This is a genomic window from Pseudomonas sp. FG35 (assembly GCF_057809295.1).
In genome coordinates this window covers 1-57671 of record NZ_JBMDJR010000004.1, presented here as the reverse complement: position 1 = coordinate 57671, position 57671 = coordinate 1, and the positions used below count along the sequence as shown (strand labels likewise).

The following is a 57671-nucleotide window of genomic DNA, read 5'->3' as shown; positions in this document are numbered from 1 at the left end:
CGTTCAGTGCCGAATTGTCGCGCACCGCGCCGCCGCCGAAGTCGGTTTCGATGGCCCCCGGTGCCAGGATATTCACGGCGATCTGCCGCGCGCCCAGCTCCTTGGCCTGATAACGGGTCAGCACTTCCATCGCGCCTTTCATCGCAGCGTAAGCGGCATAACCCGGCAGGGTGAAACGGGCCAGACCGCTGGAGATGTTGATGATCCGCCCGCCATCGTTGATCAGCGGCAGCAATTGCTGAGTCAGGAAGAACGGCCCTTTCAACTGCACGTTCATCAGCAGGTCGAACTGTTCCGGCGTGGTGTCGGCGAAGGAGGCATGCACGCCAATCCCGGCGTTGTTGATCAGGAAATCGAAGCGCGGACGTTCAAGTTGTTGCAGCGCCTGCTCGACCCGCACGGCGAACTCGGCAAAACCTTCGCTGCGCCCGACATCCAGTTGCAGCATCACGGCGTTGGCGCCGAGTGCTTCCAGTTCCTGCACCAGCGCCTGGGCTTCATCGGCGCGGCTGTTGTAGGTGCCGATGATGTCCACGCCTTGCGCGGCGAGGTGCAGGGCGGCGTTCTTGCCCAGGCCACGGCTGGCACCTGTGATCAATGCGATTTTGCGGTTCATGGGTTTTCCTCAATGGCGATGACGGTTGATGGGGCAAAGTTTATTTATCCGCCATGAGGTGATAAACAGACTGAAACCGGAATCACTGGTCGGATTGTCCGAACAATCAATGGGTGGCACATGAACAAACTGGAACTGCTGCGCACCTTCGTCCGGGTCAGCGAATTGTCGAGTTTCACGATGGCGGGAGAGAGTCTCGGGCTGCCGCGTTCGACGGTCTCCGAGCAGGTGCAGGCGCTGGAAAATCTGCTCGGCACGCGCCTGCTGCAACGCACCACGCGCAAGGTCCAGCCCACTCAGGACGGCCTCGCGCTGTATGAGCGGAGCAAGGATCTGCTGTCGCACATGGACGAAATCGAAAACCTGTTCCGTCAGGACGAAGCGTCGCTGACCGGGCGGATCCGGATTGACATGCCGAACATTCTGGCGCGGCGGCTGATCATGCCCAAGCTGCCGGAATTCATGGCGCGCCATCCGAACCTGGAGCTGGAAATCAGCAGCACCGATCGCCGGGTCGACCTGCTCGCCGAAGGCTTCGATTGCGTGGTGCGCATCGGCGCGCAGCCGGATCAGTCGGTGGTGGCGCGGCACCTGGGGGACTTCAGCATGATCAACTGCGCCAGCCCCGCGTACCTGGAGCGCTACGGCGTGCCGCAGACCTTGGAAGATCTGGCGCAGCATCGGTTGGTGCACTACGTCGGTGTGCTGGGTTCGCGTTCGGAAGGGTTTGTCTACGAGCAGGACGGACAGGTGCACCGGGTGCCGATGCCCGGCAGTGTGACGGTCAACAGTACCGATGCCTACGAGTCGGCGTGCCTTGGCGGGTTTGGTCTGATCCAGGTGCCGCGAACCGGCATGAACACCTATCTGGACAGCGGCGAGATCGTCACCGTGCTGCCGCAGTACACCGCGCCGGCGATGGGCATTTCACTGTTGTACGCGAGGCAGCGGCATCTGCCGTTGCGGGTGCGGGTGTTCATGGACTGGCTGGGGGAGTTGATTCGTTCGACGCTCTGATTCTTGCCGCAAATCCCTGTGGGAGCAACGGCTCTCACAGGGATTGGGATGGATCAGAAGATCTGGGTAAACAGCCAATACAGGCTGCCCGACAGCACAATCGCCGCCGGCAAGGTCAGCACCCACGCCATCAGCAGATTGCGGATGGTCTTCATCTGCAAGCCGCCACCGTTGGCGACCATGGTCCCGGCCACGCCCGAGGACAACACATGGGTGGTCGAGACCGGCAAGCCGAACATGTCGGCGGCGCCGATGGTCAGCATCGCCACGGTTTCCGCCGAGGCGCCCTGGGCGTAGGTCAGGTGGGTCTTGCCGATCTTCTCGCCGACCGTGACCACGATCCGCTTCCAGCCGACCATGGTGCCCAGACCCAAGGCAATCGCCACGGCGATCTTCACCCACAGCGGAATGAACCGCGTGGCGTTGTCGATCTGCTGTTTGAACAGTTGCAGCTTGCCGCTGGTGTCGGCGTCGAAGCTGCCGACCTTGTTCTTGTCCATCAGGCGAATGGTTTCGCTGGCCAGGTACATGTCGTTACGCACGTTACCCATGGCCTCGGCCGGGACTTTCGCCAGCGAGCCGTAGCCTTTGACTTCTTCACCGATGTGTCCGGTCAGGGAGGCGAGGGCAGGAATCAGTTGCGGCGTGGCTTCCTTGCTGCGCATGTAATCCGAGAGCACGGCGCGTGGATCGGCCGGTGCTGGCAGTGGCGCACTTTTCACCAGCGCTTGCTGGGTCACTTGAGCGACAGCGGCGAATTGCAGCGATTGTTCTTCCGGCATGGTGCGATTCAGTGCATAAGCCATCGGCAGGGTGCCGACCAGAATCAGCATGATCAGGCCCATGCCTTTCTGGCCGTCGTTGGAACCGTGAGCGAAGGACACGCCGGTGCAGGTCAGGATCAGCAAACCACGAATCCACCACGGCGGCGGGGTGTTGCCTTCCGGTGCCTTGTACAGCGAACGGTTCTTCACGAATGCGCGCAACGCCAGCAGCAACAGCGCCGCACAACCGAAACCCACCAGCGGCGACAGCAGCAGTGCGTAACCGATCTTGGTCGCCTGGGCCCAGTCCACACCGCTGGTGCCGTCGCGACCATGCATCAACGCGTTGGCCACGCCGACGCCGATGATCGAACCGATCAGGGTGTGCGACGACGAGGCCGGCAGGCCCAGCCACCAGGTGCCGAGGTTCCACAGGATCGCCGCGATCAGCAGGGCGAAGATCATCGCGAAACCGGCGGACGAACCCACTTGCAGAATCAGTTCCACCGGCAGCAGGGCGATGATGCCGAACGCTACCGCACCGCTCGAAAGCAGTACCCCGAGGAAGTTGAAGAATCCCGACCACACCACGGCCACATTCGGTGGTAGCGAGTGGGTGTAGATCACCGTGGCCACGGCGTTGGCGGTGTCGTGGAAGCCGTTGACGAACTCGAAGCCCAGCGCAATCAACAGCGCTACGCCGAGCAGCAGGAACGGGGTCCAGGTGGTGACCACCGTGCCGAGTTCGTGCATGTCATGCATCAGACTGTAGGCGGTGAACAGCATCCCCATCGCCAGCACGGCGAAGAACACCACGTAAGTAAAGGGGCCGGTTTTTTTGTCGAGCGCCGGCCTGCCACTGGCAGTGGGGGCCAGGCTGGCGGTCAGGGAGGGAGTAGCCATGGGCGGACAATCCTGAGCGGGGGAAGGAGTGTCGCCCATGATCGTTGCTAAATATTACAGAGACGCTGCGACAGATCAGTGTTTGGCGGATTAGCCGCGCCGTTGGTCTTAATAATCCCGCCGCTTGCGAAACGCCCAGCGCCCGGCGATCACGGTAAACGTCGCCACCAGCGCTACCAGAATCCAGAACCCCTCCGGATCAGTGGCCAGCGGCACACCGCCGACGTTCATGCCGAAGAAACCGGCAATGATGTTGATCGGCAGCGCCAGCACCGTGACCACGGTCAGGGTGAACAGCGTGCGGTTGCTCTGTTCGTTGAGGTTGGCGGCGATCTCTTCCTGCAACAGCTTGATCCGCTCGCCGAGGGCGGTCAGGTCGTTGATGATCAGCGCGAACTCCTCGGTGGACTTGCGCAGCTCCTTAACGTCCTCCTTCTGCAACCACGGTGGCGGCCGGTTGAGCAGGCGCAACAGCGAACCCGGTTCCAGCGCCAGCAGCCGTTGCAGGCGCACCAGCACCCGCCGGTTGGCGCCGAGTTCGGCGCGGTTGGTCGACAGTCGCGAGGACAGCAATTCGTCCTCGACCTGATCGACGCTCATGCTGGTCTTGCGCACGATCTGGGTCAGCACTTCGCCCTGATCGCGCAGTAGGTGCACCAGCAGTTCCGACGGCGAGCGAAAGCACTCACCGGCCTTCACCGAAGAACGCAGCTTGTCCACCGAATGCAGCGGTTGCAGACGCGCACTGACGATCAGTTTGCTGCGCACGCAAACCCACAGCGTCGACACGTCCGACGACACCATGCTGCTGAGGTTGAACACCACGTCGTTGACCACCGCCAGCAACGCCGAATCGACATGCTCGATGCGGGTCGAGCGCGAACCTTCGTGCAGCGCTTCGAAAAATTCTTCGGGCAATTGCAGATGGCTTTTCATCCAGCGCTCGCACGCGGCGTGGGCCAGGTTCAGGTGCAGCCAGAGAAATTCATCGCCCTCGCTGTCATCTTGCAGGCAGCGCAGGGCAGTCGCCGAATCCACCTCGCGCCCGCGTTCGCCGGGGCGAAAGCGAAAGCCGTAAAGCAGGCCGAACAGGTCAGGATCACGATGGCTGATATCGAGGCTGTGGTTCATGAAGGCTCGCTGCGAGAAGGCGTCTGTCGCGGGATTTGCAGATTCACCTGAGCCGCATCATCGCAATGTCACATGACGCTTGTGTGACAGCAAAATGATGTCAAATCAACGCGTTACCGGCGGTCGGATTTTTCTCAAGAAGGGCGCTGGAACGCCGATCACGCATGAGTTAGGTTGCGCGCCTTCGGCCATGAGCCAAGGTCCGCCGACACGGATGTCCGGCAACAATTCACGTCTTACCGGGCGTGCCTCATCCCTGTCCTGAGTACCTGTGATGCTGCAAAAATCCCTGAGAGCGCAAATTCTCGCCCTGCTGAGCGGCAGCCTGCTGGCGATGCTGTTGATCGCGCTGGCCTGCTTTCATTTCCTGTCCAACGGCGTGCAGAACTACAGCCAATTGATTGCAGGTCCGTTGCACACCTCACAACTGATCGATGAAGCCAACCTGCAATTCAAGGTGCAGGTTCAGGAGTGGAAAAACGTTCTGCTGCGCGGCAAGGAACCGGCGGATCTGGCCAAGTACTGGGGCCAGTTCGAAGACCGTCAGCGCGATGTGCAGGGCATCCTCGGTGAGCTGGCCAACCAGAAAGGCCTCGATCCTGCGCTGAAAACCCGTATCGAACGCCTGCGCGAAGAACATCGTTTGCTCGGCGCTGCGTATCAGAAGGGCCGTGATGCCTACGTCGCCGCCGGTGCCGATCCGACTGCGGGCGACGCTGCTGTCAAAGGCGTCGACCGTGCCGCCAGCGATCAGATGAGCGAGCTGGTCGCCGAGTTGCGCAAGCAGGGCACCGAGCAATCGGCGCAGATCAGCGCCAGTGCCGATCGCACCGTGTGGCTGGGTCTGCTGGTGATGCTCGCGTCCGGTCTGCTGATTGGTTTGCTCAGCCTGTGGCTGGTCAACCGCAACCTGGTCGAACCGATCCGCAAACTCATCGACTACGTCACCCAGTTGAGCAAGGGGCGTCTGGTCGAGCGTGTGTCCAGCGACCGTCAGGACGAGCTGGGTAACCTGGCCGCAGCGGCCAACACCTTGCGCGATTTCCTCGCCGAAACCTTCAACCATCTGCAGCGCAGCGCCAAGGATCTGGACAGTGCCAGCGGCGAATTGAACGCCATCGCCACCGTGATGGCCGGCGGCACCAACGAGCAGTTCAGCCGCACCGATCAGGTGGCCACGGCGATGAACGAAATGTCCGCCACCGCCCAGGAAGTCGCCCGTCATGCGGCTGACGCTGCACGTGCGGCCGACGATGCCGACCAGTCCGCGCAGCAGGGCGAGAAGGTCATGCAGAGCACCATCCACAGCATCACCCAGATGCGCGGCGAAATTGCCAACACCGCCACGGTCATCCGTCGTCTGGAAGCCGACAGCGGTCGCATCGGCAAAGTGCTGGAAGTGATTCGCGGGATCGCCGAGCAGACCAACCTGCTGGCGCTCAACGCCGCCATCGAAGCAGCCCGCGCGGGTGAGGCCGGGCGTGGTTTTGCGGTGGTCGCCGATGAGGTGCGCAACCTCGCGCAGCGTACGGCGGAGTCGATCATCGAGATCAACCAGATCATCCACAGCGTGCAGACCGGTGCGGTGGACGCGGCCCAGGCCATCGACAGCGGTCAGACCCGCAGCGATGAAAGCGTCGAGCAAGTGACCCAGGCCGGCGCCATGCTCGAGCGCATCACCCACGCGGTGGAAGCGATCCGTGACATGAACCGTCAGATCGCCACGGCGGCCGAAGAGCAGACGTCGGTGGCCGAAGACATCTCGCGCAACCTGACCGAGATCACCTCGATCGCCAGCACCAACCTCGACAACGTGCAGCGCACCGAAAGCGCCAGCCAGAACCTGCACGGCCTGTCCGGCCAACTGAACGACGTCACCGCTCGCCTGAGCGTCTGACCGGCCAGTGACTGTGTACCGGTTCGGTTACCGAGTCGTTACACAGTCGATCTCAATTGGTGCAGACCGCCGCCGATGCCCGGTTATCCATAACCGGCATTGGAGATTTCCCATGGTCAGCATCACGTCTGTTTCGATCAATCAGACCGTCACTACGCCCACCAGCAAAACCTCGATTGCCGACACCGGTGACGACACCTCGACCACCGCGGCGGCCAGCACCGGCGTGAAAGCCGACACCAGCAAAGTCGCGGCGGGCGGTGGTGCGGCGCCGGCGGGCGACAGCAGTTCCAGCAGCGATGAATCGGATACGGTGAAGGAACTGCGCAAGCAGATCGCCGAGTTGCAGAAGCAATTGCAGGAAGAGCAGCAGGCGTTGCAAGCGGCTCAGGCCAAGCAGGAAAGTCAGGACGCCAAGGCTGCGGATGTCACGGCTGCGCAATCGCAGATCGCGACGACGTCGGCTTCGTTGCAGACGGCGACGGCGGCGTTGTTGGCGGCGTTGCAGGATTCGGACAGCGGTACGTCCGGTTCGTTGGTCAGTACGACCGCGTGAAGCCTTTTCCCCTCACCCTAGCCCTCTCCCAAAGGGAGAGGGGACTGACGGAGTTGAATGTTCGAGTTACGCCGACCTGAAAATCTTGTGTCGAACTCAGGTTTAGAAACCCATGGAGATCGGCTCCCCTTCCCCCTCGCCCCCTTGGGGGCGGTCCGACGTTTCGGGAGGGCTGGGGTGAGGGGGTAGGGGCTGACTGACGAAACATGGTTTCAGCCAGACACCAGACACAAAAAAGCCGCACAACCCAAAAGTCATGCGGCTTTGTTTTATCAACCAATCAAGTGTCTTGCTTGTCGCTCAGCACCTTGCCGGTGGTCGCATCGAAGTCCACATCGAACTCCTTGCCATCAGCAGTACGCAACTCAACTTCGTACTCATAACCATTGAAGTGGTTATCCAGATCCGTGTCAGTGATGGTCGCGCCCGGATGTAGTTTCAGCGCTTGTTCGTTCATCGACTCCAACGACTTGATCTTGCCCTCCTTGACCAGTTGCGGGATCTGGTCAACGCGAACGTCAGCCTGGGCCAGGCCAGCGGTGAGGGTCAGGGCGGCAGCGGTAAACAGGGCAGTCAAAGTTTTCATCGGTTATTCCTTTGGGTGATTCGTTTAAGTGAGTTCAGGTTAATGGCCGCAACTTAACTCACCCTTAAAACGCAGCGAGCAGGCTGGACTCCCGAGGGAGCGAGCCTGCTCGCGACACTGACTGACGCGCAGATTTACAGATCAGAAACCGTTGTTCTTCAACACCTGATCCACACTGGCAGCGGCCGGGCGTTTGTAGAATGTCAGCAGTTCGCTGGCGCGGTTGGTGAAGATGCCGTCGACACCAGCGGCCATGACTTTTTCGAAGTCCACCGGCTCATCCACGGTGTAGACGTGCACCAGCAGACCCTTGTCGTGGGTGTACTTGTTCATCCATGGCTGCACCAGATCCGAATAGCTCTGATCGCCGCCGTGGGTCAGCTTCGCCGAAGGGCCGGTGCCGATCGCACCCTGTGCCTTGGCGTAGTCGATCCACTGCTTGAACTCGGCTTCGGATTTCGGCTCTTGCTTGCCGTAGAACGCGTTCTTGTCCTTCTCGCCGGAGTCGGCAAAGGTCACTTTGGATTTCGGCTCGATGCTGCCTTCGCCGACCCACAGCAACAGGATCTTCGGCACCTGCGGCATTTCCTTTTGCAGCATTTCCAGGCTGCTCTTCTCGAAGGTTTGCAGGATCACCTTGCCGTTGCTCTCGCCGACGCTGGCGACGTTTTTCGCCGGTTTGGCGTCCGCCGGAATCAACCAGCCACGAGCCTGGAGTTTTTCCTTCAGGTCATGCTCGATCCCCGGGAACAGCTTCGGCTCCTTGGTTTCGATGTACAGGCCCGGCTTGTGCTTCGGATTGGCCTGGGCGATGTCGATGATTTCGTCGAGTGTCAGAATCTTCAGACCGACATAGGACGGACGCGCGCGATCGGGGTACTTGGCGTTGTACCAGCTGCCGGCGTCGAGGGTTTTCAGTTCGGCCATGGTGAAGGCATTGGCCGGGCTGTCCTTGCGCTCCGGGAACTTGGTAGCGACGTCGGTGGTGCGTTGCAGGTTGTCGTCGTGCAGGGCGAACAGCACGCCGTCCTTGCTGCGCTGCAAGTCCATTTCCAGGTAGTCGGCGCCCAGGTCGCGGGCCAGTTTGTAGGAGGCGGCGGTGGATTCCGGGGCATCGAAGGACGCGCCACGATGGGCGATCACCGCCGGGTGCGGAATGCCCTCGGAGGCAGCGAGCGCAACAGGGCTTGGCTGGCTGGCGGCGTGGGTCTGGCCGAGGCCGAGCAGCAGGCTCAGCAGCAGTGCGCTTTTGGTGAACGTGGCGGGCATGTCGAGGTCCTTTCGCAGGTATTTTCGAAGATGTACCTTTTAGCAACTCAAACGAAAACCTGCTATCGCGAGACCGACATAAACGTACTGAAAGCGAAAATTTGCGCACTTTTGTGCGTTCGTTTGCAGTACGCTTGGCCACGGCAACCGCCCCGGCAGAGGGCGCGCCTCTATGCCCTGCGTGTAAACCTTCGATCACTCTTGTGAGGTTTACCATGCGCATCACATCGCAACTCATCTGCCAGGCCGCCGACGACCTCAATGGCTTTGTCGGCCTCAACCGCAAGACCGGCCAGTACATCGTGCGTTTCAGCGAAGACTCGTTCGGCATGGACGTGGCCGATGACGGCATCATTCCGTGCAGCGAATTCGTCTGGGCACCGGCCACTGAACAGACCATGACCCTCAAGCGCGAACTGATCCAGTTGCTGCTGGACCAGAACATCGATGACCGGATCAACATCACCGAGCCGCTGCGCGTTTATATGAATAAGCGCGAAGTGCCGGAGATTGAGGCGGTGCGTAGTCTGGTGAAGGGCTGATCATCCGAATCGATAATCGCGTTCCACTTTGCACACCCGCGTATGAAAACCCGAGTACCAGGTCGAACGTCCGCGTTCACGAATCGCCTGGTGCTCGGGATGATGTTTCCACGCCAGGATCGCCGCTTCACTTTGCCAATATGAAACCGTAATTCCGAGCCCGTCCGCGCCGCGAGCCGACTCGACACCGAGAAAACCCGGTTGCTCGCGCGCCAGTTCCAGCATGCGTTCAGCGGCTTCAGCGTAGCCCTGATCACCATCGGTGCGGTTTGAAGTGAAGATCACTGCGTAGTACGGCGCTTTCGGTGTTTCGGCGATCATGCCCGCGCCTCGACACAGGCTTCGACAAACGCCCGCACCAGTGGCGGCAATTGCCCCTTGAGCGCTGCGCGTTCCGGCTGGAACAGTGTGGCGACGAAGAACACATGGTTTTTCAGTTCAATGGCGCGCAAGTCGCCTGACGAATCGTGACCCACGGCGTGCAGGTCATGGGTCAGCAACTCCCGTTCGAATTGCGGATTCACACCGTAGCGGCAGCGATAGCCTTCACGAATTTCCGACGTTTCGTACGCACTGGCGATCAACGAACCGTGCACCAGATGAATGCTGTCCACCGCTTCCACCAGCGAGCAGGTCAGCGGCGTGAGTACCGCGCGGCTGGCGTCTGGCGAGGTTTCGCCGTGCTCGGCATCGGTCCAGCCCAGCACGTGGCGGGAAAACTCCAGCACGGCATGTTGAAAACCGCCGCAGGTGCCGAGGAAAGGGCGCTGCCGCTCGCGGGCAAAGCGGATGGCTCGCAAGGCACCGACTTCGCTTATATAAGGGCTGGCCGGGACACACCAGAAGCCGTCGAAAGGTTCCAGCGGTGTCTCGGGCAGGATTCGGTCGGTGGCCAACCATTCGAAATCGACCGGACAACGAAGGTGTTCCGCCGCCATTCCGAGGGCGACCGGGATGGCTTGGTGGGCAGTAACTTGCGGGTCGAAGTCACCGATCAGGGCGATGCGCAGGGCTCTGGATTCCATGAGTACTCACTGTGCTTGTTGAGGGATGAAGCTCACTATAGATTGGCGTTCACGCACTCTAAATCGGCGTTTGCCCAAGTGATCAATGCAACCACGCAATACCGACTCGATTTCCCGGATCTGGCCCTGATTCTCGCCTTAGTGCGCGGCGGCTCTCTGGCCCGGGCCGCACAGCTGATGAAGGTCGATGTGTCGACGGTGTTTCGCGCAGTGCGCCGACTGGAAGCATCACTCGGCCAGCAACTGTTCGAAAAAAGCCGCGCCGGTTACCTGCCCACCAGCCTCGCGCAGACCCTGGCCGAGCAGGCCGAACGCGCCGAGCAAGCTTTGGAAGCGGCGCGAATCGGCGTGGAGCAGGGCGGTGAAGTGGTCAGCGGCACGGTGCGCCTGACTTGTACCGACTCCGTGCTGCAAGGTCTGCTGCTGCCGGCGCTGGCGCAGTTCATGCCGAACTACCCGGCGCTGAGCATCGAACTGAGCACCTCCAATGATTTCGCCAACCTCAGCCGCCGCGATGCCGACATCGCCCTGCGCCTGACGCGCACACCACCGGAGCATCTGGTCGGACGGGAGCTGGCGAAGATTTCCTACCGGGTCTGCGCCAGTCAGCGTTATCTACAAAAGGTTGAAGCGGCCGATCTGGCGGCGCTGACCTGGATCGCCCCGGACGACTTTTTGCCCGATCACCCGACCGTCGCCTGGCGCCGCCAGCAGTTGCCGGGGGTGACTCCCAACTATCGCTGCAACAGCATGCTGTCTGTCACGGAGTTGGTCCGCGCCGGACTGGGCGTAGCGGCGTTGCCGGACTTTCTCATCAATGAGGGGCTGCTGGCCCTGAGCGAACCACTGCACGGTTATGACACCGCGCTGTGGCTGCTGACCCGCCCGGACTGCCGCGCGTTGCGCTCGGTGGTCACGTTGTTCGACGAGTTGGGACGGGCGCTGAGGGTTTCGTGATCAGCCCTGCTGGGTCTGGCGCATGTGATCGTGCAGTTCGCGGGTCAGGCCTTCGATGCGCTCGGTCAGGTTCTTGGTCATCTCCGTGAGTCGAGTGTTCTGCTCCAGCAGCTCAAGCAGTTGCGCGGTGTTCTTCGCCGCTTGCGCCTGGCGTTCGCTGTTGGCCACGGCCAGGGCTTCGCGATGTTGCGCGTCAGCGTCCGATTGCGCTTTGTCGCGTGCAGCCTGACGAGTCTGTGCCAACAGAATCAGCGGCGCGGCGTAGGCGGACTGGAGGCTGAAAGCCAGGTTCAAGAGGATGAACGGATAAACGTCGAAATGGGTCACGCCAAAGATGTTGAGACTGATCCACAGCACCACGATCAGCGTCTGCGCGCCGAGAAAGGTTGGCGTGCCGAAAAAACGCGCAAACGCCTCGGCCCGCAAGGCGAATTTGTCGTTACCGAAGGTTGTGTTGAGGTGGGCGTGGGGGCGATGAAAGCGCAGGTGATCGACAGGGGCGGTGGATGATTCGGTTTTTTCGGTGGTCATGACGGACTCGGCAGGGCTTGGGACGTTGAGTCACTATAGCCCTGCGTCGCCCGTGTTGGCCTTATCCCGGCGCACGCTCGTTGGCAAACATGCTCACCGCTTCCACCGCCTCGCTGGCGCCGTCCCGAATCTGCAGAATCACCGTACCGGCCTGATCCGCCAGCTCCACACCTTGCGCCGCACGCCCTCGGGTGCCGTCCATGCTCTTGATCGCCTGACGGGTTTCGGTCTGGATCAGGCTGATCATGTTGGAAATTTCCGCAGTGGAGCCGCTGGTGCGCGCTGCCAGCTGCCGCACTTCATCGGCCACCACGGCAAAACCGCGACCCTGCTCACCGGCTCGGGCGGCTTCGATTGCAGCGTTCAGGGCCAAAAGATTGGTCTGATCGGCAATCGCGCGGATGGTGTTGACGATGGCAGTGATCTGCTCGGAGCGTTCGCCGAGCTGCGCGATGAGGGTTGAGGATTCGGCAATGTCGTCGGCAATCTCGCGCATTTCACTGGCGGCTTGCTGAATCACTTGCGTACCTTGCTCGGCGACTTTTCGGGTGGCCACCGAGATGTGATAGGCCGCGCTGGCACTGCGCGCATCCTGCTCGTGCTGTTCGACCCGGGCGGTCACGTCCGACGCGAACTTCACCACTTTGCACAAGCGGCCGGCGGCGTCGTAGACCGGGTTGTAATTGGCTTCAAGCCACACGGTCTGACCGCGTTTGTCGACGCGTTCGAACTGGCCCTGAAACAGTTCGCCCTGATTCAACCGGCGCCAGAAATCCTGGTAGGCGCTGCTGTTGACCAGTTGCGCGGGGCAGAACAAGCGGTGATGTTTGCCTTTGAGTTCGGCAAGGGTGTAACCCATGCGCGTCAGGAAATTCTGATTGGCGGTGAGAATATTGCCGTCGAGATCGAATTCGATCACCGCCATGGCGCGGTCGATCGCCTGCAATTTCGCATTGGCTTCGCTTTCCTGCTGCACTTTGGCGGTGACATCCATCGCGTACTTGACCACTTTCACTACGCGGCCCGAGTCGTCCTTGATCGGGTTATAGCTGGCTTCGAGCCAGATCGGACGGCCCTGACTGTCGATGCGTTCAAAGGTGCCGGACTGGAATTGGCCGCTTTTCAATCGCGACCATAATTCGGTGTACTGATTGCCACGGGCAAACTCTGGAGAACAGAAATGGCGATGAGGCTGCCCGACCACCTGTTCGCGGGTGTAACCCATGGTTTTCAGGAAGTTGTCGTTGGCGCGCAGAACGACACCGTCGACATCGAATTCGATCACTGCCATGGAGCGGTTGATCGCTTCCAACAGGCCGGCTTGTTGGTTGATGGTGTTTTGAAGATCGACGAGGGCGGTCTTGTGACGATTGAAAATCATGCTCGTGGCACTCTGGAAATAGGGCTGAAGGTGGGGTCCCTGTTTCCGCGTCAGCCAGCCAGATAGCTCGATGGCTGGAAGCAGTGTGCCAGCATCCTGGCTGGCGGATTAACTTATACAAAACTTTATAAACTTGTACAAGAAATCGATTTTTCTCAATTTTGTACAAGTTTTTTCAGGCGGGTGATCGGCTCAACGCTACGCTGATTGTGTTACGTCCCGTGTGCTTGGCCGTGTACAACGCCTTGTCGGAATCTTCGAACCACTCAAGGGCGTCGGCGTAAGAGGTTTGATAGCGAGCAAGCCCGATACTCAGGCTGACCCGCAGCTCGGAAACGTCGGGATGGCGGTATCGATCCAGTGCCTGACGCAGTTGCTCCATCAGCGCTTCAGCCTTGCTCAGGGGCAGGTTGGGCAGGATCACGCAGAATTCATCGCCACCGTAACGCCCGGCCAGCTTGCTTTCGTCGAGTACGAATTTCAGCTCATGGCTTAACTGCCGCAGCACCGCGTCGCCGACGATGTGCCCGTAACTGTCGTTGATCGACTTGAAATGATCGATGTCGATCAGCGCCAGGATGGCTTGGGAATTGTGCTGCCGGCACTGTTGGAACTTGAGGTGCAGCAGGTCTTTCCAGGCGCCGTGGTTGAGCAGTCCGGTCAGGCTGTCGGTACGGCTCAGGGCGCTCAGGGTGCGTTTGTGTTCGGCGAGTTTGATCGCCAACCGGTAGCAAACCATTCCCAAAGCCAGCGGATAAAGGGTCAGCATTGGCAGGCAGGCCAAGACCTGAGTCTGTGTAGCCGTCAGGGTGAAATGGACGCCGAACACTGACCAGCCCAGCAGCACGCCGATCACCTGGGCGAGGGCGCCCAGCCAGAACAGGCGCACGCCACCGGCGGCCACGTTGTTCATGGTCATCATCGACAGAATGGTCACGGTTGTCAGCGGGTTGAACTGGAAACACGCGGTCCAGAAACCGCCGCACACCGAGTCATAGAGCAGGTTGCGGCGTTCAGCGCGATAGGGGAAAGCCGAGCGGGTCGAGCATTGATAGGCCACATGCGGCCAGAGAAAACCGTTGAACAGCAACAGCGCCCAGAGCCAGCCCGGCATGTTCAACGGATACAGCGCGGCACCGACACTGAAGAAACCGATGCCCAATCCGATGGACCGTGGCAAGTAAATGCGCCTGGCGAATGACAAACCTTTGCCGCGTTGGTTTTCCATGATGTTCTACGCCAGATTCATTCTGAAACACTTTGCAGTGTAATTCTTCAGACAGACCGTTCATCGGCCAATGACAGACATTGTCATTTATTCCAGCGGGAAAATTCAGTGTCCTTGCGAGCCATTTACCATGGCGCAGGCCTGAGCTAGAGCTGATAGCAGGTCAGGAACATGTCGAGTGCAGAGTCGACCACGGCATTTTGCGCTGTGCTGTCGAGCGAGGGTTGGCCCAGGGAGATTTGTGGCCAGAAGGCAAAGGTTTTCAGCAGCCCTTGCACTTGATGGGCGGCGAACGCCGGATCGACCGGTTTCAATCGACCATCCGCCTGGGCGGCGCGAATCCACACAGTCACGCTTTCCTCACGTTCGCCCATGCGCGCCACCATGTTCTGCGCGCGCTCCGGCGAATGGATCGCCGCCGCGATGGCAACGCGGGCCAGATTCATGAAATTGTCGTCCGCCATCATCTGCAGTTTGGCCAGCAGCATGGTTCGCAATTGATCGCGCAATGGCTGATCGGGCTGATACGAGACGGTTTGCTCGGTGCTGATCCGTGCCCACAACTGGTTGAGAATTTCGGCGAACAGCTCTTCCTTGCTCGGAAAATGGTTGTACACCGTACGCTTCGACACCCCGGCAGTGGCCGCAATCTTGTCCATGCTGGTGACCTCGAAACCGTTGGTACGAAATTCGGTGATCGCGGCCTGGATGATGGCTTCGCGTTTTCGGTCGGTGAGGCGCTGGGGAGCTGTCATAAATTCGATTCGGCAGGAAAAGGTAAAATTACACTCGGCAGTTTACTTGTCATCCGGTTTGTTGCAACCTAGAAACTACACCGATCAGTGTAATGCTGGGTTAATCGGTGCAACCTAAAAACAGATGTCCGGCTGATGCGTGCGTGCCTTGGCCATTATCGTCCCACCGTGGAAAACCGTGAATTGCGCGGCGTTTCCGGAGTCATTCAGTCATGGCCAAATCCATTGCTTCTGCGGGCAGTCAAACACCTGAACCTTCGCGTCAGGCCGAAGGCGTATTCCGCAACCACGCGCCGTTGCAGCGCGAAGGTGTGCGCAAGATGCTGCGGATCATGTGGAACATGATCTTCCACAAACCGCGCAACACCCGGCCGGCGGCAGCCATTCCGGTGCAGCCACTGACCCGCGCGGACCTGATCGCGGCGCCCAACCGCAGCGTCTATCGCCTCGGTCATTCGACCCTGCTGCTCAAACTGCAGGACAAGTTCTGGATCACCGACCCAGTGTTCGCCGAGCGTGCCTCGCCCGTGCAATGGGCCGGCCCGAAACGCTTCCACCAGCCACCGATCAGCATCGATGAGTTGCCACCGATCGAAGCGGTGATCCTGTCGCATAACCACTACGACCACCTCGACTACGAAGCCGTGTTGAAACTGGCGGACAAGGTCAACGTGTTCCTGACCCCGCTGGGCGTCGGCGATACCCTGATCAAATGGGGCATCGATGCCGACAAGGTTCGCCAGTTTGACTGGTGGCAGGGCACCGAAGTCGCCGGCATCCGCTTCATCGCCACCCCGTCGCAGCACTTTTCCGGCCGGGGCCTGTTCGATGGCAACCAGACCCTGTGGGCTTCGTGGGTGATCATTGATGACGACACGCGGATTTTCTTCAGCGGTGACAGCGGCTACTTCGATGGTTTTAAACGCATCGGTGAACAGTACGGCCCCTTCGACCTGACCCTGATGGAGACCGGCGCCTACAACGTCGAATGGCCCCACGTGCACATGCAACCGGAAGAATCCCTGCAAGCCCACATTGACCTCAAGGGGCGCTGGCTGTTTCCGATCCACAACGGCACGTTCGACCTGGCGATGCACGCTTGGCACGAGCCTTTCGATCGCATTCTTGCTTTGGCCTGGGAACGCAGTGTGTCGATAACCACGCCGAAGATGGGCGAGGCGTTCAACCTGATGCAACCGCAACGTGGGGACGCGTGGTGGTTGGAAATGGAACAAGAGATGTCAGAAAAAGGGCGTGTTGCTTGTAGCGGCTACAAGGCTGGGTGAGTTTTCCTACCGGCACTGGTTCTTGTTGCTGACAGCCGTTTCCTGCGGCTTCGGTAGGCTTGGTCGCGAGTGAAATGACTCACTCGTGATTGGCTTAAACAAGGATTAGAAAATGAAATTCCGCTTTAAACGCAGCATGAATGCGCTGGCGCCGGCCATCCTGCTTTCGCTGAACAGTAGCGTCGCCCTCGCAGCGTCCTCCAGTGCGCCACTTGAATACGCAAGCGCCAGCGAGCTGAGTGCAATGATGGCCAGCAACGAACTGACCTCGGTCGCGCTGGTTCAACACCTCATCACACGCATTGCGGATCTGGACAAGCAAGGCCCGACCCTCAATGCCATCATCGAAATAAACCCCCAGGCTCTCGACATCGCGACCGCGCTGGATGAAGAGCGTGCGCAAGGCAACCTCCGTGGCCCGCTGCACGGAATCCCGGTCCTGTTGAAGGACAACTTCGATACTGCCGACAGCATGCAAACCGGTGCCGGTTCGTTGGCCATGATCGGGCAGCCGGCGGCTCAGGATGCGTTCACGGTCAAACAATTGCGCGATGCCGGCGCCATCCTGCTGGGCAAGGCCAACATGAGCGAGTGGTCGGGAATGCGGGACTTGTCACTGCCCTTGGGGTGGAGCGGGCGCGGTGGTCAGGGGAAAAATCCTCATGTCCTCAGCGAAAGTACTTGTGGTTCCAGTTCAGGTTCGGCGGCAGCGGTTGCCGCAGGGCTCGCTCCACTGGCCATGGGAACTGAAACCAACGGCTCGATCAGTTGCCCGGCGTCGGCCAATGGTGTGGTTGGCGTCAAACCGTCGCTCGGATTGTTCAGCCGCGCCGGCATCGTGCCAATCACCCGCTTGCAAGACACGCCGGGCACAATGACCCGAACCGTGCGGGATGCCGCGCTGTTGTTCAACGTCATACAAGGCGTTGACGCCTCGGATAGCGCCACTGCTGACGCGCCCACTGGCGTCGACTACACCGCATTGCTTTCCAGTGAAGCCCTGCAAGGCAAACGGATCGGTTATCCGATTGCATACACTGGATCCCACGCTACGGTACTGAACCCGAGTCTGGAGATGCTTGCCGCGATGGCCACCCTGGAAGAGCAGGGCGCTACGCTGGTCCCGCTGACTGTGCGTCTGCCGGACATCGATGACTACGTTAACGGCCTGATGGGCGCGATGAAGCATGAGCTGCCCGAATATCTCGCCAGCCGCCAGGGCTTGCCGGTCGACTCCTTGCAGGCTCTGATCGACTTCAACCTGGCCAATCCCGGTGAGGAGCAACATGGCCAGCAGACGCTCGAGACCATCAACGCGTCGGCGCTTTCCCACCAGGAGGCGAGCGCACTGATTACCACCATCAGCCAGAACTTCAAGGACGCTATCGATGAGCAGGTGCGTGAGCACAATCTGGATGCCCTGTTCGCCGAAGCGGACGGCTTTTCCCAGTTCTCCGCCGCCACCGCAGGCTACCCGGCAATCACCTTGCCCTCGGGCATGAACGATGACGCCACGCCGACCTCCGTGACCTTCTACGGCCAGCAGTGGAGCGAGCCACAGTTGTTTGCCATGGCGTACAGCTACGAACAGGCTTCGATGGAATTGCGTCATCCGGGGTTCAAGGAGTAAACACCTTGTTGGCAGTGCGTTGTCTTCGACTATTTCAAGCACTGCCGTATCAAGCGAACACCACCTCAATTCGGCCCTCTTTGCGAGAGCGGGGGGCCGGTTTGACCACAATCTGCACATCTCGGCCGAGGTGGGAAAGGCATTCCATCATCTTGGCCTCACTGATGCCGCGGAATTTTCCTCTCAGCATTTCGGATAGCTTGGGTTGTGATAACCCCAAGATTTCAGAAGCTTGAGATTGAGTGAGATGACGCGCTTTGATGATTTCACCGATCTTTGAGGAAAGCTGTGATTTGATCCTCATCTCATTGGCGTTTGGTATCTCTAGATCCTCGTAGATGTTCCCTCTGCTTTCTTCGATTCCAATCAATTTCGAGTTCCTTCCGCGTGTGGGCCGACCTCAACGGGTCTTTTCAATCAGCCATTGCATAAGTTTCGCGATCAACCGACGTGGGTATCGCACCTCCGACATTCCCCCCACGCCCCGGCGCAAACCCCGGGAAGAACACCAACCCCTGCGCCTCAAACCGATAGGTCAACGCCAGCCGCACCGCATCCGCCACGTCCTGCTGCGCTTCGAATCGCTGAATGTCGCCTACTGAAACCTTGGCCTCTCGCGACAACTGTTCCACGCTCCAGCCCAACATCCCTCGGGCCTGGGCGCAATGCGTCGGGGTGAACTGGAAAAGGGCGATACGTTCGAGGATGAGGTTCATCGCTGAAGAGGCCATGGTGTGCTCCGGGCTCGAGAGTGCTGATGGAAATGTACTGTGTTTTTGTACAGTTGCTTTCGGCCGGGATCAAACGCATTTTTTGATTTGCCCTAGTTCGCCGCCTCCAACCAGACAGACGGTGCCTGACCGAGGATCCGACGAAACATCGTCGAGAACGCCGCCGGGCTGTCATAGCCGAAATCCAGGGCAATCCGCGTCACCGCTTCACCCGCCGCCAGGCGTGCCAGCGCCAGTACCACGCATGCGCGCTGGCGCCATTGACTGAAACTCAGGCCGGTCTGCTGACGAAACAGTCTGTTGAAGGTGCGCAAGCTTACGTGCAGCTGATCGGCCCATTGCTGGGGGGATTGATGGGCATCCGGCTGATGCAGAAAGGTCTGACACAGTTCGAGCAGTCTTCCGTCAGACGGCAGCGGGATATGCAACGGCAACGGTGCACTGCGCACCAATTCATGCAGCAACAAGTCGATCAGCACGCCATCACGCCCGGTCAGGTCATAGGTCAGCGATAGCTCCACGGCTTCCATCAGCAAATGCCGCATCAACGGCGACACACTGATCACCTGACAACGCTCACCCAGATCCACCGCCCCCGGTTCGATATACAAACTGCGCGTGCTGACCCCCAGCATCAACACCTCATGCGCCACCCCCGGCGGAATCCACACCGCCCGCTGCGGCGGCACCACCCAGTTGCCATCATGCGTGCTGACCTGCATCACCCCGGTCGCGCCGTACAACAATTGCGCCCGCCGATGTGTATGACGTGGCAACAGATAGCCGTGGGAATAATCCGTACCGATCGCCACCACCGGGCGCGGCGTGTCATCCAGCAGATTGATCGAAAAATTGCGCATCGAGCGGCACCCAGCAGTTGGCGTAAACGCAAACATTATTGGCTGACTTGCTTAGGCAGGCCAAGCGCCGCCGCTCTATCGTCGACCGCTCCCAAACAACGGACGACACGCCATGTTCTACCTCCTGCTGACACTCTTCGGCTGCCTGACCGGCGTCACCGCCGTGCTCTTCGGCTTCGGCGGCGGCTTCGTCGTCGTCCCGCTGCTGTATCGCATGCTCACCGCCAGTCACGGCGCCGACGACCCGATCAGCCAATCCGCCATGCACATCGCCGTCGCCACCTCGACCTGCGTCATGATCGTCAACGCCCTGGTCGGCACCGATAAACACCGCCGCGCGGGCAACCTCATCCGTGATTACCTGTGGCCCCTGGGCGGGTTCATCGGGTTGGGCGCGGTCGTTGGCGCAATCGCCGCGGTGTGGGTCAGCGGCGAAGTCATTCGTTACGCTTTCATCGCCTACCTCGGCGTGACGATTGTCGATTGCCTGCTGCGACGCGGATTTCTTACGCAGTCCGAAGGCGTCATCCCACGACGATTGGGAACACTGGAAACTTCTGGCGGCGGTGTAGGCATTGGCGCCATCGCGACTTTTCTCGGTGTAGGAGGAAGCGTCATGACCGTGCCGTTATTGCGGCGTTGCGGGTTGAGCATGTCGCAGGCGACTTCGATGGCCAATCCATTGAGCGTGCCTGTGGCATTGGCGGGAACCCTGACGTACATGGCGATGGCGGGACTCAGCGAGACAAAACTTGGGCCATGGTTTATCGGGTATGTGGATCTGCTGGCGTTCGCGGTGCTGACGTTGGGCTCGATGCTGGGGATTCGACTGGCCACACGGTGGATCGGGCGGATACCGGATCGGCTGCATGCGTGGGTGTATATCGCGCTACTCATCATCGTGATGCTGGGCATGACACTGAAGTAGCACCTCGATTCCTGCGCGCATCCTCTGCATACTCCGCAGCCTTATTCACTCAGGGATCGATCCATGCTCAAGGGACTGTTGCGCCTGGCGCCATACGCTGCCGTGCTGTTTTCACTGCTTTCCACCGCTCAGGCTGACGACGGCAGACGTGTGTTTACCGGCACGCTGGGCAAGACGCCGATTGTGGTTGAGCTCAATACACAGCAGCCGGATGAAGTGACCGGTCGCTACTTCTACGAGAAGTATCACCGCGACTTGCCTCTGAGCGGTGCGTTGCAGGACAGCACGCTGACGTTGGTCGAGGGCAACAATCGCTACGGTGACGACAAGCCGCTGCCGACCCTCAGGCTCGAGGAAACCGCAGACGGCTGGCAGGGCGAATGGCAAAACCCTCAGGGCAAAAAACTTGCGGTACAACTCTCCGAGGCCAAAATCGCTGCGCCGACCGCCACCATGTTGTCCTTCATCGCCACGCTGCCCGCCAGCGAACCGTACGAATATCTGCGGCTACAGGGGCTCAAGCTCAAAGCCACGAAGAAAGAAGATTTCATGGGCTACACCTTGCAATGGTGGACGGAGCCCGAGTCAAAGATTGCCTTGTTTACCGTGGAATCCGGCCTGCCGAAAGATGACCTGCAGCGGGTCAACCAACAGTTGCTCGGGCGCTTGTGGAGCGAAGTCATCAGCTATCACGGCTGCCAGTTGCAGGGCGGGGAAAACGTCGAGTTCATGCAGCAGGCACAACCGCAACTGATCTCGCCAGCCGTGGTCAGCCTGAACATCTCGACCAGCTATTACTGCGGCGGCGCGCATCCGGACTTTGGCGATTCGCCGCTCAACATCGACGTGAACACCGGCCATCCGTTGTCGCTGGAAGACGTGTTGTGGGTAGGCGAGGGCAAACCCCTGCTGCACGCCGAGCGCGAGAGTCTGGGCGATCAGCCGCTGAGCGAAAAAGAAAGTGCAGCGCGCTCGACTTACCAGCGCGAAGTGCTGGTGCCGTGGCTGATCAAACAACTCACCATGCTCTACCCGGATGAAATGAAGAAACCGGCGGAGAGCGATGAAGACAGTTGCGACTACACCGATGAAAGCATCTGGGGTTATCCGTCCTGGCACTTCACCCCGAAAGGCCTGTACCTAGGCGCCTACTTCGCTCGCGTCGCCCGCGCCTGCGATGCGCCGGAGTGGTCGATCCTGCCGTACTCAGTCGTCAACCAACACCCCGGCGCAGTCAAACTGCAACTGCCCCAGGGCTAACCATCACGCCAGACCCGGCGCTTCACGAATGATGAAGTGATCCAGATTCTCGATATTGGCATTGAAAACCTCGAAAGGCTTTTCGGGGTTCTTCTTGCCCGGCACCTGCTTCAACTCCGGCGTCACGCCATAAAAGAAGCAGAACAACTCCTTGTCGCTGTCGATCGCGTGCTTGATCTCTTCCAGAAACGCCTTGCGCTTGCGGTAGTTGTCGATCAGCTTTTTGTTGAGATAGACACTGACCGGATAAGGCTTCTTCTTGCTGTCCTCCGGCTTCTTGAACCAGACCTTGTCCTCGAAATCGATCCGGAAACTGGCGCTGTGAAAGTCCTCGATCTTCTTGATCCGACCCCAATAAATCAGCCCCTTGTTGTCCATCAAGTACTCGATCTTCTTGAAGAACGAACTGTACGGCGCCGTATGTTCGCCAATCTTCAACGGCATGCGCTTGAGCAAATCCTTGTCCGCGAAGTTCGAAACGAAACACTCCACGGGATGGGCGAAGACACTGGTCTTGTCCGGCGCAGTCTCACGACTCGGCGATTCTTTTGAGGGGGTAGCCGCCACCCGCACCGGATCATCCCGCAACACATCCGCCGCCCCCGCAGGCGCGGCAGGCTTGCGCACATACTCACGGCGTGTCAGCAACAACTCCGACGGGAAATGCTCCTCCCGCCCGTCATCCGATTCCCCATCCGCCGCCTCAACCCCCGACGCCGACGTCTTCAAACTCACATACGGACAACCCGCCACATGCTGCGTACCGGGCAGATTCTTGAAGTGCGGTGTGCGCACGTAATTCACGTTCTTGGCGTTGAACGTACCCAACTCGTTGGAAGCATCGAACGCCTCACGACAGGCGTCGTTGGGGCACTGGAAATGCTCCTTCGCAGAATCGAACGCCACCGTCTCATCGAAATTGAGATCGCGAACGTCATAGATCGACAGTTTGTCGTCGAGGCTGAGGCAGTAGGCGAGGTCGAATTTCATGGTGGGGCTCGGGTCCTTGAGTGGGGGGAGGGGTATTATCCCCGATGGGTTGTGAAGCTGCCCCAAAACGGACAACTGGGTGAACGCGTTCTAACTGGCTGACTGCCAAATACCTTGTAGCTATTCAGCCTCTAACCCCTCGACGCTCCTATAAAACTTAGCAGTGAACTCTTCTTTGTCGCTCGAGTAATGGCAACGTCGATGGCAGTTCGGGCAGAGGGCTACTGCGTTGCTCGTACGGTCTGTCCCCCCGTTAACGAGATGTTTCAGATGATGAACTTCAAGAAAAGGTTTGCCATCAGCATCTTGGAATGGCGCTTTTTGGCCACACCCTTCGCAAATACCTTGAGAACGTTTCAGAACCCATTTTTTCACATTTAATTTGCGCGAAAGCCTAACTACCGTCGCGCTAGTCTGCTTCGGGTTGAGTACACCCGGGGGCGCATCATTCAATTCAGGTGCGGAAGGTTCGATCAGCCGGAATCGAGTCAGCTGAGTGCCTCTTCGTGAGCTGTTTCGTATCGCTTCCATGTCTTTTTTAGCCAGGATCTCTTTGATACGCGTAATGACACCGGAGCCGAGATTCTTCGCCGAAACATAGCCTGTAATTCTCGGCAGTCCCATTAAATCCATCACAGCAGAGATGTTCTGCATGCGGTACTCGACTGACGAGGCACTGCGTTTGCTCAGCGGGCCTTTTCGCAAGAGTCGATTCTCGTCCGCTTTATTGAATGGCTGATTTTGTTGTTCAAGAACCAGCATTTTTAGATAAGCGTCTACAGAAGCTTCTAGCTCCTCATCACTCCAGCCAGTTTTTTCTTTCGAAGTGTCCATACAGTCGCCGAGGGTTGAAAACCCTCGGACGATACTGAGTGGCCACCACAGCTGTCTACGAAAATTCCTACAGAAAATATCGACGGATCTTGCAAGGTCCTACGACCACCATCACTAGCCCATCGAATGCTTTGAAGCCTGAAACACCTGCACAACCTTTCTCCACCAAGGCTTCCCCGGTGTCCGTCGTTGCGTCTGATCGTTCAGCAGATAAGGCATATCCCGCAGTCGAATCCAGCCTTCATCCTGCCAATGAAGCAAGCTCAACGACATCTCCGGCCAATCCAACAAACTCAACATCGGTCGTTCCGAATGTCCTGAGTGCTCTGCATCGCGCAAGGCCGGCACCACTTGCAGAGTCAACCACTCTCGCAACAACCGGTTCCCCGGAACGTAGTGGTACACAAGCAGCGCATACACACCTGATTCGCTGAGCATCAATTGCTTTTCGGGTTGCCGAAAATACTCAATCCACAAAACGCGACGTTGATCCTTATCTAGCTTGTTGACCATGCGTTCGCACAGATGGAACCCCATCAAGCGGCCGACATCGCGGGCGCAGAACCACGTTTGGTTTTCGAGTAGAAGGGCGTGTAGTGCGAGGTTGTGACGGGAGAAGACTGTTACAGAAAAAGGATCGGGCATATCCATTACCTCTACGTTCAGAATTTTGGAGGGCCTGGCCCCAACGTAGAGTGGACTTAAGAAATCCCAACGAGCGAGGCAGCTCCACTGACGGCATATGCGTCTGTGTGACTGATCAAGCTTTCTACGTTGGGTGTTTCTTAGGCACCTGCAATTGAGCTTAGAGGTGCTTGCAGTTGGCTTCAATGCGAAGCGGCTGTAAGTGCTGTAGGAGATTGAGCGCTGCAATGTAGGGATGGAAAAGGACTACCAGCCGCCCATAAAAAAGCCCCGATCAAATCGGGGCTTTTTGCTTTCTCAATTCGACGACTCAAGCAGCAATCGTCAAATCGTGGCGAGCGAGACCATTAGTCCCAGCTAAGCGCACCACCAGTTTGGTATTCGATCACACGAGTCTCAAAGAAATTCTTCTCTTTCTTCAAGTCCATGATCTCGCTCATCCAAGGGAACGGGTTGGTCGTCCCTGGGTACTCTTCCTTCAAACCGATCTGCGACAGGCGACGGTTAGCGATGAACTTCAGGTAGTCCTCCATCATCGCCGCGTTCATGCCCAGTACGCCGCGAGGCATGGTGTCGCGGGCGTATTCGATTTCCAGCTGAGTGCCTTGCAGGATCATCTGCGAAGCTTCTTCCTTCATTTCGGCGTCCCACAGGTGTGGGTTTTCGATTTTGATCTGGTTGATCACGTCGATGCCGAAGTTCAGGTGCATGGATTCGTCGCGCAGGATGTACTGGAACTGCTCGGCGACGCCGGTCATTTTGTTGCGGCGGCCCATGGAGAGGATCTGGGTGAAGCCGCAGTAGAAGAAGATGCCTTCCAGAACGCAGTAGTAGGCGATCAGGTTGCGCAGCAGCTCTTTGTCGGTTTCGACGGTGCCGGTGTTGAATTCCGGGTCGGAGATGGCGCGGGTGTATTTCAGGCCCCAGGCGGCTTTTTTCGCGACCGATGGGATCTCGTGGTACATGTTGAAGATCTCGCCTTCATCCATGCCCAGCGATTCGATGCAGTACTGGTAGGCGTGGGTGTGGATCGCCTCTTCGAATGCCTGGCGCAGGATGTACTGGCGGCATTCCGGGTTGGTGATCAGACGGTACACGGCCAGGGCCAGGTTGTTGGCAACCAGGGAGTCGGCGGTGGAGAAGAAGCCGAGGTTGCGCATCACGATGCGGCGCTCGTCGTCGGTCAGGCCTTCCGGGTTTTTCCAGAGGGCGATGTCGGCGGTCATGTTGACTTCTTGCGGCATCCAGTGGTTTGCGCAGCCGTCCAGGTATTTCTGCCAGGCCCAGTCGTACTTGAATGGCACGAGCTGGTTGAGGTCGGCGCGGCAGTTGATCATGCGCTTTTCGTCAACGGCGACACGGGCGGCGGAGCCTTCGAGTTCGGCGAGGCCTTCGGCGACGTCGAGGGAATCCAGTGCAGCCTTGGCGCGGGCCACGGCGGCCGAGTCTTCGGCGGTCACGGCGCGGGCTTCGAGGGCGGCGGCACCGCCGGCGCTGTCGAGGCGGTCCATGTTGGCTTCGCTAGCGTGGCCGGCGTTGGCGCCTTTCACTGCTGCTACTTCACTGTCTTCTTTGTCGAATTCGTCCCAGCTCAGCATGACGTGTCGTCTCCTGCGTGAGGGCCTGTGCCCGTGTGAAAACTGATTGGTTGGTTTTTCACACGGCCGTACAGGCCGCGTTGGATGTCGTTTTTTGCAGCGGTGCTACGCAGGCAATAAACAGAAAATTTTTACGGGTTTCCGAGAGCCTCTGACGGGCGCAGGTCAGCGTTGTCGCTGCTGCGGGGCTTCAGAATGGCTTTGATCCCTGTAAGGGAATATTGCTGACCCGATTAGGGCGGCATTATAGGGAAAAAAACACGGGCGTGGGGGAGGGCGAAACAGCGCAGGGCGGTCGAGCGCGCGGGTGATTTCGATCGGAGCGAGGGTTTACAGGGCTTTCGCCGGGATTGGCCCCGGAGAAAATTTTTTCATTAATTTTTTGGCGTGTGATTGATTGCTCAAAAAACGAGCAAAAAACCGCGTTTTTCACTATATCTTGTGTTTTGCAACCCTTTTGCGCCGCTTCAAACACAACTGAGCCCGACCGAAGCCGGGCTGGAATCGACCCTCGATGTTGCGCTGAGTGATCCGATTCGGTGCAGTCTCAACGCATCAATTGGTGCAGCCGTTACCCATGATGCTGTAACGCAGGATGTGACGCTGACCCTTGGAGTCGTCGTACTCCATTTTCGCCGGAACAACTTCGCAGACATTTGGAACTTCGCTCATCGATACAACTTTGGCGATGTCCAGGTGAGTGGAGTAAGTGTATTCCTCGATAGCCGGTTGTTGCTGTGCAACATCAGTCGGAGCCTCGTCTGCCATGGCGGTTGCGCACAGACTGCTGAGGGCCAGAACCAATAAAGCTTTCATTTGACATTTACCTTCTTGAGGTCGAGTGGGGTCACGCAACCTTTTTGGGGTTGCGTGTGGAACTTCATCGTTTTGCTTTGTTACTTCAGAACTGGATTAACGGCCTTCGTGGGGGCTGTAACCTTGTTAATCGCTTTGCCTTGTCGGCGAGGTGAATTTTAGGGAGGCGGGGCAGGGGTAAACAGACCCGGTTTTGATAAACACCTTTGGCAGATTTGGTAACAATCGCTGGATATCGTGTTGGTAATGCTTTGGCTTTCCTGAAAGACCGCGTCGCCTGAATCGCTGGCAAGCCAGCTCCCACAAGGGCTGCGAAGCATTTCGGCAAGGTATTGGCAGCGTGCCTCCGGTGTATCTGGATGTTTTGTAGGGGCTTGTTACTACCATCGTCGAATGGTTCTATACGGGCGCCCCGGCTACAACAGGGTCATACAAAAACAACTATTACACCGAGGTAGGAAAGATGAGTGCGGCTTCCCTGTATCCCGTTCGTCCCGAGGTTCTGGCCAATACGCTGACCGACGAGGCGACCTACAAAGCCATGTACCAACAGTCGGTCGTCAACCCTGACGGCTTCTGGCGCGAACAAGCCAAGCGCCTCGACTGGATCAAGCCTTTCACCACGGTGAAACAGACTTCGTTCGACGATCACCATGTCGACATCAAGTGGTTTGCCGATGGCACCCTGAACGTTTCCTACAACTGCCTCGACCGTCATCTGGCCGAGCGCGGCGATCAGGTCGCCATCATCTGGGAAGGCGACGATCCTTCCGAAAGCCGCAACATCACCTACCGCGAACTGCACGAACAAGTGTGCAAACTCGCCAACGCCCTGCGTGGCCAGGACGTGCACCGCGGCGACGTGGTGACCATTTATATGCCGATGATTCCCGAAGCCGTGGTCGCCATGCTGGCCTGTACCCGGATCGGCGCGATTCACTCGGTGGTGTTTGGCGGTTTCTCGCCGGAAGCCCTGGCCGGTCGCATCATCGACTGCCGCTCGAAAGTGGTGATCACCGCGGACGAAGGCATCCGTGCCGGCAAGAAGATTTCCCTCAAGGCCAACGTCGACGACGCCCTGACCAACCCGGAAACCAGCAGCATCCAGAAAGTCATCGTGTGCAAGCGCACCGGCGGCGACATCAAGTGGAACCAGCATCGGGACATCTGGTACGAAGACCTGATGAAAGTGGCGGGCACCGTTTGCGCGCCGAAAGAGATGGGCGCTGAAGAAGCGCTGTTCATCCTTTATACCTCCGGCTCCACCGGCAAGCCGAAGGGCGTGCAGCACACCACTGGCGGCTATCTGTTGTACGCGGCCATGACTCATGAGCGCGTATTCGACTACCGTCCAGGCGAAATCTACTGGTGCACCGCCGACGTCGGCTGGGTCACCGGTCACAGCTACATCGTTTACGGCCCGCTGGCCAACGGCGCGACCACGCTGCTGTTCGAAGGCGTGCCGAACTATCCGGACATCACCCGGGTGGCGAAGATCGTCGACAAGCACAAGGTCAACATCCTCTACACCGCACCGACCGCGATCCGCGCGATGATGGCCTCCGGCACCGCCGCTGTTGAAGGCGCGGACGGCAGCAGCCTGCGTCTGCTCGGTTCGGTGGGCGAGCCGATCAACCCGGAAGCCTGGGACTGGTACTACAAGAACGTCGGCAAGTCCCGTTGCCCGATCGTCGACACCTGGTGGCAGACCGAAACCGGCGGCAACATGATGAGCCCGCTGCCGGGCGCTCACGCGCTGAAGCCGGGTTCGGCCGCACGTCCGTTCTTCGGTGTGGTGCCGGCGCTGGTGGACAACCTCGGCAACATCATCGAGGGCGAGGCTGAAGGCAATCTGGTGATTCTCGATTCGTGGCCGGGTCAGGCGCGCACCCTGTACGGCGACCATGACCGTTTCGTCGACACCTACTTCAAGACTTTCCGTGGCATGTATTTCACTGGTGACGGTGCTCGTCGCGATGCTGACGGTTACTACTGGATCACCGGTCGCGTGGATGACGTGCTCAACGTGTCCGGCCACCGCATGGGTACCGCCGAGATCGAAAGCGCGATGGTCGCTCACCCGAAAGTCGCCGAAGCGGCGGTGGTCGGTGTGCCGCACGACATCAAGGGGCAGGGCATTTATGTCTATGTCACCCTGAAGAACGGCGAAGAGCCGAGCGAGCAACTGCGCCTGGAACTGAAGAACTGGGTGCGCAAGGAGATCGGACCGATCGCTTCGCCGGACGTGATCCAGTGGGCGCCGGGGCTGCCGAAGACTCGTTCGGGCAAGATCATGCGCCGCATCTTGCGCAAGATCGCTACCGCCGAATACGAAGGGTTGGGCGACATCTCCACCCTGGCGGATCCGGGTGTGGTGCAGCATCTGATCGATACGCACAAGACCATGAACGTCGCGTAAGCGGCGGGTCTGAAGGCTGAGAAGCCCCGTCCGGCATTGCGCCGGGCGGGGCTTTTTGTTTTCCAATAATTATCGGTTTCGTCCGTCAGGCAATTCCCACTGTTACCCGTCCGCCTTCAAGTAACTGAATGTGTAACCGCCCGCTCCGCAACGGGGCGTCCGGAAACGCATTGCCCCGTTTTTGGGCCTCAAAACCCCCGGTGAAAAATAAGACACAACCCCGCGCTTGCCGGATTAGAAGGGTTTGCGAATAATAGGCCCGCAATTTGCAGCATAGATCGGTTCACTGTCTTTCGCTCTTGCATGAAATTGCAGGGCTGTCAATGTGCTCAAGCGGGTTTCTCAGTGCATCTGTAATTAGTTGTCGCATTGAAGAAATATCGGCTTCGGGCCTGTCGTTAGAATGCCGATCACTCGCTCGTCGTGGCTTGCGTTGAAGCCTTCGCGGTTTTGACTGGAATTGTCCCACGCACGCAGCAACCGATTTCGTTACACCCATTCGCATATTGGGCTGTCGCTCACTCTGCCGTTTTTGCCCTTTACCGATGGAGTCCCAAGATGAAGAAACTTGTGCTGCTTGGCGCCCTGGCACTGTCCGTGCTGTCCCTGCCGACATTCGCCGATGAAAAGCCTCTGAAAATCGGTATCGAAGCGGCTTACCCTCCATTCGCCTCCAAAGCGCCGGACGGCAGCATCGTCGGTTTCGACTACGACATCGGCAACGCGCTGTGCGAAGAGATGAAGGTCAAGTGCCAGTGGGTCGAGCAAGAGTTCGACGGTCTGATCCCGGCACTGAAAGTGCGCAAGATCGACGCGATCCTGTCGTCCATGTCGATCACTGACGACCGCAAGAAGTCCGTGGACTTCACCAACAAGTACTACAACACCCCGGCCCGCCTCGTGATGAAGGAAGGCACTCAGGTCAGCGAAGGTCTGGCTGAGCTCAAGGGCAAGAACATCGGCGTGCAACGTGGTTCGATCCACGAGCGTTTCGCCCGCGAAGTCCTGGCCCCGCTGGGTGCCGAGATCAAGCCTTATGGTTCGCAGAACGAAATCTACCTCGACGTGGCCGCCGGCCGCCTCGACGGCACCGTGGCGGACGCTACGCTGTTGAATGACGGATTCCTGAAAACCGACGCCGGCAAAGGCTTCGCGTTCGTGGGTCCGGCGTTCACCGACGTCAAATACTTCGGCGACGGCGTAGGCATCGCGGTACGCAAGGGCGACGCCCTGAAAGACAAGATCAACACCGCCATCGCGGCCATCCGCGAGAACGGCAAGTACAAGGCAATCCAGGACAAGTACTTCGACTTCGACATTTACGGCAAGTAAAGACGTCGCTCGACCCGTCCGAAATGGCGCAAGCAACAGGATCTCTGCGGTTTGCGCCATTTTTTCATCCCAACTTTCGAGGACCTGAATCATGTTGAAAGGCTACGGGGCTGTCATCCTCGATGGCGCTTGGCTGACGCTTCAGCTCGCCTTGTCGTCCATGGCCCTGGCCATCGTTCTCGGGCTGATCGGCGTCGCGTTGCGCCTGTCGCCGGTGCGCTGGCTGGCGTGGCTGGGCGATCTGTATTCCACGGTGATTCGCGGGATTCCCGACCTGGTGCTGATCCTGCTGATCTTCTACGGCGGTCAGGACCTGCTCAACCGCGTCGCGCCAATGCTCGGCTATGACGACTACATCGACCTGAACCCGCTGGCCGCCGGTATCGGCACCCTCGGCTTCATCTTCGGTGCGTACCTGTCGGAAACCTTCCGCGGCGCGTTCATGGCGATCCCCAAAGGTCAGGCCGAAGCGGGCATGGCGTACGGCATGAGCAGCTTCCAGGTGTTCTTCCGGGTGCTGGTGCCGCAGATGATTCGTCTGGCGATTCCGGGCTTCACCAACAACTGGCTGGTGTTGACCAAGGCCACCGCGCTGATTTCCGTGGTCGGTCTGCAAGACATGATGTTCAAGGCCAAGCAGGCGGCCGACGCCACCCGCGAGCCTTTCACCTTCTTCCTCGCAGTGGCGGCGATGTACCTGGTGATCACCAGTGTCTCGTTGCTGGCGCTGCGTCACCTTGAGAAGCGCTACTCGGTAGGCGTAAGGGCGGCTGATCTATGATCTTCGACTACAACGTCATTTGGGAGGCCCTGCCGCTGTACTTCGGCGGTCTGGTCACGACCCTCAAGTTGCTCGCGCTGTCGCTGTTCTTCGGTCTGCTCGCGGCCCTGCCGCTGGGGCTGATGCGCGTATCCAAGAACGCTGTGGTCAATGGCGCAGCCTGGCTCTACACCTACGTGATTCGCGGCACGCCGATGCTGGTTCAACTGTTCCTGATCTACTACGGTCTGGCCCAGTTCGAAGCGGTGCGCGAGAGCTTCCTCTGGCCGTGGCTGTCCAGCGCAACGTTCTGTGCGTGCCTGGCGTTCGCGATCAACACCAGCGCCTACACCGCCGAAATCATCGCCGGCAGCCTGAAGGCCACGCCGAACGGCGAGATCGAAGCGGCCAAGGCCATGGGCATGTCGCGCGTCAAGATGTACAAGCGCATCCTGCTGCCATCGGCCCTGCGCCGGGCGCTGCCGCAGTACAGCAACGAAGTGATTATGATGCTGCAGACCACCAGTCTGGCGTCCATCGTGACCCTGATCGACATCACCGGCGCGGCCCGCACCGTCAACGCGCAGTTCTACCTGCCGTTCGAGGCGTACATCACCGCCGGCGTGTTCTACCTGTGCCTGACCTTCATTCTGGTGCGCCTGTTCAAGCTGGCCGAGCGTCGCTGGCTGAGCTACCTGGCCCCGAGGAAGCACTGATATGGAACGCATCGACCACGTTCTGCCGTGGAGCCACCTGGGCAGCGAGCGCCGGATTTCGGTGTTCAGCTTTGGAAATAGAGAGCGCAGTGGTGGGCGCAAGGCCTACATCCAGGCCAGCCTCCATGCTGACGAACTGCCCGGCATGCGCACCGCCTGGGAACTGAAAAAACGCCTCGGCGAACTCGAAGCCAAGGGCCTGCTCAACGGCGTCATCGAGCTGGTGCCGGTGGCCAACCCGCTGGGTCTTGGCCAGTTGCTGCAAGGCAACCACCAGGGCCGTTTCGAGGCCGGCAGCGGCAAGAATTTCAACCGTGATTTCGTCGAGCTCAGCGCCCCCGTGGCCGCCAGGCTGGAAGGACAACTCGGTGATGATCCGCACGCCAACATCCGTCTGATCCGTCAGGCGATGGCCGACCATCTGGCCGAATTGCCTGAAGCGAGTAGCCAGTTGCAAGGCATGCAGCGCATCCTGCTGCAACACGCCGCCACAGCCGATGTGGTGCTGGATCTGCATTGCGACTGCGAGGCCGCGCTGCACATGTACGCCTTGCCGCAGCACTGGCCGCAGTGGCGTTCGCTCGCTGCGCACCTGGACGTGAAGGTCGGCTTGCTGGCGGAAGATTCCGGCGGCAGCTCGTTCGACGAAGCCTGTTCGCTGCCGTGGCTGCGTCTGTCGCGTCTGTTCCCGGACGCGCAAATTCCACTGGCGTGCCTGGCAACCACCGTCGAACTCGGCGGTCAGGCTGACACCACGCCGGCGCAGGCCGAAGCCTGGGCTGAAGGCATTCTGGCGTTCCTCGCCGAGCAGGGCCTGATCCGTGGCGAGTGGCCGAGCGCGGCGCACGAACCATGCGAAGGCATGCCGTTCGAAGGCACCGAAATGCTCCTGCCGCCGCATCCCGGTGTGGTGAGTTTTCTGCGCAAGCCCGGCGAGTGGGTTGAAGCCGGTGACAAGATTTTCGAAGTGATCGATCCGCTGTCGGATCGGGTCAGCACGGTGTGTGCTGGTACGTCCGGGGTGCTGTTTGCCATTGAGCGGCTGCGTTACGCCCAACCCGGTTTCTGGCTGGCCAAAGTGGCGGGGCGCGATGCGCTGCGCGACGGCCCTTTGCTCAACGACTGACTGTTTTTGTGAGAACCGACCGCATGTACAAACTTGAAGTCCAAGACCTGCATAAACGCTATGGCAGTCACGAAGTGCTCAAGGGCGTTTCCCTGAAAGCGGCCGCCGGCGATGTGATCAGCATCATCGGCTCCAGTGGCTCCGGCAAAAGTACTTTCCTGCGCTGCATCAACCTGCTCGAGCAGCCGCACGCGGGCAAGATCCTGCTCAACAACGAAGAGCTGAAACTGGTGGCGAACAAGGACGGCGCGCTGAAAGCCGCTGATCCGAAACAGCTGCAGCGCATGCGTTCGCGCCTGTCGATGGTGTTCCAGCACTTCAACCTGTGGTCGCACATGACCGCGCTGGAAAACATCATGGAAGCGCCGGTTCACGTGTTGGGCGTGTCCAAGGCCGAAGCTCGCGAGAAAGCCGAGCACTACCTGAACAAGGTCGGCGTGGCTCATCGTAAGGATGCGTTCCCGGGGCACATGTCTGGTGGCGAACAACAGCGTGTGGCAATCGCCCGTGCGCTGGCGATGGAACCGGAAGTGATGCTGTTCGACGAGCCGACTTCGGCCCTCGACCCGGAACTGGTCGGCGACGTGCTGAAAGTCATGCAGGCCCTCGCTCAGGAAGGCCGGACCATGGTGGTGGTGACCCACGAAATGGGCTTCGCCCGTGAAGTGTCGAACCAGCTGGTGTTCCTGCACAAAGGTGTCGTCGAAGAAAGCGGTAACCCGCGTGAAGTGCTGGTCAATCCGCAATCGGAACGTTTGCAACAATTCCTCTCGGGCAGCCTCAAGTAATCGCTCCCGTTATGCACCAGATTAGGTCATGCTGCGCAGCGCGCCAGATGGTCTAATTTGGTTGCAGCCGATTTCGGTTTTTCCCTCTGTTTACGTTTCGGATCGCCCGCCATGACTGCCCATCGAATTGGTTTCCTGATTTGGCCCAGCACTAAAGCTCTGACTTTGGCGCTGGCAGAGGAGGCCTTGCGTGTTGCCCAGCGTGTGCATCCGGACGTGGTTTACGAGTTGTCCTTCCTGCAGGCCGAAGCACCGGCCGAGGGTGAATGGCAACTGCCCGGCGAACCCTGGGCCGGCAAGCTCGAAAACTTCCAGAAACTGTTCCTGCTCGCCGATGAGCCACCGACCACGTTGGCGCCGGCACTCAGCAGCGCACTCAAGCAACTGGTGCGCGCCGGTTGTGTGATCGGCGGTCTGTCGGCCGGTGTGTATCCGCTGGCGCAACTCGGTCTGCTCGACGGTTACCGCGCGGCGGTGCACTGGCGCTGGCAGGACGATTTCGCCGAACGCTTCCCGAAAGTCATCGCCACCAGCCATTTGTTCGACTGGGATCGAGATCGCCTGACCGCGTGCGGCGGCATGTCGGTGCTCGATCTGTTGCTGGCAGTTTTGGCTCGCGATCACGGTGCGGAACTGGCCGGTGCGGTTTCCGAAGAACTGGTGGTCGAACGCATCCGCGAAGGCGGCGAGCGTCAGCGCATTCCGTTGCAGAACCGTCTCGGCTCCAGTCATCCGAAGCTCACCCAGGCGGTGCTGCTGATGGAAGCCAACATCGAAGAGCCGCTGACCACCGACGAAATCGCCCAGCACGTGTGCGTGTCCCGTCGGCAGCTGGAGCGGATCTTCAAGCAATACCTCAACCGCGTGCCCAGCCAGTACTACCTGGAACTGCGCCTGAACAAGGCCCGGCAGATGTTGATGCAGACCAGCAAGTCGATCATCCAGATCGGCCTGTCGTGCGGATTCTCGTCGGGGCCGCATTTCTCCAGCGCCTACCGCAACTTCTTCGGCGCCACGCCGCGGGAAGACCGCAACCAGCGGCGCAGCAGCAGTCCTTTCGAACTGTCGTCGGTGCCGCCAGAGCGCGGTTGACCGGTTAGCCCCTGCGCCATGGAGATCGACCCCATGGCGCTGGCGTTTCAGATGTCCTTCAATCTTCGATTTCGGCACTGGGGCGAGTTTGCACCTGTGGATGTTCCATGACGTCGTCAACGTTCAGGGTCATCCCCGTTTCCTGGTAGTAAGCCCGAATTCGCTGCATGGCCTGGGCGGAGAAGGGATTGCCGTACAGGTCGTAGCGATCGCCGACGTGGGCAGGCACCTCCATGAGTGCATCGGGCATTTCAGTGATTTCATTGCCCGACAGATCCACTTCCATCCAGTTGAAATTCTCCAGTACACCCTTGGGGATTTCCCTGATGCCGGTGGTGCTCAGGTCCAGGTCGGTGAGGTTCTGCAAATTGCTGAGGTCAGGTGTCAGTCCGAGCGGGTTATTGTGCAGATGCAGCAGATCAAGTTGGTCCAGACTTGCCAGCCCGGCCACGTCCTGCGGCGATAACGTGAGATTGCAGGTCGGCAGGCTCAAGGTGGTGAGTCGCTTCATCCGGAACACGGCTTCGGGGATGGAGGGCAGGTCGTAACCTTGAATATCGACGCTTTCAAGGTGGGTAAAGGCCTCGAGGAATCGACCGATCCGCGGCGAGTGATTACTGGTGCTGACCAGATAGAGATCCGAAACGTGGCCGAAGTCGGCGGTCAGTGTTGGCAACTCCCCCATGATCGGCAGCCTGAACGCAAACTGGTGGTCACTGGCGTCTGCTCCTTCGACCGGGGTTTTGCGCCAGCAAGTCAGCAATGCTTCTCGCAATGCCGTTCTGATTTGCTCTTGCATCAGGCGCTGGTCCGGGGGGAGTGGCAGCCCGGTCACCGGATGATCGGGTATGTCGTTTTCCCAGGCGGCAAGATCACCCAGCAATTGCTCGAGTTCGGCTTCCCGGCGTGCCAGCTCGATCCGGCCATCGGCCAGTGTGCCTTCGAGGTGATAGATGAAATTACTGGCCTGTTTATCGCTCAGGGCCGGGTAGAGCGTCTGGACGCGTGCGATGTCCGACGGCTCGGCCAGCACGCCAAGGTCTTCCCCGGTTCGGCGGAAGTAATCCTTGATGCGCTCGCGGGTGGCCGCGTCCAGCGGATTGTCGCCCAGGTCAATGCCGTTGCTGGCGGAGGCAGGCAAATCGAAAAGCTCGGCGGGCAGTTCGGTCACGCGATTGCCGCTGAGGATGGCGGTTTCCAGCCAGGGAGGATCCAGCAAACTCGATGGCAGCCGGGTAATCCCGGTGTTCGACAGATCGAGAAATTCCAGTTCCGGCAGGCTGCGGATATCCGGCAACCGGCCCAGCGGATTGCTGTAAAGATCGAGTCTGACCAGTTGCTTCAGTGACGCCAGCGTGGCGCTGCCCTTGTCATCCAGTACGACCCCGCAGTTGCTCAGCACCAGTTGCTGAAGATCCGGCATTGCGGTCAGTGCAGGTGGCACTTCGGTCAATGCCAGATCACGCAATTCGAGCGAGTCGAGGCCGGTGAACCCTCGCAGGAAGCCTGTGCTTGCCCGTAGCTGAGCATTGCCGGTGATCGATAATGTTGTCACGTGAGAAAAGTCGGCACTCAAGTCCGGCAGGTCACCGATGAAGGCCGGATTCAGGTTGAGCACCGTGCTTCGCCGCTCGGGGTGTTCGCGAGACCTTTCGCGCCAGAACGATTCGATCTCCTGTCGGAACATTCTGCGACTGGCCTGCTCTGCGGATCGATCACTGGCGGTCAGCTCGATGCTGCTTGCCGGATAACGATCAGGGACGTCTGTCACCCATTTTTCGAGGTCACCTTCAAGCTGCCGCAGTTCGGTCTCCCAGCGCCCGATCTGTAATCGACCGAAGTCGAGAGTTCCCGGCAGCAGGTACAGCACTCGATTGGCGTCATCATCGCTCAGGGATGGAAACAGCTCACGGATCCGCTCGAGGTCTTCTCGAGGCATTGAAACGCCGAAGTGCTGCCTGAACTGCTGGTAACAGAGCTTGATGCGTTCCCGCGTGGTGGATGACAGCGGGTTGTCGGCGAGGCTGAGTTGCTTGGGTGGGCGGGCGGAAATATCGAAAAGGATGTCGGGCAGATCGCGGATCCGGTTGCGTTCGAGCATGGCGATGAGCAGTCGTGGATGACCGAGCAAACCGTCGGGCAGGCTCGAAATCCCGGTATCGATCATGCGCAGTTGCACCAGGGCCGGCAGCGCTTCGAGGGGCGGGTGGGCGCCCAGCGGGTTTCGGCTCAGATTCAAATACCGAAGATTTTCAAGAGACGACAGGGATGCGCGGCTTTGCGGGGTCAGCGTCAATCCACAATGCTCCAGAACCAGGCGCTGCAGTGAAGTCATGCGCATGGACGTCAGCGGGTTCTGGCCCAGGTTGAAATCGTGCAGTTCCAGGTGGCGCAAGGTGTTGAAGGGTTGCAGGAAACCGTCGACGTTGCCGAGAGCGTCATGCCCTGTGAGTGAGACTTCGCGGATGTGGCTGAAGTCGGTCGTCAGGGTGGGCAATTCGCCGATGAATGTCACACGCGCTACCAGTGAATCGCCCCGCTGCCTGGGGTTTTCCGGCATTCGTGAGCGCCACAGGGTTTGCAACTGTTCGGCAAACGCTGTTCGTGCCGAATGTTCGGCGAGGAACTCCCGCGGTGAGAGGGGTTGATGGCTGAAAGGATGCTCGTGGGGCACTGCCATTTTCCATTGCGACAGATCGGCGGTGAGCTGCTCGAGCTCGGCTTTCCAGTGCCTGAGCTGGCGGCGTCCGTGTTCCAGGTCACCGGGTAACCCGTAAAACACCTCGCTGGCCTCTTCGCCGTCCAGGTCGGGAAACAGCGCCTGGGTGGCATCGATGTCAGCCTGTTTGGCGACCACGCCGAAATCCATGCCGGTGTCGCGCGAGTAACGTTTGATCCGTTCCAGTGTGTCGGCGGTCAACGGATTGCCGGAGAAATCGAATCCTGCGCTGGCTTCGGCGGGCAGGTCAAAGAGCGCCTCGGGCAACTCGCTGATCCGGTTATCACTGACAATGGCCGTTTTCAATCTCGGATGGCCGGCCAATCCGGGAGGAACATCGCTGATGCCTGTGCGAGAGAGGTCCAGATACATGAGCGCTGGCAGACTGCCTGCGTCGGGCGCACTGCCCAGCGGGTTGTTGGGCAGTTCGAGTGATTCAAGCTCGCGCATCCCCGCCAGTGCAAGCTGCAGCTCGCCAGTCAAGATCACGCCGCAGTTGTTGAGAACCAGGGTATCGAGCACGGGCAGGGCCGCCAGGGACTGTGGCAGTTGTTCAAGTGCAAAGTCATGCAGGATCAGGCGTTTCAACCGGGGAAAGCTGCGCAGAAAGGTTGAGGTGGCACGTATTTGTTTGTTCCCGTTGAGCGACAGTGCGGTGATGTGGCTGAAATCCGCCGACAGCTCCGGCATGTCACCGATGAAATTGGCTTGCGCCGATAACACATCCGCTCTCGTCAGCGGATGTGCCGTCGATCGGTGACGCCACAGCCGCTCAATTCTTCCGGCGAAAACTTCTCGCTCATAAAACTGATTGAAATGTTCGTTGGGGGTCAGCATTTCACCCGTGGACGGATCACGATTGGGTGTGTCCCGCGCCCATGTGGCCAGCTCGCTGGTCAGCCGGGTTATTTCGCTCTCCCAGCGATCCAGTTGAAGCCGACCCTGTAACAGCGAGCCGGGCAGGCTGTAAATCAGTTCGCTGGATTTACGGTCATTCAGGTCGGGAAACAGTGCCTTGATCCGGTTTATATCCGTTTGCTCGGGACGAACGCCCAGATCGCTGCCGGTCCGGTTGAAGTAGATCTTCACGTTTTCACGGGTCGCAGCAGAAAGCGGGTTGCCGAAAAAATCGTACCCTGCGGTGGAAGCAGCCGGCTGTTCGAACAAGGCATCGGGCAGTGTGGTGATCTGGTTATCGGTAAGCCATGCGCTGGTCAGGCGTGGGTGATCCAGGACGCCGCTGGGGATTTCGGAGAGGCCGGTACTGGAAAGGTTCAGATGCGTCAGGTTCGGCATGAAGGTGAAGTCGAACGTCACACCCAGTGGATTGCCTTCCAGATCCAGTGCGGTCAGCCCGTTGAGGTTCGACAGAATCGATCGGTTTTCCGGTGTCAGGACGACGCCACAGTTTTGCAGCGTCAGCTGTTTCAGACCTGCGAGCGTTGTCAGGCGCGGCGGCAGATTGTGCAGGTCGAAGTCGCGCAGGTCCATGCGTACAAGTCCCGAAAAACTTTCGAGGAAGTGGTCAAGGGCACCGGGCTCGCCGCTGCCGATCAGTTCCAGATTGTCGACGTGGGAAAAGTCGGCCGTCAGGGCAGGAAGGTCACCCACGATCGGCTGTGAAAAACGCATCTGGTAACCATGCGGGCCATGCATCTCTCTGCGCCAGCAACTACGCAGGTCGTTGGCGAACGTCTGGCGATCACGGATGGCGGCCATCTGTTGGTCATCCGTTCGACGGAGGCCATCAGCCGGGTTGATCTCCGGTAGGTCGAACAGCCATTGATTGAGATCGCTGTCGAGTTGCGCGTATTCCAGCTGAAGCCGTGACAGTTCGGCGATCGCGCCGTTCGGATGGTTGGCCAGGCGCTGCGCCATGGCGATTCGTTCGACTTCAGGCATTCTCGGGTAGATCTGCCTGATCCGGTTGTCCAGCGTGCGAGGTGCTCGCAGCGCCGGTGGCGGGTTGCGTGAGTAACCGTCCGTGCCCAGCAACCGCAAGGTATCCATGACGGGGGGCGGCACGGGGTCGGGCGTGATCGCCAGCCGCAGTTCGGTACGTGGCAGCGGATTGTCACTGATGGCTTGTCTGAGTTTTTCCCCCTCGCCGATCTGCAGGTTCAAGGCGTTTCTTTGCGCGTCCGGCAGGGCTTGCAGGACGGCAGTGTAGAAATCGGTGGAGCCGTGCAGTTGCAGTCCCTGCTCGTCGTACGGCTGCCAGAGCCCATCGGATTTGAGCACCAGCACCTTCTGAATGGCGGCATCGACCGGGCCGGTGCTGTCGATCAGCTGTCCCTGGGGATCTTGACCGCGCACTTCAAGGCGTACGTCTGCGGACCAGCCTGGCAATCGTTGCAGGCTGTGCAGCGCCAGCGTATCGGTATCAGGATTGCGCACAGAATCCAGCAACAACCCTTCGAAGGCGCGAGTGACGCGCAGTTCCTGCCTGGCATGTTCTGCCAGCGCCTGTTGCCGTTCGGGCCATTGTCCTTTGCTGATCATCACCAGTTCCGAACCGGTGGCCGTGTTCAGCAACTCTTCAGTCACCCTGGCAGGCAGCTGCGGCTCATGCAGGGCCGCACGCCTGATCAAGGGCTCGTCGCGCTGTTGGAGCGCCTGGTAGCGTTGCTCGAAAAGCGAAGTGCGCTGCTCTCGGGCGATCTGCGCCAGTCTGGCTCTGAGCTTGCGCGTGCGCGCTTCGATAGCGTGCATCTCTGCGAAATCCTCTCCCAGCAGCGTATTGATTTCCGGCTCGCTGAGCGTTTGCAGCAGCGTCTTGAGGACGTCGCCATCGGAGAGGCTGTCCTGTCGAATCTCAGTCACAGGAAGCTGTTCGTCGGCAGAGGATTGCCATGCAATCTCACCTTGAGCGTTGATGAAACGCAATGTCTTGCGCTGCGGCCAGGGCGTTTGCTCTGCGATAAGCCGGAGCTGGAGCAGCGGATCCGCACCTGAATAATCCTCGGGGCGGTCGCTGGCCATCCGGTCGATGAAGTCCTGCAGGTCCTGATCAATCCGGCAGCGCTGAATGCTGTCAGCCAGCAGGGGGGGCAAGCGCTCCTGGTTGACGTGCATTTTGCGCAGTGCGTCTTGCGAATAACCGCTGACCTTGAGGATCTGCTCACGTCGCACCGCAGGGAACGACTCGACGCTGTGACCGATCCGTTGCAATACGGTAGGGGCGTCCCATTCAAGCGGTCGTTCAAGCTCGGTATGAAAGGCGCCTTCGCCGTTATGGCGCACGATGGGACGGTAGGCATCTGCCCGTGCGGGGTGTTCGATGTAGAGTTTGCCGGGATGTTCATGCGGACTGACGAGGTAATGCGTCTGCTCGAGTGGCAGCAGGCTTTCGCCCTGATAGTGATGCAGGCCCTGGCGGTCGGGCCCGGTCCCTTCGGGTGGCTTGACCTGGCGCTCGTAAGGTTTCAGATCCGGTTTCCAGTAGAGGGTTTTGCCATTGCGCAGTTTGACGGGCTGGAACCGGTCAATGAATGACATGACTTCTGCCGGCAGTATTTTTGGAAGTTCTGCCAGGGCAATCCCGCCACCGAGGGCGAAGGCTCCCAGCTGAATCAATGATTCCAATGCGGTGAAAAAATGCTCGGCGGCCTCTGTAATCTGCCCTTCGGCCCAGTCGACAATCCACTCGAAGGCTTCGTCGAGAAATTGGTAGGCCATGTAGGCCATCATGATTTCTCCGAGAAACGGTACGAACGGCATCAGGACGAAGGAGGCGATCTCGAGAATCGATGACGCCACGTTGACGAAGGAGTCCCAGAGCGCCCAGCGGGCGTTAGCGTCCGTCGTGGCCGTTGATACGGCGATAGTCGCTGCGTCATTGAGGATCTTGTTCAGCTTGCCCTGGTAGAGGTGTTCCCATAGTTCTGTGGTGATGGGCGTGACGGCAAGTTGCAGTTTCGGCTTGTTTACAGGGGTGTCTCGCCAGGCAGGCAGCGGGCTTCCCGCCTCAGGCTTGTGCCATGTCACCTTGCTCAGTCGCCGGTTCAGTTCGCTGAAGAAATGACCACGTTGTTCATGGAGTACGAAACGGCTGAAGAAACGCTGATAGTCGGGGGCGCACAATTGGCGGGTCAGTTCTTTCTCCATTTCGACGGGCGAGGCGTATTCCTTGACGGGGTGCTCGGGATCATCGGGTATGTAAGCAACCACCCGGGTCGAGGCCCTGGCCTGTTCCAGATCCGGGGTGAATATCACGATGCCGGTCAGTGTGGCCGACATCATCGTCAAATCGTGACAGCGCAGCGGTTGACGGTCGATCCGCATGCCTTCCAGACCATCGAGCAAGCCGCCGATCAGTCGAAAATATAACTCTCCGATGTCCTGGTTCATCCGTGCCAGTTGGAGGGCGGCCCTCAGTGCGGCTTTCTGACTGTCCTTGACCTCGCGGGATAACACCGCGGCGGCGACCGGACTGGTGAAACCGAGGCTGTCTTCAAGGTAGTTTTTGTAGCGGGCGCCGATGTCCAGCTCCCGGCAAAGGCTGGTGAAGGCCGGGATAGTGATTTTGCCGTTGACCTGCGGCAGCGGCTCGAACTGCCCTGTCGCAGTCGGTCTGGAAATAAAGGACGAGCCACTTTCGTAAGCCCCTTGCCGTGTTTCCTTCTCTTCGAAATTGTGCAGCGCCGCCTCTACCAGCGATACGGTCCAGACCCGGGCGCCGGTTTTGATCGCAAAGCCGGACACGGTCACCGGTATGTAGAGGCGCAGGAAGGTTTCCTTGACGTCCACTTCCACGCCGAACCGGGACTTCAACGCTTGCGCAAGCAGCGGTGTTGCAAACGCGCTGGCGTCCTGCACGCGTTCGAGCCTCTGATCCACGGTGTTCTGAGCTGACATGTGGTTGGCGATCGCGGCTCTCAATTCGTCGTGATCCGCCTGCGGTGCAGTCTTGAGGGTGTCGGGAAGTGTCTTGCGATTGTTCTTCAGTGCCTCGCGCCTTTTGTCCGAGGCATTGCCCAGCCATGAGGGCATGGCGTTGACGAGCGGTTGATAATGAGAGGGCGGGTTGTGTCGGTCGTCGGTGTCGGCCGTGGCGCTGGCCCGATTGATCGGAGATTGCATGGTGATCCTGCCTTCGGCATCCGGAAAAGGAGCCCAGCAAATCAAATTGCTTTCGACAAAGTGCGGTACATAGATATGACATTGGCGGCTGCCGCAATTGATATCCTCTCAGGCCTGCTGCAATTGCTGGCGACGGTTTAAACTGCGCCTTTGCGACGCTATATGTCGCATTGCCGTAAACCCGGGAAAATCCGGGGTTTGCGCTATAAGAAGTTGTCGCTTGGCGGCAAGGCCGGGCACAAAACTGTCCTTACAATCCCCCCATCGCTCGCCAGTTTCAGGCGGGTGGCCCTCATCAGGAGACTCCGATGTCCGTTGAGCACGCTGCGGTACAACGCGCCGATTTCGACCAGGTTATGGTTCCCAACTACGCGCCTGCCGCTTTCATTCCGGTGCGTGGCGCCGGGTCCCGCGTCTGGGATCAGGCCGGCCGCGAGCTGATCGACTTCGCCGGCGGCATCGCCGTCAACGTATTGGGCCATGCGCACCCGGCGCTGGTCGGTGCCTTGACCGAGCAAGCGAACAAGCTGTGGCACGTGTCCAACGTGTTCACCAACGAGCCGGCCCTGCGCCTGGCGCACAAGTTGATCGACGCCACCTTTGCCGAGCGCGTGTTCTTCTGCAACTCCGGCGCCGAAGCCAACGAGGCCGCCTTCAAGCTGGCCCGTCGTGTCGCGTTCGACCGTTTCGGCACCGAGAAATACGAAATCATCGCCGCGCTCAACAGCTTCCACGGCCGTACTCTGTTCACCGTGAACGTCGGTGGCCAGTCGAAGTACTCCGACGGTTTCGGTCCGAAAATCACCGGCATCACCCACGTACCGTACAACGATCTGGCGGCGCTGAAAGCCGCTGTTTCGGACAAGACCTGCGCGGTCGTTCTGGAACCGATCCAGGGCGAGGGCGGCGTGCTGCCGGCCGAGCTGGCTTACCTGCAAGGCGCCCGTGAATTGTGCGACGCCAACAACGCGCTGCTGGTGTTCGACGAAGTGCAGACTGGCATGGGCCGTACCGGCAACCTGTTCGCCTACCAGCATTACGGCGTGACCCCGGACATCCTGACCAGCGCCAAGAGCCTGGGCGGCGGTTTCCCGATCGCGGCTATGCTGACCACCGAAGCGCTGGCCAAGCATCTGGTCGTCGGCACGCACGGCACCACTTATGGCGGCAACCCGCTGGCGTGTGCCGTGGCCGAAGCGGTGATCGACGTGATCAACACCCCTGAGGTGCTGAACGGCGTCCATGCCAAGCACGACAAGTTCAAGACCCGCCTGCAACAGATCGGCGAGAAGTACGGCCTGTTCACCCAGGTGCGTGGTCTCGGTCTGCTGATCGGTTGCGTGCTGAGCGACGCCTGGAAAGGCAAGGCCAAGGACATCTTCAACGCCGCTGAACAAGAAGGCCTGATGATTCTGCAGGCGGGTCCGGACGTGATCCGTTTCGCCCCGAGCCTGGTGGTGGAAGACGCAGACATCGACGCCGGTCTGGATCGCTTCGAGCGTGCTGCGGCGAAATTGACCCAAGCCTGATTCATGCAAGACCGCCCGGCGTCTGTCGTCATCGACAGGTGCCGGGACCATTTTCCTGTGCCGGGCCTGCCCGGCATTTTTTTCCCGAGTCGGCGCTTTCGCCGACCTGAAGTAGAGAAAGGAGTGACACCATGCTGGTGATGCGCCCCGCGCAAATGGCTGATCTGGGCGAGGTACAGCGTCTGGCTGCGGACAGCCCGATTGGTGTCACTTCCTTGCCGGATGACGTTGAACGCCTGAGCGACAAAATCGCTGCGAGCGAAGCCTCGTTTGCCGCCGAAGTGAGCTTCAACGGCGAAGAAAGTTACTTCTTCGTCCTCGAAGACACCGCCACCGGCAAGCTGGTGGGCTGCTCGGCGATCGTCGCTTCGGCCGGTTACTCCGAGCCGTTCTACAGCTTTCGCAACGAGACCTTCGTGCACGCCTCCCGCGAGCTGAAGATCCACAACAAGATCCACGTGCTCTCGCAATGCCACGACCTGACCGGCAACAGCTTGCTGACCAGTTTCTACGTGCAGCGCGAGCTGGTGGGTTCACCGTGGTCTGAGCTCAACTCCCGTGGTCGTCTGCTGTTCGTCGCCAGCCATCCTGAGCGGTTCGCCGATTCGGTGGTGACCGAGATCGTCGGTTACAGCGACGAGAACGGCGACTCGCCATTCTGGGACGCCATCGGTCGCAACTTCTTCGACCTGAACTACGCCGAGGCCGAGCGTCTGTGTGGCCTGAAAAGCCGGACGTTCCTCGCCGAGCTGATGCCGCATTACCCGATCTACGTGCCGCTGCTGCCGGACTCCGCTCAGGAAGCGATGGGCCAGGTACACCCGCGTGCGCAGATCACCTTCGACATCCTGATGCGCGAAGGCTTCGAGACCGATCACTACATCGACATCTTCGACGGTGGCCCGACCCTGCATGCGCGTGTCTCGGGGATCCGTTCGATCGCCCAGAGCCGTGTGGTGCCGGTGAAGCTCGGCGAGCCGGTCAAAGGTGCCGGGCGCCAGTATCTGGTGGCCAATGCCCAGTTGCAGGATTACCGCGCGGTATTGCTTGAGCTGGATTACGCGCCGGGCAAACCGGTGACCCTGGATCTGGAAGCGGCCGAAGCCCTGGGCGTCGGTGAAGGTGCCAGCGTGCGCCTGGTGGCGGTTTAACGCCTTAGCGAGTTTCACGGGTGGCCACGGCGGCCCGTTTGAGGAGATAGCATGATTGTTCGTCCCGTACGCAGCAGCGATTTGTCCGCTCTGATCGACCTGGCCCGCAGCACCGGCACCGGCCTGACCACCTTGCCGGCCAACGAAGAGCGCCTGACCCACCGGGTTGGCTGGGCCGAGAAGACCTTTCGCGGTGAAGCCGGTCGTGGCGACGCGGATTACCTGTTCGTGCTCGAAGACGACAACGGTCGCGTGGTGGGGATTTCCGCCATCGCCGGCGCGGTCGGTCTGCGCGAGCCTTGGTACAACTTCCGCGTCGGCCTGACCGTCAGCGCCTCGCAGGAATTGAACATCTATCGCGAGATCCCGACGCTGTTCCTGGCCAACGACCTGACCGGCAACTCCGAGCTGTGCTCGCTGTTCCTGCACGCTGACTACCGCACCGGCCTCAACGGCCGTATGTTGTCCAAGGCGCGGATGCTGTTCATCGCCGAATTCCCGGAACTGTTCGGCAACAAGATCATCGCCGAGATGCGCGGCGTGTCGGATGACGCCGGCCGTTCGCCGTTCTGGGAAAGCCTGGGCCGTCACTTCTTCAAGATGGAATTCAGCCAGGCCGATTACCTGACCGGTGTCGGCAACAAGGCGTTCATCGCCGAACTGATGCCGAAATTCCCGCTGTACACCTGCTTCCTGTCGCCGGACGCGCGCAACGTTATCGGTCAGGTTCACCCGGACACCGAGCCGGCGCTGGCAATGCTCAAGAGCGAAGGCTTCAGCTATCAGGGTTACGTCGACATCTTCGACGCCGGCCCCGCCATCGAGTGCGAGACCAGCAAGATCCGCGCGGTGCGTGACAGCGAAGCGCTGGTGCTGGCTATCGGCACGCCGGGCGACGACGCCACGCCGTTCATCATCCATAACCGCAAACGCGAAGACTGCCGCATCACGGCTGCGCCGGCCCGTCTGGCCGCCGGCACCCTGGTGGTCGATCCGCTGACCGCCAAACGTCTTCAACTCAACGCTGGCGATCAGGTGCGCGCCGTAGCGTTGTCCGCTGCCCGGGAGTCGAAATAATGAATTCGCTATACATCGCAGGTGAGTGGCTGGCCGGTCAGGGCGAGGCCTTTCAATCGCTGAACCCGGTGACCCAGCAAGTGCTGTGGTCGGGGGAGGGCGCCACCGCCGCTCAGGTCGAGTCGGCCGTGCAGGCTGCGCGTCAGGCGTTCCCGGGCTGGGCCCGGCGTACCCTGGAAGATCGCATCAGCGTGCTCGAAGCATTCGCCGCTGCGCTGAAAAACCATGCTGACGAACTGGCCCGCACCATCGGTGAGGAAACCGGCAAACCGTTGTGGGAAGCCGCGACCGAAGTCACCAGCATGGTCAACAAGATTGCGATCTCGGTGCAGAGCTACCGCGAACGTACCGGCGAGAAGAGCGGCCCGTTGGGCGACGCCACCGCCGTGTTGCGCCACAAGCCCCACGGCGTGGTCGCGGTGTTCGGCCCTTACAACTTCCCCGGCCATTTGCCGAACGGCCACATCGTGCCGGCGCTGCTGGCCGGTAACAGCGTGCTGTTCAAACCAAGCGAGCTGACCCCGAAAGTCGCCGAGTTGACGGTCAAGTGCTGGATTGAAGCCGGTCTGCCGGCCGGCGTGCTGAACCTGCTGCAAGGCGCCCGCGAAACCGGTATCGCTCTGGCGGCGAACCCGGGCATCGACGGTCTGTTCTTTACCGGCTCGAGCCGTACCGGCAATCACCTGCACCAGCAGTTCGCCGGTCGTCCGGACAAGATTCTTGCGCTGGAAATGGGCGGCAACAACCCGCTGGTGGTCGATCAGGTCGCCGATATTGATGCTGCGGTGTACACGATTATTCAATCGGCGTTCATTTCCGCCGGTCAGCGCTGCACCTGTGCCCGTCGTCTGCTGGTGCCGGAAGGCGCGTGGGGCGACAGCCTGCTCAAGCGTCTGGTGGAAGTCAGCTCGACCATCGAGGTCGGTGCGTTCGATCAGCAGCCGGCACCGTTCATGGGTTCGGTGGTTTCCCTTGGCGCGGCGAAAGCGTTGATGGATGCCCAGGCGCATCTGCTGGCCAACGGCGCTGTGTCGTTGCTGGCGATGACTCAGCCACAGGCGCAATCGGCACTGCTGACCCCGGGCATCGTTGATGTGACGGCGGTTGCCGAGCGTTCCGATGAAGAACTGTTCGGCCCGTTGCTGCAGGTGATCCGCTACGCCGATTTCGCGGCGGCGATTGCCGAAGCCAACGACACTGCGTTTGGCCTGGCCGCAGGTCTGCTGTCGGATTCCGAAGAGCGCTACCAGCAGTTCTGGTTGGAAAGCCGTGCCGGGATCGTCAACTGGAACAAGCAACTGACCGGTGCTGCGAGCAGCGCACCGTTCGGCGGTGTCGGCGCTTCGGGCAACCACCGCGCCAGCGCCTACTACGCGGCGGATTACTGCGCGTACCCGGTGGCCTCGCTGGAAACCCCGAGCCTGGTGTTGCCGGCGGCCCTGACGCCTGGCGTGAAGATGGCGTGATGCCCATCGCTGGCAAGCCAGCTCCCACAAGGGCGATGAGATCCCTGTGGGATCTGGCTTGCCAGCGATGGCCGCGCCGCGGTCTCAAAGAATAGTTACTGAAGCCTATAACAACAGATTCTCGTGGAGCCTCGCTGATGAAATCCTATGAAGTCAATTTTGACGGTCTAGTGGGGCCGACCCATAACTACGGTGGTCTGTCCTACGGCAACGTTGCGTCCCAGAGCAACAGCCAGCAATCCTCGAACCCGAAGGAAGCGGCGCTGCAAGGTCTGGCGAAAATGAAAGCGCTGATGGAAATGGGCTTTCAGCAGGGCGTTCTCGCACCGCAGGAGCGTCCGGACGTGGCTGCTCTGCGCCGTCTGGGTTTCAGCGGTACCGACGCTCAGGTGATCGAGCGCGCCGCCAAAGAAGCGATGCCGTTGCTGGTCGCCAGCTGCTCGGCGTCGAGCATGTGGGTGGCCAACGCCGCCACGGTCAGCCCGAGTGCCGACACCGCTGACGGTCGCGTGCATTTCACCGCCGCCAACCTGAACTGCAAATACCACCGCAGCATCGAGCACCCGACCACCAGTCGCGTGCTGGGCGCGATGTTCGCCAACCAGCAACACTTTGCTCACCACGCCGCGTTGCCGGCAGTGGCGCAGTTCGGTGACGAAGGCGCAGCCAACCACACGCGTTTCTGCCGTGAGTACGGCGATGCCGGTGTCGAGTTCTTCGTGTTCGGTCGCAGTGCGTTCGACACCCGCTACCCGGCGCCGCAGAAATACCCGGCGCGTCAGACCCTCGAAGCGTCGCAAGCGGTCGCTCGTTTGCACGGTCTGCGTGACGACGGCGTGGTCTACGCGCAACAGAATCCCGCCGTTATCGATCAGGGCGTGTTCCACAACGACGTGATCGCGGTGGGCAACGGCGAGGTGCTGTTCTATCACGAGGACGCGTTCCTCGACACCGATCAGATGCTGGCTGAACTGCAAGCCAAACTGGCCAAGGTCGGCGGCAAGTTCCAGTCGGTCTGCGTGCCGCGTTCGGCGGTCACCGTGGACGACGCGGTGCGTTCCTACCTGTTCAACAGCCAGTTGCTGTCGCGTCCTGACGGTTCGATGCTGCTGATCGTGCCGGAAGAGTGCCGTGGCAACGAGCGCGTGTGGAATTACCTGCAAGGCCTGACCAGCTCCGGCGGCCTGATCCGCGAAGTGAAAGTCTTCGACCTCAAGCAAAGCATGCAGAACGGTGGTGGCCCGGCGTGCCTGCGACTGCGCGTCGCGCTCAACGAAACCGAGCTGGCGGCCGTCAACCCAGGGGTTATCATGACTGCCCCGTTGTACGGTTCGTTGACCGCATGGGTTGAAAAGCACTACCGCGACCGCCTGACCGAAAGCGATCTGGCGGATCCGCAATTGCTGCTTGAATGCCGGACGGCACTGGATGAACTGACGCAAATCCTTAAACTGGGCGCGGTTTATCCATTCCAGATCAATTGATGACCGATGCGCCGCCTCGTCGCGGCGCACGGTTCCATCTCCCCAAGAGAGCGTAAAACATGAGCGATTCCCTGCAGCTGATCCTTGAAGACACTGACGGCACGCAACTGCAAACTTCCTGCACCCGCGTCGCGGTCATGTGGCAAGGCAAAGAGCTGTGGATCCAGCAGGACGGCCGCGGCCAACTGTTGATCGGCGTGGACGTCGAAGAGGGCGACGAAGAGTACGCCAACCTGCTGTTGCGCCCATTGGCGACTAATCTGGTAAGTCTGCAACTGGAGATGGAACCGGCTGACCTCGGCGACGATGACGGCCACGTGCACGGCCCGGATTGCAATCACGACCACTAAGGAAACCGCTCTATGCTCGCCCTCGGCAAACTGCTTGAACTGACCCTCGCCGGCCGTGAACCGGCGGAGAAGACTCAACTGACTGTCGAAGGCGTGCGCATGCGCTGGTTGAGCGAGGGTGCGCTGGAAGTCCGGCCACCCGAAGCGCGCGACAATGGCCTGGACCTGCTGCTGTCTGCAGGCATCCACGGCAACGAAACGGCACCGATCGAATTGCTCGACCGGTTGCTGCATGACATCGCCCGCGGCGATCTGAAGCCGCGCGCACGCATTCTGTTCCTGTTCGGCAACCCGGAAGCGATTCGCAAGGGCGAGCGTTTCGTCGAGCAGGACGTCAATCGGCTGTTCAACGGCCGTCACGAACAAAGCAGCGGTTCCGAAGCCCTGCGTGCCTGCGAGCTGGAACGTCTGGCGGCGAGTTTCTTCAGTCTTCCTGATCGTCAGCGCCTGCACTACGACCTGCACACCGCGATTCGCGGTTCGAAGATCGAGCAGTTCGCCCTTTATCCGTGGAAGGAAGGTCGCCAGCATTCCCGTCTTGAGCTGGCCCGCCTGCGCGCCGCCGGCATGGAGGCGGTGCTGTTGCAGAACAAGCCGTCGATCGTGTTCAGCTCTTACACCTACGACAAGCTGGGGGCCGAGTCCTTCACGCTGGAACTGGGCAAGGCGCGGCCATTCGGGCAGAACGCCGGGGTCAATGTGTCGCTGTTGGAAACCCGCCTGAAGCAGATCATCGAAGGCACCGAACCAGAGATGGCCGAGCAAGGCCTGGATGGTCTGCAACTGTTCAGCGTGGCTCGGGAAATCATCAAGCACAGCGATGCGTTCCGCCTGAACCTGCCGGCGGACATCGAAAACTTTTCCGAACTGGATGTGGGTTATGTGCTGGCCGAAGACCTGGCCAATACCCGCTGGATCATCGAAGAGCAGGGCGCGCGGATCATCTTCCCCAACCCCAAGGTCAAGAACGGCCTGCGGGCGGGTATTCTGATCGTGCCGACCACTGACGAAAATCTTGCCTGACACTGAAATCTCCCCCACGCAGCGCGCGGGGGAGATCGTTATTGCATCAGACCGCTACAGCACGCGGCTCGGTGCGGCGCAATGCACGCACTTTCTGCAACGTATCGGCGCAGGTCTTCGCCGCTTCCTGACCCTTGTGCACGAAATGCTCGAAGAAGAACTTCTGGTGTTCTTCGCCGGCATGGAAGTGGTGCGGGGTCAGCGACACCGAAAACACCGGCACTTCGGTTTCCAGCTGCACCTGCATCAGGCCGCTGACCACCGACTGGGCGACGAACTCGTGACGGTAGATTCCGCCGTCCACCACCAGGGCGGCGGCAACGATACCGGCATAACGACCGGTCTTGGCCAGCAGCTTGGCGTGCAGGGGCATTTCAAAGGCGCCGCCGACTTCGAAGAAATCGATGTCCGATTCCTGATAACCCTGAGCGATCATTTCGGCGAGGAAGCCTTTACGGCTCTGGTCGACGATTTCCTTGTGCCAGCAGGCCTGGATGAACGCGACGCGCTCGCCGTGGGTGTGTTTGCTTTTGCTGTCGATAGCGGTGGGTTGCATGTTCTGACTCCTGTTTGTGTGAAAAACAGGGCGTTATGAATCGAAAGGGATTCAAGGGTACGCACGCTCGCGCGAACGCGGCGGACGGCCCTTTGGCGTCAATCCCGTTCTCTCTTCATCCGGACTGTGACCGTCGGCCCCGGAATCACACCGGGTCTGCTGACCTTGCTGCCGCTCACGGCTTATGCCGTGTCCGTCACCAAGCGCTCGCGGGCTATGCACATTGCGCGCAATTACCGCCGGTGGGGAATTGCACCCCGCCCTGAGAACGTTTCGCCGCCCTTTATCGGACGGCGCAGCGTTTTTAACACAGATTGCCGGGCTGTGCATTGCGCCTTTGTGATGATTGCCATCGGATTATTCGAAGCGTGAAAACGACTTTTCCTTGCGCAAGGGTTGATTAATCCGCGCCATGCCCGCAGTAATTCCTCTTCGAAAAGGGATTTCCCCTGCTGACTTGAGGCCAGGTTCATGAGCGTTATCGATCTTCGCAGCGACACCGTCACTCAACCGACTCCCGCCATGCTCGACGCGATGACCCGCGCCGACACCGGTGACGACGTGTATGGCGAAGATCCGACGGTCAATCGTCTGGAAGCCGAACTGGCAAAACGGCTCGGTTTTGCTGCCGCGCTGTTCGTCCCGACCGGCACCATGAGCAACCTGCTGGGCTTGATGGCGCACTGCGAGCGCGGTGACGAGTACATCGTCGGTCAACAGGCACACACCTATAAATACGAAGGCGGCGGCGCAGCGGTGCTCGGCTCGATTCAGCCACAGCCGCTGGAAGTGCAGGCCGACGGCTCGCTGGACCTGGATCAGGTGGCCGCGGCGATCAAGCCCGACGATTTCCACTTCGCCCGCACCCGCCTGCTGGCGCTGGAAAACACCATGCAGGGCAAAGTGTTGCCGCTGGACTATCTGGCCCGGGCCCGCCAGTTCACTCGGGACAACGGCCTGCAACTGCATCTGGACGGCGCGCGGCTGTACAACGCGGCGGTCAAGCTGGGGGTCGATGCCCGGGAAATCACCCAATATTTCGATTCGGTCTCGGTGTGCCTGTCCAAAGGCCTCGGCGCGCCGGTCGGTTCGGTGCTGTGCGGTTCGTCGGCGTTGATTGCAAAGGCCCGGCGCCTGCGCAAAATGGTCGGTGGCGGCATGCGTCAGGCCGGACTGCTGGCGGCGGCGGGGCTGTATGCGCTGGATCACAACGTGGAGCGTCTTGCCGATGACCATGCCAACGCACAGTTGCTGGCCGAAGGCTTGCGCGAGGCCGGTTTCAGTGTCGAGCCGGTGCAGACCAACATGGTTTACGTGCAGATGGGCGACCGTGCCGAGGCGATCAAGGCATTTGCCGCCGAACGCGGGATCAAGTTGAGCGCTGCCGCCCGTCTGCGGATGGTCACGCACATGGACGTCAATCGCTCGCAAATCGAGCAAGTGATCGCGACATTCGTCGAGTTTTCGCGCAAGTGACAGCGTTAGCGGCCCAATTGACCGTTTCTATCGTATAAACACGCTGTACCCCGCGCGCAGGGCCGATATAATGCGGCCCTTTGCCGTCGTTTCGTCTGTTGACGTTTCGTACAGGCCTTTGGCCGCAGCCTCCGTGGAAGAACCTAATGAAAAGCGCAGAAATCCGTGAAGCCTTCCTTCGCTTCTTCGAAGAGCAAGGCCACACCCGTGTAGCCTCCAGCTCTTTGATTCCGGGCAACGACCCAACCCTGCTGTTCACCAACGCGGGGATGAACCAGTTCAAGGACTGCTTCCTGGGCCAGGAAAAGCGCGCGTACACCCGCGCCGTCTCCAGCCAGAAATGCGTGCGCGCCGGCGGCAAGCACAATGACCTGGAAAACGTCGGTTACACCGCCCGTCACCACACCTTCTTCGAAATGCTGGGTAACTTCAGCTTTGGCGACTACTTCAAGCGTGATGCCATCACCTACGCCTGGAACTTCCTGACCTCCGAGAAGTGGCTGAACCTGCCGAAGGAAAAACTGTGGGTCACCGTCTACGCCAGCGATGACGAGGCCTACGACATCTGGACCAAGGAGGTCGGTGTGCCGGCCGAGCGCATGGTGCGCATCGGCGACAACAAGGGCGCGCCATACGCCTCCGACAACTTCTGGACCATGGGTGATACCGGCCCGTGCGGTCCTTGCACCGAGATTTTCTACGATCACGGCGCCGACATCTGGGGCGGCCCACCGGGCTCGCCGGAAGAAGACGGCGACCGTTACATCGAAATCTGGAACAACGTATTCATGCAGTTCAACCGCACCGCCGATGGCGTGTTGCACCCGCTGCCAGCCCCGTCGGTGGACACCGGCATGGGTCTTGAGCGGATCAGTGCCGTGCTGCAGCACGTTCACTCGAACTATGAAATCGACCTGTTCCAGAGCCTGCTGGCCGCATCGGCCAAGGCGATCGGCTGCACCAACGACGCTCAGGCATCGCTGAAAGTCGTGGCTGACCACATCCGTTCCTGCGGCTTCCTGATTGCCGACGGCGTGTTGCCGTCCAACGAGGGTCGCGGTTATGTGCTGCGCCGGATCATCCGTCGCGCCTGCCGTCACGGCAACAAGCTGGGCGCCAAGGGCAGCTTCTTCTACCTGATCGTTGCCGCACTCGTGGCCGAGATGGGCGAAGCGTTCCCGGAGCTGAAATCCCAGCAGGCGCACATCGAGCGCGTACTGAAAGCCGAAGAAGAACAGTTCGCCAAGACCCTGGAGCAGGGCCTGAAAATCCTCGAGCAGGATCTGGCCGAGCTCAAAGGCGACGTGGTGCCGGGCGACGTGGTGTTCAAACTCTACGACACCTACGGTTTCCCGATGGACCTGACCGCGGACATCGCCCGCGAGCGTAGCCTGACCATCGACGAAGCCGGTTTCGAGCGTGAAATGGAAGCCCAGCGCGTCCGTGCACGTTCCGCCAGCTCGTTCGGTCTGGACTACAACAGCCTGGTCAAGGTTGACGTCGATACCGAGTTCACCGGTTATCACGCCACCAGCGGTTCGGCGAAAGTCGTTGCTCTCTATAAAGATGGCCAGTCCGTGGACGTCTTGAGTGAAGGGCAGGAAGGCGTTGTGGTTCTGAACCAGACCCCTTTCTACGCCGAATCCGGCGGCCAGGTCGGCGATTGCGGTTACCTGCAGGCCGGCAACAGCCGTTTCGACGTGCGCGACACCACCAAGACCGGTGGCGCGTTCCTGCACCACGGCGTACTGGCGTCGGGCAGCCTGATCGTTGGCGCACCGGTGGAAACCCACGTCGAAGCCGACGTGCGTCACGCTACTTCGCTGAACCACTCGGCCACTCACTTGCTGCACGCTGCATTGCGCAAAGTGCTGGGCGACCACGTTCAACAGAAAGGTTCGTTGGTCGACAGTCAGCGCCTGCGTTTCGACTTCAGCCACTTTGAAGCGATCAAGCCGGAGCAGATCAAGGCACTGGAAGACATCGTCAACGCCGAGATCCGCAAGAACTCCGCCGTTGAAACCGAAGAAACCGACATCGAAACCGCCAAGCAGAAAGGCGCGATGGCGCTGTTCGGCGAGAAGTACGGCGACAACGTGCGCGTGCTGAGCATGGGCGGTGATTTCTCCGTCGAGCTGTGCGGCGGTATCCATGCCAACCGTACCGGTGACATCGGTCTGCTGAAAATCATCAGCGAAGGCGGTGTGGCATCGGGTGTGCGTCGTATCGAAGCGGTCACCGGCGCTGCGGCGCTGGCTTACTTGAACGCTGCTGAAGAACAACTCAAGGAAGCGGCCAGCCTGGTCAAGGGCAGCCGCGACAACCTGATCGACAAGCTGTCGGCGGTGCTGGAGCGCAACCGTGCGCTTGAAAAGCAGCTCGAGCAGTTGCAGGCCAAGGCCGCTGCTGCCGCGGGCGACGATCTGTCGGCCTCGGCCGTGGACGTCAAGGGCGTGAAAGTGCTGGCCGTGCGTCTGGATGGTCAGGACGGCAAGGCGCTGCTGGCGCTGGTCGATCAGCTGAAAAACAAACTCGGCCGCGCAGTGATCCTGCTCGGCAGTGTCCATGAGGAAAAGGTCGTACTGGTCGCAGGCGTGACCAAGGACCTGACTGGCCAACTCAAAGCCGGTGATTTGATGAAGCAGGCTGCTGCGGCAGTGGGCGGGAAGGGCGGTGGTCGTCCGGACATGGCGCAGGGCGGCGGTGTCGACGCCGGCGCACTGGATGGCGCACTGGCGCTGACCGTTCCATTCGTCGAGCAGGGTTTATAAGACGGCCCGTCGGGCCCGCAGTCTAGTGGCGGACCCGGCGGCTGTTCGAGTGATTATTGGGCGCCCTTCATGGGCAGAGGCGGCTTTGAAATGGCTTTGATCGTACAGAAATTTGGAGGCACCTCGGTCGGCACTGTCGAGAGAATCGAGCAGGTCGCCGACAAGGTTAAGAAATTCCGCGATGCCGGCGATGACCTGGTGGTTGTGCTGTCTGCAATGAGCGGCGAAACCAACCGTCTGATCGATCTGGCCAAGCAAATCAGTGGCGAAGATCAACCGGTTCCGCGCGAACTGGATGTGATCGTTTCCACAGGTGAGCAGGTGACGATCGCCCTGTTGGCCATGGCGCTGATCAAGCGCGGTGTGCCGGCGGTGTCGTACACCGGCAACCAGGTGCGGATTCTGACGGACAGTGCGCACAATAAAGCGCGTATCTTGCAGATTGATGACCAGAAGATTCGCGGTGACCTGAAAGCCGGTCGCGTGGTGGTGGTCGCTGGTTTCCAGGGCGTCGACGAGCACGGCAACATCACGACCCTGGGTCGTGGCGGTTCCGACACCACCGGTGTGGCGCTGGCCGCTGCGCTGAAGGCTGACGAGTGCCAGATCTACACCGACGTCGATGGTGTCTACACCACTGACCCGCGTGTGGTATCGGTTGCTCAGCGTCTGGACAAGATCACCTTCGAAGAGATGCTGGAAATGGCCAGCCTCGGTTCCAAGGTGCTGCAGATCCGTGCGGTGGAATTCGCCGGCAAGTACAACGTTCCGCTGCGCGTACTGCACAGCTTCAAGGAGGGTCCGGGCACCCTCATTACTATTGATGAAGAGGAAACCATGGAACAGCCGATCATTTCCGGCATCGCTTTCAACCGCGATGAAGCCAAGCTGACCATCCGTGGCGTGCCAGACACCCCGGGCGTGGCGTTCAAGATTCTCGGCCCGATCAGTGCCGCGAACATCGAAGTCGACATGATCGTGCAGAACGTCGCGCACGATAACACCACCGACTTCACCTTCACCGTGCACCGCAACGACTACCAGTCCGCGCAAACCGTGCTGGAAAACACCGCTCGCGAGATCGGTGCCCGTGAAGTGGTGGGCGATACCAAGATTGCCAAGGTCTCGATCGTCGGCGTCGGCATGCGTTCCCACGCAGGCGTGGCCAGCCGCATGTTTGAATCCCTGGCAAAAGAAAGCATCAACATCCAGATGATCTCGACCTCGGAAATCAAGGTTTCCGTGGTGATCGAAGAGAAGTACCTGGAACTGGCCGTGCGCGCCCTGCACACGGCTTTCGAACTCGACGCTCCGGCCCGTCAGGGCGAGTGATGCGTTGTCTGAAGGGCGCGGTCTGACCGCGCCCTTTATTTTTTGAATGGCGTGAGCCCTGAACTGTTCTTTTGCTCGCGCTGGTCAATACTCAGGCATGTAGGGCTACGATCGCTCCGGTTGTAGGTCGGGTGCCTTTTTTTTGCAGACTGTTGTCCCTGAAATGATTCGCGTGAGGAGAAAGGTATGCTGATTCTGACTCGTCGGTGCGCAGAAAGCCTGATTATCGGTGATGGCGAAATCACCGTGACCGTGCTCGGCGTTAAAGGAAATCAAGTGCGTATCGGCGTCAACGCCCCGAAAGAGGTGGCCGTGCACCGTGAAGAAATCTATCTGCGTATAAAGAAAGAGAAGGACGAAGAACCAAGCCATTAATTTTTATCGATTTTTATGTTTGCAAACGGGGAAGAAGGTGGTTAATATACGCCCCGTGTTGCGGAGAGCTGGCCGAGTGGCCGAAGGCGCTCCCCTGCTAAGGGAGTACACCTCAAAAGGGTGTCGGGGGTTCGAATCCCCCGTTCTCCGCCATTATTTGCTTAGTACGTTGTAATCTGGCTTTTTCTGTAAGTTGTTGAAATTTATAGAAAAAGTGGTTGGAATAGAGATTAGACGGGCTATAATGCGGCGCAACAAATGCACTCGTAGCTCAGCTGGATAGAGTACTCGGCTACGAACCGAGCGGTCAC

The 57671-nt window shown here is 59.9% G+C and carries 47 protein-coding genes, 1 tRNA gene, 3 pseudogenes and 1 riboswitch (1 of these 52 running past the window's edge); of the genes and pseudogenes, 29 read left to right on the top strand and 22 right to left on the bottom strand.

The window, feature by feature from the left end; genetic code table 11:
* A protein-coding gene (locus ACODTD_RS09345) for an SDR family NAD(P)-dependent oxidoreductase (RefSeq protein WP_011335568.1) crosses the window boundary here: on the bottom strand, positions 1 to 616 show its 5' portion. 140 nt of this gene lie to the left of the window's left edge; the window shows 616 of its 756 coding nt (coding positions 1-616); its start codon is at positions 614 to 616; its stop codon lies off the left edge, out of view.
* Positions 617 to 736: 120 nt separating this feature from the next.
* Here ACODTD_RS09345 and ACODTD_RS09340 point away from each other — a divergent pair, with 120 nt between their 5' ends.
* Positions 737 to 1633 carry a LysR family transcriptional regulator gene (locus tag ACODTD_RS09340; protein ID WP_011335567.1) on the top strand — a complete coding sequence of 299 codons (897 nt, stop codon included), beginning with the start codon at positions 737 to 739 and terminating at the stop codon, positions 1631 to 1633.
* Between the two features lie 53 nt (positions 1634 to 1686).
* Here the strand turns inward: ACODTD_RS09340 and ACODTD_RS09335 are convergent, their stop codons facing one another.
* Positions 1687 to 3300, bottom strand: coding sequence for an inorganic phosphate transporter (locus tag ACODTD_RS09335; RefSeq protein ID WP_285354217.1), 1614 nt, complete (start codon positions 3298 to 3300; stop codon positions 1687 to 1689).
* A 108-nt stretch (positions 3301 to 3408) separates the two neighbouring features.
* Entirely contained in the window at positions 3409 to 4431 is a 1023-nt protein-coding gene (locus tag ACODTD_RS09330; protein WP_011335565.1) for a transporter, read from the bottom strand.
* Positions 4432 to 4705: 274 nt separating this feature from the next.
* Here ACODTD_RS09330 and ACODTD_RS09325 point away from each other — a divergent pair.
* The 3 genes and pseudogenes from ACODTD_RS09325 to ACODTD_RS09315 all read left to right on the top strand — a co-directional run.
* Positions 4706 to 5395 (top strand): annotated as a pseudogene (locus ACODTD_RS09325) (methyl-accepting chemotaxis protein); the annotation flags it as partial.
* Positions 5396 to 5560: 165 nt separating this feature from the next.
* Positions 5561 to 6328: a methyl-accepting chemotaxis protein gene (locus ACODTD_RS09320; RefSeq protein ID WP_371857319.1), complete on the top strand. Its 768-nt coding sequence runs from the start codon at positions 5561 to 5563 to the stop codon at positions 6326 to 6328.
* A gap of 112 nt (positions 6329 to 6440) precedes the next feature.
* On the top strand, positions 6441 to 6884 hold the full coding sequence (locus tag ACODTD_RS09315; RefSeq protein WP_489104775.1) for a hypothetical protein: 444 nt from the start codon (positions 6441 to 6443) through the stop codon (positions 6882 to 6884).
* Between the two features lie 280 nt (positions 6885 to 7164).
* On the opposite strand, the gene ACODTD_RS09310 is transcribed toward ACODTD_RS09315, so the two are convergent.
* Positions 7165 to 7470, bottom strand: a complete 306-nt coding sequence (locus ACODTD_RS09310; protein ID WP_011335562.1) for a PepSY domain-containing protein — start codon at positions 7468 to 7470, stop codon at positions 7165 to 7167.
* 141 nt (positions 7471 to 7611) lie between these two features.
* Complete coding sequence (locus ACODTD_RS09305) at positions 7612 to 8739, bottom strand: glycerophosphodiester phosphodiesterase (RefSeq protein WP_489104774.1); 1128 nt, start codon at positions 8737 to 8739, stop codon at positions 7612 to 7614.
* Positions 8740 to 8954: 215 nt separating this feature from the next.
* Here ACODTD_RS09305 and ACODTD_RS09300 point away from each other — a divergent pair, with 215 nt between their 5' ends.
* The gene (locus tag ACODTD_RS09300; RefSeq protein ID WP_011335560.1) at positions 8955 to 9281 is read left to right on the top strand and encodes a DUF2025 family protein; all 327 of its coding nucleotides are present in this window, start codon (positions 8955 to 8957) and stop codon (positions 9279 to 9281) included.
* On the opposite strand, the gene ACODTD_RS09295 is transcribed toward ACODTD_RS09300, so the two are convergent.
* Entirely contained in the window at positions 9282 to 9602 is a 321-nt protein-coding gene (locus ACODTD_RS09295; RefSeq protein ID WP_011335559.1) for an antibiotic biosynthesis monooxygenase family protein, read from the bottom strand.
* The gene (locus tag ACODTD_RS09290; RefSeq protein WP_011335558.1) at positions 9599 to 10306 is read right to left on the bottom strand and encodes a CTP synthase C-terminal region-related (seleno)protein; all 708 of its coding nucleotides are present in this window, start codon (positions 10304 to 10306) and stop codon (positions 9599 to 9601) included. The genes ACODTD_RS09295 and ACODTD_RS09290 overlap by 4 nt, the downstream gene beginning before the upstream one ends.
* Positions 10307 to 10321: 15 nt before the next feature.
* On the opposite strand from ACODTD_RS09290, the gene ACODTD_RS09285 reads away from it, so the two are divergent.
* On the top strand, positions 10322 to 11263 hold the full coding sequence (locus ACODTD_RS09285) for a LysR family transcriptional regulator (RefSeq protein ID WP_041475409.1): 942 nt from the start codon (positions 10322 to 10324) through the stop codon (positions 11261 to 11263).
* Here the strand turns inward: ACODTD_RS09285 and ACODTD_RS09280 are convergent, their stop codons facing one another.
* The 5 genes and pseudogenes from ACODTD_RS09280 to ACODTD_RS09260 form a co-directional block, all read right to left on the bottom strand.
* The gene (locus tag ACODTD_RS09280; protein WP_011335556.1) at positions 11264 to 11794 is read right to left on the bottom strand and encodes a DUF1003 domain-containing protein; all 531 of its coding nucleotides are present in this window, start codon (positions 11792 to 11794) and stop codon (positions 11264 to 11266) included.
* A 61-nt stretch (positions 11795 to 11855) separates the two neighbouring features.
* A pseudogene (locus ACODTD_RS09275) lies at positions 11856 to 12293 on the bottom strand (methyl-accepting chemotaxis protein); the annotation flags it as partial.
* Between the two features lie 108 nt (positions 12294 to 12401).
* A pseudogene (locus ACODTD_RS09270) lies at positions 12402 to 13085 on the bottom strand (PAS domain-containing protein); the annotation flags it as partial.
* Between the two features lie 265 nt (positions 13086 to 13350).
* Entirely contained in the window at positions 13351 to 14403 is a 1053-nt protein-coding gene (locus tag ACODTD_RS09265; RefSeq protein ID WP_221615358.1) for a diguanylate cyclase, read from the bottom strand.
* Between the two features lie 146 nt (positions 14404 to 14549).
* A complete protein-coding gene (locus ACODTD_RS09260) occupies positions 14550 to 15158 on the bottom strand; it encodes a TetR/AcrR family transcriptional regulator (RefSeq protein ID WP_011335553.1) in 609 nt (202 codons plus the stop codon).
* Positions 15159 to 15370: 212 nt separating this feature from the next.
* Here ACODTD_RS09260 and ACODTD_RS09255 point away from each other — a divergent pair, with 212 nt between their 5' ends.
* Positions 15371 to 16444, top strand: a complete 1074-nt coding sequence (locus ACODTD_RS09255; RefSeq protein ID WP_011335552.1) for an MBL fold metallo-hydrolase — start codon at positions 15371 to 15373, stop codon at positions 16442 to 16444.
* Between the two features lie 112 nt (positions 16445 to 16556).
* Positions 16557 to 18074 (top strand): amidase family protein, encoded by a 1518-nt coding sequence (locus ACODTD_RS09250; protein WP_489104773.1) that lies wholly within the window; start codon positions 16557 to 16559, stop codon positions 18072 to 18074.
* Between the two features lie 49 nt (positions 18075 to 18123).
* Here ACODTD_RS09250 and ACODTD_RS09245 read toward each other — a convergent pair whose 3' ends face one another.
* The 3 genes from ACODTD_RS09245 to ACODTD_RS09235 all read right to left on the bottom strand — a co-directional run bounded on the left by ACODTD_RS09245 (position 18124) and on the right by ACODTD_RS09235 (position 19665).
* Entirely contained in the window at positions 18124 to 18444 is a 321-nt protein-coding gene (locus ACODTD_RS09245; protein WP_011335550.1) for a helix-turn-helix domain-containing protein, read from the bottom strand.
* A gap of 43 nt (positions 18445 to 18487) precedes the next feature.
* Positions 18488 to 18805: a helix-turn-helix domain-containing protein gene (locus tag ACODTD_RS09240; protein ID WP_489104772.1), complete on the bottom strand. Its 318-nt coding sequence runs from the start codon at positions 18803 to 18805 to the stop codon at positions 18488 to 18490.
* Between the two features lie 92 nt (positions 18806 to 18897).
* The gene (locus tag ACODTD_RS09235) at positions 18898 to 19665 is read right to left on the bottom strand and encodes an AraC family transcriptional regulator (RefSeq protein ID WP_489104771.1); all 768 of its coding nucleotides are present in this window, start codon (positions 19663 to 19665) and stop codon (positions 18898 to 18900) included.
* Positions 19666 to 19777: 112 nt separating this feature from the next.
* Between ACODTD_RS09235 and ACODTD_RS09230 the strand changes: the two genes are divergently transcribed.
* Together ACODTD_RS09230 and ACODTD_RS09225 are read left to right on the top strand one after the other, a co-directional pair.
* Positions 19778 to 20593, top strand: coding sequence for a sulfite exporter TauE/SafE family protein (locus tag ACODTD_RS09230; RefSeq protein WP_489104770.1), 816 nt, complete (start codon positions 19778 to 19780; stop codon positions 20591 to 20593).
* Positions 20594 to 20656: 63 nt separating this feature from the next.
* Positions 20657 to 21853, top strand: a complete 1197-nt coding sequence (locus ACODTD_RS09225; RefSeq protein ID WP_489104769.1) for a hypothetical protein — start codon at positions 20657 to 20659, stop codon at positions 21851 to 21853.
* Positions 21854 to 21856: 3 nt separating this feature from the next.
* On the opposite strand, the gene ACODTD_RS09220 is transcribed toward ACODTD_RS09225, so the two are convergent.
* The 5 genes from ACODTD_RS09220 to ACODTD_RS09200 all read right to left on the bottom strand — a co-directional run bounded on the left by ACODTD_RS09220 (position 21857) and on the right by ACODTD_RS09200 (position 26736).
* Entirely contained in the window at positions 21857 to 22843 is a 987-nt protein-coding gene (locus ACODTD_RS09220; protein WP_489104768.1) for a hypothetical protein, read from the bottom strand.
* A 120-nt stretch (positions 22844 to 22963) separates the two neighbouring features.
* Positions 22964 to 23677, bottom strand: a complete 714-nt coding sequence (locus ACODTD_RS09215) for an HNH endonuclease (RefSeq protein ID WP_011335544.1) — start codon at positions 23675 to 23677, stop codon at positions 22964 to 22966.
* A 114-nt stretch (positions 23678 to 23791) separates the two neighbouring features.
* The gene (locus ACODTD_RS09210) at positions 23792 to 24322 is read right to left on the bottom strand and encodes a BRO-N domain-containing protein (protein WP_011335543.1); all 531 of its coding nucleotides are present in this window, start codon (positions 24320 to 24322) and stop codon (positions 23792 to 23794) included.
* A 347-nt stretch (positions 24323 to 24669) separates the two neighbouring features.
* Positions 24670 to 25920 (bottom strand): ribonucleotide-diphosphate reductase subunit beta, encoded by a 1251-nt coding sequence (locus tag ACODTD_RS09205; RefSeq protein ID WP_007951068.1) that lies wholly within the window; start codon positions 25918 to 25920, stop codon positions 24670 to 24672.
* Between the two features lie 555 nt (positions 25921 to 26475).
* Complete coding sequence (locus tag ACODTD_RS09200; protein ID WP_489104767.1) at positions 26476 to 26736, bottom strand: DUF2790 domain-containing protein; 261 nt, start codon at positions 26734 to 26736, stop codon at positions 26476 to 26478.
* Between the two features lie 463 nt (positions 26737 to 27199).
* Here ACODTD_RS09200 and acs point away from each other — a divergent pair, with 463 nt between their 5' ends.
* The 7 genes from acs (at position 27200) to argR (ending at position 34969) form a co-directional block, all read left to right on the top strand.
* The gene (gene acs / locus ACODTD_RS09195) at positions 27200 to 29155 is read left to right on the top strand and encodes an acetate--CoA ligase (RefSeq protein ID WP_007951065.1); all 1956 of its coding nucleotides are present in this window, start codon (positions 27200 to 27202) and stop codon (positions 29153 to 29155) included.
* Between the two features lie 558 nt (positions 29156 to 29713).
* On the top strand, positions 29714 to 30487 hold the full coding sequence (locus tag ACODTD_RS09190; RefSeq protein WP_011335541.1) for an ABC transporter substrate-binding protein: 774 nt from the start codon (positions 29714 to 29716) through the stop codon (positions 30485 to 30487).
* A gap of 91 nt (positions 30488 to 30578) precedes the next feature.
* Entirely contained in the window at positions 30579 to 31268 is a 690-nt protein-coding gene (locus ACODTD_RS09185) for an ABC transporter permease (RefSeq protein ID WP_007951063.1), read from the top strand.
* Positions 31265 to 31963 carry an ABC transporter permease gene (locus ACODTD_RS09180; RefSeq protein WP_011335540.1) on the top strand — a complete coding sequence of 233 codons (699 nt, stop codon included), beginning with the start codon at positions 31265 to 31267 and terminating at the stop codon, positions 31961 to 31963. The genes ACODTD_RS09185 and ACODTD_RS09180 overlap by 4 nt, the downstream gene beginning before the upstream one ends.
* 1 nt (position 31964) lies before the next feature.
* Positions 31965 to 33089 (top strand): succinylglutamate desuccinylase/aspartoacylase family protein, encoded by a 1125-nt coding sequence (locus tag ACODTD_RS09175; RefSeq protein WP_011335539.1) that lies wholly within the window; start codon positions 31965 to 31967, stop codon positions 33087 to 33089.
* Positions 33090 to 33112: 23 nt separating this feature from the next.
* Positions 33113 to 33877, top strand: coding sequence for an ABC transporter ATP-binding protein (locus ACODTD_RS09170; protein WP_003227281.1), 765 nt, complete (start codon positions 33113 to 33115; stop codon positions 33875 to 33877).
* A gap of 111 nt (positions 33878 to 33988) precedes the next feature.
* Positions 33989 to 34969 (top strand): transcriptional regulator ArgR, encoded by a 981-nt coding sequence (argR, locus tag ACODTD_RS09165; protein WP_011335538.1) that lies wholly within the window; start codon positions 33989 to 33991, stop codon positions 34967 to 34969.
* A gap of 58 nt (positions 34970 to 35027) precedes the next feature.
* Here argR and ACODTD_RS09160 read toward each other — a convergent pair whose 3' ends face one another.
* A complete protein-coding gene (locus ACODTD_RS09160) occupies positions 35028 to 42770 on the bottom strand; it encodes a dermonecrotic toxin domain-containing protein (RefSeq protein WP_489104766.1) in 7743 nt (2580 codons plus the stop codon).
* A 308-nt stretch (positions 42771 to 43078) separates the two neighbouring features.
* On the opposite strand from ACODTD_RS09160, the gene ACODTD_RS09155 reads away from it, so the two are divergent.
* The 7 genes from ACODTD_RS09155 (at position 43079) to astE (ending at position 50850) form a co-directional block, all read left to right on the top strand.
* Positions 43079 to 44299 (top strand): aspartate aminotransferase family protein, encoded by a 1221-nt coding sequence (locus ACODTD_RS09155; protein WP_011335536.1) that lies wholly within the window; start codon positions 43079 to 43081, stop codon positions 44297 to 44299.
* 131 nt (positions 44300 to 44430) lie between these two features.
* Positions 44431 to 45450: an arginine/ornithine succinyltransferase subunit alpha gene (gene aruF / locus ACODTD_RS09150; RefSeq protein ID WP_011335535.1), complete on the top strand. Its 1020-nt coding sequence runs from the start codon at positions 44431 to 44433 to the stop codon at positions 45448 to 45450.
* Between the two features lie 51 nt (positions 45451 to 45501).
* Positions 45502 to 46527: an arginine N-succinyltransferase gene (gene astA, locus ACODTD_RS09145; RefSeq protein ID WP_011335534.1), complete on the top strand. Its 1026-nt coding sequence runs from the start codon at positions 45502 to 45504 to the stop codon at positions 46525 to 46527.
* The gene (astD, locus tag ACODTD_RS09140) at positions 46524 to 47993 is read left to right on the top strand and encodes a succinylglutamate-semialdehyde dehydrogenase (protein WP_201816523.1); all 1470 of its coding nucleotides are present in this window, start codon (positions 46524 to 46526) and stop codon (positions 47991 to 47993) included. Before astA ends, astD begins: the two co-directional genes overlap by 4 nt.
* 137 nt (positions 47994 to 48130) lie before the next feature.
* A complete protein-coding gene (astB, locus tag ACODTD_RS09135) occupies positions 48131 to 49477 on the top strand; it encodes an N-succinylarginine dihydrolase (RefSeq protein ID WP_011335532.1) in 1347 nt (448 codons plus the stop codon).
* A 59-nt stretch (positions 49478 to 49536) separates the two neighbouring features.
* On the top strand, positions 49537 to 49827 hold the full coding sequence (locus ACODTD_RS09130) for a hypothetical protein (protein ID WP_011335531.1): 291 nt from the start codon (positions 49537 to 49539) through the stop codon (positions 49825 to 49827).
* A 12-nt stretch (positions 49828 to 49839) separates the two neighbouring features.
* Positions 49840 to 50850 (top strand): succinylglutamate desuccinylase, encoded by a 1011-nt coding sequence (gene astE, locus ACODTD_RS09125; RefSeq protein WP_007951052.1) that lies wholly within the window; start codon positions 49840 to 49842, stop codon positions 50848 to 50850.
* 46 nt (positions 50851 to 50896) lie between these two features.
* Here the strand turns inward: astE and ACODTD_RS09120 are convergent, their stop codons facing one another.
* The gene (locus ACODTD_RS09120; RefSeq protein WP_011335530.1) at positions 50897 to 51406 is read right to left on the bottom strand and encodes a 6,7-dimethyl-8-ribityllumazine synthase; all 510 of its coding nucleotides are present in this window, start codon (positions 51404 to 51406) and stop codon (positions 50897 to 50899) included.
* Between the two features lie 102 nt (positions 51407 to 51508).
* A riboswitch (FMN riboswitch) is annotated at positions 51509 to 51680 on the bottom strand.
* Positions 51681 to 51877: 197 nt separating this feature from the next.
* Here ACODTD_RS09120 and ltaE point away from each other — a divergent pair.
* From ltaE to ACODTD_RS09095, 5 genes are all read left to right on the top strand, one after another.
* Positions 51878 to 52882, top strand: a complete 1005-nt coding sequence (gene ltaE, locus ACODTD_RS09115) for a low-specificity L-threonine aldolase (protein ID WP_011335528.1) — start codon at positions 51878 to 51880, stop codon at positions 52880 to 52882.
* 146 nt (positions 52883 to 53028) lie between these two features.
* A complete protein-coding gene (gene alaS, locus ACODTD_RS09110; protein WP_011335527.1) occupies positions 53029 to 55653 on the top strand; it encodes an alanine--tRNA ligase in 2625 nt (874 codons plus the stop codon).
* Between the two features lie 90 nt (positions 55654 to 55743).
* The gene (locus ACODTD_RS09105) at positions 55744 to 56985 is read left to right on the top strand and encodes an aspartate kinase (RefSeq protein ID WP_007951048.1); all 1242 of its coding nucleotides are present in this window, start codon (positions 55744 to 55746) and stop codon (positions 56983 to 56985) included.
* Positions 56986 to 57171: 186 nt separating this feature from the next.
* Positions 57172 to 57360 (top strand): carbon storage regulator CsrA, encoded by a 189-nt coding sequence (gene csrA, locus ACODTD_RS09100; protein WP_002554426.1) that lies wholly within the window; start codon positions 57172 to 57174, stop codon positions 57358 to 57360.
* 62 nt (positions 57361 to 57422) lie between these two features.
* Positions 57423 to 57513: transfer RNA gene (locus ACODTD_RS09095), tRNA-Ser, on the top strand.
* Positions 57514 to 57671: the final 158 nt, after the last annotated feature.

Coding starts and splice junctions, on each gene's coding strand:
- ACODTD_RS09130 (WP_011335531.1), top strand. CDS start 49,537: ATGAGCGATTCCCTGCAGCTGATCCTTGAAGACACTGACGGCACGCAA.
- ACODTD_RS09260 (WP_011335553.1), bottom strand. CDS start 15,158: ATGACAGCTCCCCAGCGCCTCACCGACCGAAAACGCGAAGCCATCATC.
- ACODTD_RS09120 (WP_011335530.1), bottom strand. CDS start 51,406: ATGCAACCCACCGCTATCGACAGCAAAAGCAAACACACCCACGGCGAG.
- ACODTD_RS09240 (WP_489104772.1), bottom strand. CDS start 18,805: ATGGCCTCTTCAGCGATGAACCTCATCCTCGAACGTATCGCCCTTTTC.
- ACODTD_RS09330 (WP_011335565.1), bottom strand. CDS start 4,431: ATGAACCACAGCCTCGATATCAGCCATCGTGATCCTGACCTGTTCGGC.
- astE (WP_007951052.1), top strand. CDS start 49,840: ATGCTCGCCCTCGGCAAACTGCTTGAACTGACCCTCGCCGGCCGTGAA.
- ACODTD_RS09295 (WP_011335559.1), bottom strand. CDS start 9,602: ATGATCGCCGAAACACCGAAAGCGCCGTACTACGCAGTGATCTTCACT.
- ACODTD_RS09280 (WP_011335556.1), bottom strand. CDS start 11,794: ATGACCACCGAAAAAACCGAATCATCCACCGCCCCTGTCGATCACCTG.
- ACODTD_RS09220 (WP_489104768.1), bottom strand. CDS start 22,843: ATGAAATTCGACCTCGCCTACTGCCTCAGCCTCGACGACAAACTGTCG.
- ACODTD_RS09175 (WP_011335539.1), top strand. CDS start 31,965: ATGGAACGCATCGACCACGTTCTGCCGTGGAGCCACCTGGGCAGCGAG.
- ltaE (WP_011335528.1), top strand. CDS start 51,878: ATGAGCGTTATCGATCTTCGCAGCGACACCGTCACTCAACCGACTCCC.
- ACODTD_RS09315 (WP_489104775.1), top strand. CDS start 6,441: ATGGTCAGCATCACGTCTGTTTCGATCAATCAGACCGTCACTACGCCC.
- ACODTD_RS09300 (WP_011335560.1), top strand. CDS start 8,955: ATGCGCATCACATCGCAACTCATCTGCCAGGCCGCCGACGACCTCAAT.
- ACODTD_RS09205 (WP_007951068.1), bottom strand. CDS start 25,920: ATGCTGAGCTGGGACGAATTCGACAAAGAAGACAGTGAAGTAGCAGCA.
- ACODTD_RS09230 (WP_489104770.1), top strand. CDS start 19,778: ATGTTCTACCTCCTGCTGACACTCTTCGGCTGCCTGACCGGCGTCACC.
- argR (WP_011335538.1), top strand. CDS start 33,989: ATGACTGCCCATCGAATTGGTTTCCTGATTTGGCCCAGCACTAAAGCT.
- ACODTD_RS09170 (WP_003227281.1), top strand. CDS start 33,113: ATGTACAAACTTGAAGTCCAAGACCTGCATAAACGCTATGGCAGTCAC.
- ACODTD_RS09290 (WP_011335558.1), bottom strand. CDS start 10,306: ATGGAATCCAGAGCCCTGCGCATCGCCCTGATCGGTGACTTCGACCCG.
- ACODTD_RS09320 (WP_371857319.1), top strand. CDS start 5,561: ATGGCCGGCGGCACCAACGAGCAGTTCAGCCGCACCGATCAGGTGGCC.
- ACODTD_RS09335 (WP_285354217.1), bottom strand. CDS start 3,300: ATGGCTACTCCCTCCCTGACCGCCAGCCTGGCCCCCACTGCCAGTGGC.
- ACODTD_RS09250 (WP_489104773.1), top strand. CDS start 16,557: ATGAAATTCCGCTTTAAACGCAGCATGAATGCGCTGGCGCCGGCCATC.
- ACODTD_RS09265 (WP_221615358.1), bottom strand. CDS start 14,403: ATGGAAAACCAACGCGGCAAAGGTTTGTCATTCGCCAGGCGCATTTAC.
- ACODTD_RS09305 (WP_489104774.1), bottom strand. CDS start 8,739: ATGCCCGCCACGTTCACCAAAAGCGCACTGCTGCTGAGCCTGCTGCTC.
- ACODTD_RS09155 (WP_011335536.1), top strand. CDS start 43,079: ATGTCCGTTGAGCACGCTGCGGTACAACGCGCCGATTTCGACCAGGTT.
- ACODTD_RS09210 (WP_011335543.1), bottom strand. CDS start 24,322: ATGCCCGATCCTTTTTCTGTAACAGTCTTCTCCCGTCACAACCTCGCA.
- ACODTD_RS09255 (WP_011335552.1), top strand. CDS start 15,371: ATGGCCAAATCCATTGCTTCTGCGGGCAGTCAAACACCTGAACCTTCG.
- alaS (WP_011335527.1), top strand. CDS start 53,029: ATGAAAAGCGCAGAAATCCGTGAAGCCTTCCTTCGCTTCTTCGAAGAG.
- ACODTD_RS09190 (WP_011335541.1), top strand. CDS start 29,714: ATGAAGAAACTTGTGCTGCTTGGCGCCCTGGCACTGTCCGTGCTGTCC.
- csrA (WP_002554426.1), top strand. CDS start 57,172: ATGCTGATTCTGACTCGTCGGTGCGCAGAAAGCCTGATTATCGGTGAT.
- ACODTD_RS09160 (WP_489104766.1), bottom strand. CDS start 42,770: ATGCAATCTCCGATCAATCGGGCCAGCGCCACGGCCGACACCGACGAC.
- ACODTD_RS09310 (WP_011335562.1), bottom strand. CDS start 7,470: ATGAAAACTTTGACTGCCCTGTTTACCGCTGCCGCCCTGACCCTCACC.
- ACODTD_RS09215 (WP_011335544.1), bottom strand. CDS start 23,677: ATGGACACTTCGAAAGAAAAAACTGGCTGGAGTGATGAGGAGCTAGAA.
- astA (WP_011335534.1), top strand. CDS start 45,502: ATGATTGTTCGTCCCGTACGCAGCAGCGATTTGTCCGCTCTGATCGAC.
- ACODTD_RS09225 (WP_489104769.1), top strand. CDS start 20,657: ATGCTCAAGGGACTGTTGCGCCTGGCGCCATACGCTGCCGTGCTGTTT.
- ACODTD_RS09105 (WP_007951048.1), top strand. CDS start 55,744: ATGGCTTTGATCGTACAGAAATTTGGAGGCACCTCGGTCGGCACTGTC.
- acs (WP_007951065.1), top strand. CDS start 27,200: ATGAGTGCGGCTTCCCTGTATCCCGTTCGTCCCGAGGTTCTGGCCAAT.
- aruF (WP_011335535.1), top strand. CDS start 44,431: ATGCTGGTGATGCGCCCCGCGCAAATGGCTGATCTGGGCGAGGTACAG.
- ACODTD_RS09200 (WP_489104767.1), bottom strand. CDS start 26,736: ATGAAAGCTTTATTGGTTCTGGCCCTCAGCAGTCTGTGCGCAACCGCC.
- ACODTD_RS09185 (WP_007951063.1), top strand. CDS start 30,579: ATGTTGAAAGGCTACGGGGCTGTCATCCTCGATGGCGCTTGGCTGACG.
- ACODTD_RS09180 (WP_011335540.1), top strand. CDS start 31,265: ATGATCTTCGACTACAACGTCATTTGGGAGGCCCTGCCGCTGTACTTC.
- astB (WP_011335532.1), top strand. CDS start 48,131: ATGAAATCCTATGAAGTCAATTTTGACGGTCTAGTGGGGCCGACCCAT.
- ACODTD_RS09235 (WP_489104771.1), bottom strand. CDS start 19,665: ATGCGCAATTTTTCGATCAATCTGCTGGATGACACGCCGCGCCCGGTG.
- ACODTD_RS09340 (WP_011335567.1), top strand. CDS start 737: ATGAACAAACTGGAACTGCTGCGCACCTTCGTCCGGGTCAGCGAATTG.